The sequence below is a fragment of the Pseudomonas asplenii genome (genome assembly GCF_001293465.1).
GTDB classification, from domain to species: domain Bacteria; phylum Pseudomonadota; class Gammaproteobacteria; order Pseudomonadales; family Pseudomonadaceae; genus Aquipseudomonas; species Aquipseudomonas fuscovaginae_B.
The window spans coordinates 475,090-531,224 of sequence record NZ_JSYZ01000009.1 but is presented as its reverse complement, the minus strand read 5'-3'; the positions used below and the strand labels follow the sequence as shown (position 1 = coordinate 531,224).

The window sequence follows — 56,135 nt, the reverse complement described above, 5'->3', positions numbered from 1 at the left end:
GTCAGATGCGCGCGGCATTCTAACATGCTGGTTTTATGGCGCCAGCGCCGGGGCGGCTGTCCTTGTCACGCTCCGGTATTTTTCAGGGCTCTTAGACTATTGTCGACAATATCGATTAATTCTTTGACTGTGACAGCCTGATTGGCTAGTTTTACCGTCATCGATTTTAAAGGTGTCGACAATATGCTGGAGAATCTGGAGCCGCTGCCGACTCCCCAGGAGGATTCGGAAACCCTGTCCGAGAACGTCTTCCGGCGTATCCAGGCCGCTATCGTCAAGGGCGAGATCGCCCCCGGCAGCAAGATCTCCGAGCCGGAACTGGCCCGCACCTACGGCATCAGCCGTGGCCCGTTGCGGGAGGCCATCCATCGCCTGGAAGGGCAGCGCCTGCTGGTGCGGGTGCCCCATGTCGGGGCGCGGGTGGTTTCGCTCAGCCATGCCGAACTGATCGAACTCTACGAAATCCGCGAATCCCTCGAAGGCATGGCCTGCCGCCTCGCCGCCGAGCGCATGACCCGTGAAGAGATCGAGGAACTGCGCCAGGTGCTGCACACCCACGAACGTGATGCGGCGTTCCAGGCGGGTGTCGGCTATTACCAGCAGGAAGGCGACTTCGACTTCCACTACCGGATCATCCAGGGCGCCGGCAACCGGACCCTGACCCAGATGCTCTGCGGCGAGCTCTATCAGCTCGTGCGCATGTACCGCATCCAGTTTTCCGCGACACCCAACCGGCCACGCCAGGCCTTTGCCGAGCACCATCGGATTCTCGATGCCATCGCCGATCGCGACGGCGAACTGGCCGAACTGTTGATGCGCCGTCACATCGGCGCCTCGAAACGCAATATTGCGCGTCACTACCAGGACGGCGCGAAACCGACAGCCACTCCACGAGGTGAGTCATGAGTCAGGGTTCCAACAAAAACACGCCCGGTCAGCGTTTCCGCGATGCGGTCGCCAGCGAACATCCACTGCAGGTGGTCGGCACGATCAACGCCAACCACGCCCTGCTGGCCAAGCGCGCCGGTTTCAAGGCGATCTACCTGTCGGGTGGCGGGGTTGCCGCCGGCTCCCTCGGCCTGCCTGACCTGGGGATCAGCGGCCTGGACGACGTGCTGACCGACGTGCGGCGCATCACCGATGTCTGCGACCTGCCGCTGTTGGTGGATGTCGACACCGGTTTCGGCTCCTCGGCGTTCAACGTCGCGCGTACCGTGCGCTCGATGAGCAAGTTCGGCGCGGCGGCGATCCATATCGAGGACCAGGTCGGCGCCAAGCGCTGCGGTCACCGGCCGAACAAGGAAATCGTGTCCCAGCAGGAAATGGTCGACCGTATCAAGGCGGCCGTCGATGCCCGTATCGACGACAGCTTCGTGATCATGGCGCGTACCGATGCGCTGGCGGTGGAAGGCCTGGAGGCCGCCCTGGAACGCGCAGCCGCCTGCATCGAGGCGGGTGCCGACATGATTTTCCCGGAAGCCATCACCGAGCTCGAGATGTACAAGCTGTTCGCCAACCGGGTGAAGGCGCCCATCCTGGCCAATATCACCGAGTTCGGTGCGACACCGCTGTACACCACCGAGCAACTGGCGTCCGTCGATGTATCGCTGGTGCTGTATCCGCTGTCGGCGTTCCGCGCCATGAACAAGGCGGCGGAAAACGTCTACACCGCGATTCGTCGCGATGGCACCCAGCAGAGCGTGATCGATACCATGCAGACCCGCATGGAGCTTTACGATCGTATCGACTACCACGCCTTCGAGCAGAAGCTCGATGCGCTGTTCGCCCAGAAGAAGGGCTGAAGCATTCCCTCTGTTGCCAGGTTCCCGACAAAATCAAGAATTGGAGAAGACAATGGCTGAAGCAAAAGTACTGAGTGGCGCCGGCCTGCGTGGCCAGGTTGCCGGACAAACTGCCCTGTCCACCGTGGGCCAGGCCGGTGCCGGCCTGACCTATCGCGGTTATGACGTGCGCGAGCTGGCGGCCGAGGCGCGCTTCGAGGAAGTCGCCTACCTGCTGCTGTACGGTGAACTGCCCAACGCCACCCAGCTGGCGGCCTACATGGGCAAGCTGCGCACCCTGCGCGACCTGCCCCAGGCACTGAAAGAGGTGCTCGAGCGCATTCCGGCCGACGCCCACCCGATGGACGTGATGCGTACCGGCTGTTCCTTCCTGGGCAACATCGAGCCCGAAGGCGATTTCTCCCGCCAGCATGAAGCCACCGACCGCCTGCTGGCGGCCTTCCCGGCGATCATGTGCTACTGGTATCGCTTCAGTTATGAAGGCAAGCGTATCGACTGCATGACCGACGAGGAGTCCCTGGGCGGACATTTCCTGCACCTGCTGCACGGCAAGGCGCCGAGCGAGCTGCATCGCAAGGTGATGGACGTGTCGCTGATCCTCTACGCGGAGCACGAATTCAACGCCTCGACCTTTACCGCGCGGGTCTGTGCCTCGACCCTGTCCGATCTGTTCTCCTGCGTCACCGCGGCCATCGGTTCGCTGCGCGGCCCGTTGCACGGCGGCGCCAACGAGGCGGCGATGGAAATGATCGAACGCTATGCCTCGGCCCAGGAGGCCATCGAAGGTACCCTCGGCATGCTGGCGCGCAAGGACAAGATCATGGGCTTCGGCCACGCGATCTACAAGGACAGCGACCCGCGCAACGAGGTGATCAAGGGCTGGTCCAGGCAACTCGCCGATGAGGTGGGCGATACCGTGCTGTTCCCGGTATCCGAGGCGATCGACAAGACCATGTGGGAGCAGAAAAAACTGTTCCCCAACGCCGACTTCTACCATGCCTCGGCGTATCACTTCATGGGCATCCCGACCAAGCTGTTCACACCGATCTTCGTCTGCTCGCGCCTGACCGGCTGGGCGGCGCACGTGTTCGAACAGCGTGCCAACAACCGCATCATCCGTCCGAGTGCCGAGTACACCGGCGTCGAGCAGCGCAAGTTCGTGCCAATCGAGCGTCGCTGACCGAAGAACGCACGACCTGGGGCGGCCCCTTTCCTGTAGGAGCCGGGCTTGCCCGCGAAGCTTTCAGCGGCCTCAAGGCCTTATTCGCGGGCAAGCCCGGCTCCTACAGAGGCAGGGTCGACAAGCCGTGTGTGCCTTTGACCTTACCGTGATCGAGTCCCAGACCATGAATACCCAATACCGCAAACCGCTGCCCGGCAGTCACCTGGACTTCTTCGATGCCCGCGCGGCGGTCGATGCGATTCAGCCCGGGGCCTACGCCACGTTGCCCTACACCTCCCGGGTCCTGGCCGAGAACCTGGTGCGCCGCTGCGAGCCGGCGACGCTGACCGACTCCCTCAAACAACTGATCGAGCGCAAGCGCGACCTGGACTTCCCCTGGTTTCCGGCCCGGGTGGTCTGTCACGACATTCTCGGCCAGACCGCCCTGGTGGACCTGGCCGGCCTGCGCGATGCCATCGCCTCCCAGGGCGGCGATCCGGCCCAGGTCAACCCGGTGGTGCCGACCCAACTGATCGTCGACCACTCGCTGGCGGTGGAGTGCGGCGGCTTCGATCCGGATGCGTTCGCCAAGAACCGTGCGATCGAGGACCGTCGCAACGAGGACCGTTTCCATTTCATCGACTGGACCAAAAAGGCCTTCAAGAACGTCGATGTGATTCCGCCGGGCAACGGCATCATGCACCAGATCAACCTGGAGAAGATGTCCCCGGTGATCCAGGCGCGTGATGGCGTGGCCTTTCCCGATACCTGCGTCGGTACCGACAGTCACACCCCGCATGTCGATGCGCTGGGCGTGATCGCCATCGGTGTCGGTGGCCTGGAGGCCGAGAGCGTGATGCTCGGGCGGGCCTCCTGGATGCGCCTGCCGGAGATCGTCGGCGTCGAACTGACCGGCAAGCTGCAGCCGGGTATCACCGCCACCGACATGGTGCTGGCGCTGACCGAGTTCCTGCGCAGGCAGAAGGTGGTCGGGGCCTATCTGGAGTTCTTCGGCGAAGGCGCCAGTGCGCTGACCCTGGGCGACCGCGCGACCATTTCCAACATGGCCCCGGAGTACGGCGCCACGGCGGCGATGTTCTACATCGACCAGCAGACCATCGATTACCTGAAACTTACCGGCCGTGAAGACGCGCAGGTGCAACTGGTCGAGACCTACGCCCGCGAGAGCGGCCTGTGGGCCGACAGCCTCAAGGGCGCGCAGTACGAGCGTGGCCTGCAGTTCGACCTGTCGTCGGTGGTGCGCAACATGGCCGGGCCCAGCAACCCCCACGCCCGGGTCGCCACCAGCGACCTGGCGGCCAGGGGCATTGCCGGGCAGTGGAGCGAAGTGCCGGGGCAGATGCCCGACGGCGCGGTGATCATCGCCGCCATCACCAGTTGCACCAATACCAGCAACCCGCGCAACGTCATCGCCGCCGGCCTGCTGGCGCGCAACGCCAACCGGCTGGGCCTGACCCGCAAGCCGTGGGTCAAGTCGTCGCTGGCGCCGGGCTCCCGGGCGGTGGCGCTGTACCTGAATGAGGCCGGGTTGACCCGGGAGCTGGAGCAATTGGGCTTTGGCGTGGTGGCCTTCGCCTGCACCACCTGCAACGGCATGTCCGGTGCGCTGGACCCGGCGATCCAGCAGGAAATCATCGACCGTGACCTCTATGCCACGGCCGTGCTCTCGGGTAACCGCAACTTCGACGGGCGCATCCACCCGTACGCCAAGCAGGCGTTCCTGGCGTCGCCGCCGCTGGTGGTGGCCTACGCGATCGCCGGTACCATCCGCTTCGACATCGAGAAGGACGTGCTGGGCCGGGATGCCGAGGGCAGGGAAATCCGCCTCAAGGACATCTGGCCGAGCGATGAGGAAATCGATGCGATGGTCAAGGCGTCGGTCAAGCCCGAGCAGTTCCGCAAGGTCTATACGCCGATGTTCGCCATTCACGAGGACAACGGTCCGAAGGTCGAGCCGCTCTATGACTGGCGGCCGATGAGCACCTACATCCGTCGTCCGCCGTACTGGGAAGGCGCCCTGGCCGGGGCCCGGCCGCTCAAGGGCATGCGCCCGCTGGCGGTGCTGCCGGACAACATCACCACCGATCACCTGTCGCCGTCCAACGCCATCCTGCTGGACAGCGCGGCCGGCGAGTACCTGGCGAAAATGGGCCTGCCGGAGGAAGACTTCAACTCCTACGCGACCCACCGCGGCGACCACCTCACCGCCCAGCGCGCCACCTTCGCCAACCCGAAACTGTTCAACGAAATGGTCCAGGAGAACGGCAAGGTCAGGCAGGGTTCCCTGGCGCGGGTCGAGCCGGAAGGCAAGGTCATGCGCATGTGGGAGGCCATCGAGACCTACATGGAGCGCAAGCAGCCGCTGATCATCATCGCCGGTGCCGACTACGGCCAGGGCTCGTCCCGTGACTGGGCGGCCAAGGGCGTGCGGCTGGCCGGGGTCGAGGCGATCGTCGCCGAAGGCTTCGAGCGCATCCACCGCACCAACCTGGTGGGCATGGGCGTGTTGCCGCTGGAGTTCAAGCCGGGCACCGATCGCAAGACCCTCGGTATCGACGGCACCGAGACCTTCGACGTGATCGGCGAGCGGACGCCACGGGCGACGCTGACCCTGGTCATCCGGCGCAAGGACGGTGAGCGGGTCGAAGTGCCGGTGACCTGCCGCCTGGATACCGCCGAGGAGGTGTCGATCTACGAGGCGGGCGGCGTGTTGCAGCGTTTTGCCCAGGACTTCCTCCAGTCGGCGAGCGCAAGCTGACAGAAGAATGCGAACCCATTCCGGTCCTGCCGCGCAACCCAGGTGTGCAGGCCCCGCAGGAGGCTTCATGACCCACGCAGCACAAATCAGGATCCCCGCCACCTACATGCGTGGCGGCACCAGCAAGGGAGTGTTCTTCAACCTCAACGACCTGCCCGAGGCGGCGCAGTTGCCCGGTGCGGCGCGTGATGCGCTGTTGCTGCGGGTCATCGGCAGCCCCGATCCCTATGAAAAACAGATCGACGGGATGGGGGGGGCGACCTCCAGCACCAGCAAGACGGTGATCCTGTCACGCAGCATCAAGGCCGACCACGACGTCGACTACCTGTTCGGCCAGGTGTCGATCGACAAACCGTTCATCGACTGGAGCGGCAACTGCGGCAACCTGTCGGCGGCGGTCGGCTCGTTCGCCATCAGTGCCGGCCTGGTGGGTGCCGAGCGGGTTCCGCGCAACGGCGTGGCGGTGGTGCGGATCTGGCAGGTGAACATCGGCAAGACCATCATCGCCCATGTACCGATCACCGACGGCCAGGTGCAGGAAACCGGCGACTTCGAGCTCGATGGCGTGACCTTTCCGGCCGCCGAGGTGCAGTTGGAGTTCATGGACCCGGCCGCCGAGGAGGAGGGCGCCGGCGGTTCGATGTTTCCCACCGGCAATCTGGTGGATGACCTGGAGGTACCGGGTGTCGGCACTTTCAAGGCGACCCTGATCAATGCCGGGATCCCGACGATTTTCGTCAATGCCGCGGATATCGGCTACACCGGTACCGAGCTGCAGGGCGACATCAACGGCGATCCCAAGGCCCTGGCGATGTTCGAGACCATTCGTGCCCATGGTGCGCTGCGCATGGGGCTGATCGGGCGCCTTGACGAGGCGGCCAAGCGTCAGCACACGCCGAAAGTCGCCTTCGTCGCGCCGCCGGCCAGCTACACCGCATCAAGTGGCAAGGCGGTGGCGGCTGGTGACCTGGACCTGCTGGTGCGGGCGCTGTCGATGGGCAAGCTGCACCACGCCATGATGGGCACCGCGGCGGTGGCTATCGGCACGGCGGCGGCGATTCCCGGGACTTTGGTGAACCTGGCGGCGGGCGGCGGCGAGCGCAGTTCGGTGCGTTTCGGCCACCCGTCGGGAACCCTGCGGGTCGGTGCCGAGGCCACCCAGGCCGACGGTGAATGGACCGTGGTCAAGGCCATCATGAGCCGCAGCGCGCGGGTGCTGATGGAAGGCTGGGTGCGGGTGCCGGGCGACGCGTTCTGAGTCCGGTGGTCCCTGTAGGAGCCTGTTCGCGGGCAGGCCCGGCTCCCGCAGGGATCGGCGTCTGTAGGAGCCGGGCTTGCCCGCGAATGCGGTTTACCCTGCCACCAGACCTGCGGGAACCCTACTTGAACCGCCGCTCCACGCCTTTCTCCACGAGGATCTTCGCCGAAATCTCCTCCACGGAAAAATGCGTGGAGTTGATGTGCGGAATGTTTTCCCGGCGGAACAGGTTTTCCACCTCGCGCACCTCGAATTCGCACTGGGCATAGCTCGAATAGCGGCTGTTGGGCTTGCGTTCGTTGCGGATCGCGGTCAGGCGGTCGGGGTCGATGGTCAGGCCGAACAGCTTGTGCTGGTGGGCACGCAGGGCGGTCGGCAGTTGCAGGCGCTCCATGTCTTCCTCGGTCAGCGGGTAGTTGGCTGCCCGGATGCCGAACTGCATCGCCATGTACAGGCATGTCGGCGTCTTGCCGCAGCGCGACACGCCGACCAGAATCAGGTCGGCCTTGTCGTAGTAGTGGGTGCGGGCGCCATCGTCGTTGTCGAGGGCGAAGTTCACCGCCTCGATCCGCTCCATGTAGTTGGAGTTGCCGCCAATGGAGTGGGATTTGCCCACGGAGTAGGAGGAGTGCTCGCTCAACTCCTGCTCCAGCGGGGCGAGGAAGGTGGAAAATATGTCGATCATGAAACCATTGGACGTGGCGAGAATCTCACGAATGTCCTGATTGACGATGGTGTCGAAGATGATCGGGCGGAAACCGTCCCGCTCGGCGGCACTGTTGATCTTCTGGACCATGGCCCGGGCCTTGTCCACGCTGTCGATGTACGGTTGCGTGGATTTGGCGAAGGTAATGTTCTCGAACTGCGCCAACAGGCTTTGACCCAGGGTTTCGGCGGTGATGCCGGTGCCATCGGAGATAAAGAAAGCAGATCGTTTCATTTGCACCTTGGGCCTTAAGCTGATGACGATTCTTGGATATGATAGGCAGGATTTGCCGGCCTGGAATGGCTGGCATTTTCACTTATTTTCCAGGTCCAGGCCACAGAGCGGATCGACCAGCCATTGAATTTGGCCCGCCCTGAGCTTCATCCAACACAGTCAGTGGAGAGATCACCTTGGTAGAGTACGTAGTTTCCCTCGATAAGCTCGGCGTCCATGATGTGGAGCACGTAGGGGGCAAGAACGCATCCCTTGGCGAGATGATCAGTAACCTCGCGGGCGCCGGTGTATCGGTTCCCGGCGGCTTTGCCACTACGGCTCAGGCGTATCGCGATTTTCTCGAACAGAGTGGCCTGAACGACCGCATCCACGCCGCGCTCGACGCGCTGGATGTCGATGACGTCAATGCGCTGGCCAAAACCGGCGCCCAGATCCGCCAGTGGATCATGGAAGCGGAGTTCCCCGAGCGCCTCAACAGCGAAATCCGCGCCGCCTTCGCCACCCTGTCGGCGGGCAACCCGGACATGGCCGTGGCCGTGCGCTCCTCGGCGACCGCCGAAGACCTGCCGGACGCTTCCTTCGCCGGCCAGCAGGAAACCTTCCTGAACATCCGTGGCGTGGACAACGTCATCCGCGCGGCCAAGGAAGTCTTCGCCTCGCTGTTCAACGACCGCGCCATTTCCTATCGCGTGCACCAGGGCTTCGACCACAAGCTGGTGGCCCTGTCGGCTGGCGTGCAGCGCATGGTCCGTTCGGAAACCGGCACCGCCGGCGTGATGTTCACCCTCGACACCGAGTCGGGCTTCCGTGACGTGGTGTTCATCACCGGCGCCTACGGCCTGGGTGAAACCGTCGTGCAGGGCGCGGTGAACCCGGACGAATTCTATGTCCACAAGAGCACCCTGGCTGCCGGCCGTCCGGCGATCCTGCGCCGCAACCTGGGCAGCAAGGCGATCAAGATGATCTACGGCGACGAGGCCAAGGCCGGTCGTTCGGTCAAGACCGTCGAGGTCGACAAGGCCGATCGCGCGCGTTTCTGCCTGAGCGACGCGGAGGTCAGCGAACTGGCCAAACAGGCGATGATCATCGAGAAGCACTACCAGTGCCCGATGGACATCGAATGGGCCAAGGACGGTGACGACGGCAAGCTGTACATCGTGCAGGCCCGCCCTGAAACCGTGAAGAGCCGTGCCAGCGCCAACGTCATGGAGCGCTACCTGCTCAAGGAAAAGGGCACCGTACTGGTCGAGGGTCGTGCCATCGGCCAGCGCATCGGTGCCGGCAAGGTCCGCATCATTCGCGACGTGACCGAGATGGACAAGGTCCAGGTCGGCGACGTGCTGGTCTCCGACATGACCGACCCGGACTGGGAACCGGTGATGAAGCGCGCCAGCGCCATCGTCACCAACCGCGGCGGCCGTACCTGCCACGCGGCGATCATCGCCCGTGAGCTGGGGATTCCGGCAGTGGTCGGTTGCGGCAACGCCACCGAACTGCTCAAGGACGGCCAGGGCGTGACCGTTTCCTGCGCCGAAGGCGACACCGGCTACATCTTCGAAGGCGAACTGGGCTTCGACATCAAGAAGAACTCCGTCGACGCCATGCCGGAACTGCCGTTCAAGATCATGATGAACGTCGGCAACCCGGACCGTGCCTTCGACTTCGCGCAACTGCCGAACGCCGGTGTGGGCCTGGCCCGCCTGGAGTTCATCATCAACCGCATGATCGGCGTGCACCCCAAGGCGCTGCTCAACTACGCCGGCCTGCCGTCGGAGATCAAGGACAGCGTCGACAAGCGCATCGCCGGCTACGACGATCCGGTCGGCTTCTATGTCGAGAAGCTGGTCGAGGGCATCAGTACCCTGGCGGCGGCGTTCTGGCCGAAGAAGGTCATCGTGCGCCTGTCGGACTTCAAGTCCAACGAATACGCCAACCTGATCGGCGGCAAGCTCTACGAGCCGGAAGAAGAAAACCCGATGCTGGGCTTCCGTGGTGCCTCACGCTACATCAGCGACTCGTTCCGTGACTGCTTCGAACTCGAGTGCCGTGCGCTCAAGCGCGTGCGCAACGAAATGGGCCTGACCAACGTCGAGATCATGGTGCCGTTCGTCCGTACCCTGGGCGAAGCCAGCCAGGTGGTCGAGCTGCTGGCGGCCAATGGCCTGGCCCGCGGCGAGAACGGCCTGCGGGTGATCATGATGTGCGAACTGCCGTCCAACGCGATCCTGGCCGACGAGTTCCTCGAGCACTTCGACGGCTTCTCCATCGGTTCCAACGACCTGACCCAGCTGACCCTGGGCCTGGACCGTGACTCCGGGATCATCGCGCACCTGTTCGACGAGCGTAACCCGGCGGTCAAGAAGCTGCTGTCCAATGCCATCCAGGCCTGCAACAAGGCCGGCAAGTACATCGGCATCTGCGGCCAGGGCCCGTCCGACCACCCGGACCTGGCGCGCTGGCTGATGGAACAGGGCATCGAAAGCGTGTCCCTGAACCCGGATACCGTGCTGGAAACCTGGTTCTTCCTGGCTGAAGGCCAGGCGTAAATCGCCAGCCGATCTCGCGCCGCCCCCCTGTGGGGCGCGCCACCTGTAGGAGCAGGGCTTGCCCGCGAAGCTTTTAGCGGGCTCAAGGCCCTCTTCGCGGGCAAGCCCTGCTCCTACAGGGGCGGTGTATCCACAGGAGCGGCGCGTCCCACAGCAATAGTGTATCCCACAGGGGCACGCGAGATAGGTCGGTCTGGGTATTACATGGGGCGAAGCCATGCCGGCATCGCCCTTTTTTGTGCAAGAGCCTTATGCAAAGCAGCAGTGATCTTTTTCCGGTGGCTTTGCTCAGCGCCGAGCGTCGTGGCGATCTGAGCGAAGACGTCTATCGTTTGAAACCGGGCAACAGCCCCGATGCCTCGGTCGAGCTGGCGGTGACCCGCCTGGGCCTGGCCGACGAACCGCAGGCCCGTGGCGTGCCGGTCATTCTCCTGCATGGCAGTTTCTCCAACCGGCGCTTCTGGTTCTCGCCCAAGGGCATTGGCCTGGGCGCCTACCTGGCGCGTGCCGGGTTCGATGTCTGGGTGCCGGAGATGCGCGGCCATGGTCTTTCCGTGCGCAACCAGGACTATCGCCGCAATCGCGTGGCCGACTACGCCCGCTACGATCTGCCGGCGATCGCTGCCTTCGTCCGTGAACAGAGTGGCCAGGTTCCCCACTGGATCGGCCATTCCCTCGGCGGCACGACCCTGGCGGCGGCCCTCGGCGGCCAATACCTGGGCGCGCCGGCGGTGGCTTCGGCGGCATTGTTCGGTTGCCAGGTCAGCCGTAACTACTGGCCGCTGAAGATTCCACCGGTGGAGTGGAGCGGGCGTTTTCTGCTCAAGCGCTTTCCCCACCTGTCCGGTTCGCGCCTCAAGCGCGGCCTGGAGGACGAGCCGATCGGCCTGGCCCTGGAAAGCATGCGCTGGTACGGCCTGTTCGGCCGTTTCGGCGACAAGGAGCGCAATTGGTGGGAGGGCCTGGCGGAGGTCGACGTGCCGGTGCTGGCGGTGAGCGCCGACGGCGACCGGCAGGACCCGGCCTGGGCCTGCCGCAAATTGTTCGAGCAGATCGGCTCGCCCCTCAAGCGCTTCATCTGCCTGGGCCGGGAGGCCGGGTTCAGTTCGGAATTCGGCCACGTCGAGATGCTGGTCAGCAAGCCGGCCCAGGCCGAGGTATGGCCTTTGGTGGCTGACTGGTTGCGTGATCAGCAGGCTTTTATGGCGCCTCAGTCAGGCGAGGTTCAGCAAGCGCTCTGACAAGGGCATTCCGCTTCAGGGGCGTTGCGGCTAACATATGACGCATTGAGCATTTCTGGTCATTGTCTAAACAATCGGCCGGGCAGAGCGTTTCTTTGAAGAGGTGCCGGGGAGGGTTGGCGCCTCGATTGCGGTCTCTCACCTACAGGAGTTAGTCCATGAACCATTACGTCACTCCCGACCTGTGCGATGCCTATCCGGATCAGGTACAGGTGCTTGAGCCGATGTTCAGCAACTTCGGTGGTCGCGATTCCTTCGGGGGTCAGATCGTGACCATCAAGTGTTTCGAGGACAACTCCCTGGTCAAGGAACAGGTCGAGGTCGATGGCCGCGGCAAGGTTCTGGTCGTCGATGGTGGGGGCTCGCTGCGTCGCGCACTGCTCGGGGACATGCTGGCCGAGAAGGCGGCGAAGAACGGTTGGGAAGGTCTGGTGGTCTATGGCTGCATCCGCGACGTCGATGTGATCGCGCAGACCGACCTGGGCGTGCAGGCCCTGGCCAGCCATCCGATGAAGACCGACAAGCGCGGTATCGGTGACCTGAATGTGCCGGTGACCTTTGCCGGCGTCACATTTCGGCCGGGCGAATACGTTTACGCGGACAACAACGGGATCATCGTTTCGCCCAGCCCGCTGAAGATGCCTGAATGACTTTTCGCAGTAGACCACAGGGGTAGGGATGTTCGAGGAAGACAACGCGCAATGGGGGCTGGTCCATGCCCTGGTTCTCGATGGTGAGGGTGGTGCGCGCTCGATTGCTCGGACCGAGCTGGATGACCTGCAGTTGCAGCCGGAGGAAAGCCTCTGGCTGCACTGGGATCGCAGCCATCCACAAACCCGGACCTGGCTGCGTCATTCCAGCGGGCTGAGTGAATTCAGCTGCAACCTGCTGCTGGAGGAGAACACCCGCCCGCGCCTGTTGCCGTTGCCGGACAGCGAATTGCTGCTGTTCCTGCGCGGGGTCAACCTCAATCCGGGCGCCGAGCCCGAGGACATGGTTTCGGCACGCATTTTCGCCTCGGCCAGCCGGGTGATTTCCCTGCGCCTGCGGCCATTGCGGGCAACCGATGAGTTGCTGGCGCAACTGGAGGAGGGCCAGGGGCCGAAAACCGCTTCCGAACTCATCCTGTACATCGCCCAGCACCTGACGATGAAGGTCCAGGATTTGATCGGCGAGCTCTCGGAAGTGGTCGATGCCGAGGAAGAAAAGGCAGATTCCGACGAGCGGTATTGCCCAGAGCATGGGGCGGTCGTGCAGATCCGTCGCCGGGCCGCCGGACTGAAGCGCTTCCTGGCGCCACAGCGGGACATCTTCGGCCAGTTGACGCGGATCAAACTGCCCTGGTTCGCCAGTGACGATGCCGACTACTGGAACGAATTGAACAACAGCCTGACCCGCTATCTCGAGGAGCTCGAACTGACCCGCGAGCGCGTGGGGCTGCTGCTTGACGCCGAGGACCGGCGCCTGAACCAGCACATGAACAAGATCATGTACCGCTTCGGGATCATCACCGGGATCTTCCTGCCGATGAGCTTTCTCACCGGCCTGCTGGGGATCAACGTCGGCGGGATTCCGGGCTCCCAGGACCCCTATGGTTTTGTCATCGCCTGCCTGCTGATCGTCGCCGTGGCGCTCGGGCAGTGGTGGCTGTTTCGTCGTTTGCGCTGGCTCTGAAGGATGTTGCATGTGACCCGGAAAAATCCGATCGCGTCTTTTCAAGACATTCCGAGAGGTGCTTATGCACGATCCGTTTGAACAGTCTCTGCGTGACATGCTCAAGGCCTCGCCGTCCACACCTCGTGATGACGACGCGTGCCTGGGCCGTGTGCTGAAAACCGCCAACCGCCAGGTTGGCGCGGGCGATCTCTTCAGTCTGCTGGGGCGCTGGCTGCAAGCGCTGATGATCGCCCTGAACAATGGATCGGCCCATGTGATGCCGGTTTCTCGTCGTACCCCTGGTTCCCGCTCTGCGGATAAGGCTGATTGAATATGGAACTTGATCTCTGGACTCGGAGTCTGGTGACGGCGATGACAGCGTTGTGGACGAAGGTCGCGAACTTCATCCCGAACCTGTTTGGCGCCCTGGTGGTCGTACTGCTGGGCTTCGTCGTGGCGAAGCTGCTCGATACCCTGTTGTCCAAACTGCTGGCCAAGCTGGGGCTGGACCGCCTCATGGCCGGTACCGGCCTGACCAAGCTGCTAGGCCGGGCGGGCATCCAGGTGCCGATCTCGACGCTGATCGGCAAGATCGTCTATTGGTTCATCCTGCTGATTTTCCTGGTTTCCGCCGCGGAATCGCTGGGCCTGGAGCGGGTTTCGGCGACGCTCGACATGCTGGCGCTGTATCTGCCCAAGGTGTTCGGCGCGGCGCTGGTGCTGCTGGTCGGCATGCTGCTGGCGCAACTGGTCAACGGCCTGGTGCGCGGCGCCGCCGAAGGCGTCGGCCTGGATTACGCCAGTGGCCTGGGGCGCGTGGCCCAGGGCCTGGTGGTGATCATCAGTATTTCGGTGGCGATCAGTCAGCTGGAGGTCAAGACCGACCTGCTGAACCATGTGATCGTGATCGTGCTCATTACCGTTGGTCTGGCCGTGGCGCTGGCCCTGGGCCTGGGGAGCCGGGAAATTGCCGGGCAGATCCTGGCGGGAATCTATGTGCGCGAGTTGTACCAGGTTGGGCAACAAGTGCGAGTTGGCGAGGTCGAAGGGCAGATCGAAGAGATCGGCACGGTTAAGACCACATTGCTGACCGACGAGGGTGAGCTAGTCTCTCTCTCCAATCGGATCCTGCTGGAACAGCATGTGAGTAGCCGCTAAACCGGCAAACCCTGCTAATGTATGCCGCCGCAAAAAGCCCCCAGCCCGGGGCCGCGGCGGCCATTGACCTGACTGTCGGCAAGACTCGTTTTGAATAAAACCCAATCGCTATCGATGCGTTACGACCCCCGCGAGCTCACCGATGAGGAGCTGGTGGCGCGTTCGCATGCGGAGCTGTTTCACGTGACGCGCGCCTACGAAGAGTTGATGCGGCGCTATCAACGAACTTTGTTCAGCGTTTGTTCAAGGTATTTAGGGAACGATCGTGATGCGGATGATGTCTGTCAGGAAGTGATGTTGAAGGTCTTGTATGGCCTCAAGAACTTTGAGGGTAAATCGAAGTTCAAGACATGGCTCTATAGCATCACGTACAACGAATGCATTACCCAGTACCGCAAGGAGCGGCGCAAGCGTCGCCTGATGGATGCCCTGAGTCTCGATCCGCTCGAGGAGGCCTCCGAGGAGAAGACGCCGGCGCCCGAAGAAAAGGGTGGTCTGGACCGTTGGCTGGTGCATGTGAACCCGATCGACCGGGAAATCCTGGTGCTACGTTTTGTCGCAGAGCTGGAATTCCAGGAGATCGCCGACATCATGCACATGGGCCTGAGTGCTACGAAAATGCGCTACAAGAGGGCGCTTGATAAATTGCGTGAGAAATTTGCGGGCATTGCTGAAACTTAGTTGGACGCAAATATCTCTTACGTTCAGGCAAGTTCTGCTAGACTTGTCGCCGAGTTGTCCCCCGGTTTGGGGACTGATTCACAATCACCAGATGGGGATTTAACGGATGAAACTGAAAAACACCTTGGGCATTGCCGTTGGTACACTTGTAGCCGCAACTTCGTTCGGCGCTCTGGCACAAGGCCAAGGCGCAGTCGAGGGTGAGCTGTTCTACAAGAAGCAGTACAACGACAGCGTCAAGCACGTCGAAGACGGCTACAACCCAGGCGCTTCGCTGGGCTACTTCATCACCGACGACGTATCGGTCAACCTGACCTACGACAAGACCAACCACACCCGTTCGAACGACGGCACCGGCAGCCAGAAGCTGGGCGGTGACAAGTTCGGCCTGAAAGGTCAGTACCACTTCGGTACCGTTGGCGATGCAATCCGTCCATACGTTGAAGGCGGCGTTGCCCACGGCAGCCTGACCAACGTTGCTGCTGACGGCCACACCGGTCGTGACCAGTCGACTTTCCTGACCACCGGCGCTGGCGCCAAGTGGTACATCACCGACAACCTGTACGCTCGTGCCGGCGTTGAAGCCGACTACAAGCTGGACAACGGCAAGTGGGACTACGCTGCTCTGGTAGGCCTGGGCGTGAACTTCGGTGGCAGCGGCGGCAAGGTCGCTCCTGCACCTGCCCCAGCTCCAGTTGCTCAAGAGCCAGCTCCGGCTCCTGAAGCTCCAGTGGCTGAAGTGGTCAAAGTTGAGCTGGACGTGAAGTTCGACTTCAACAAGGCAGTGGTCAAGCCAAACAGCTACGGCGACGTGCAGAACCTGGCTGACTTCATGAAGCAGTACCCACAAACCACTACCGTGGTTGCTGGTCACACCGACAGCATCGGTACTGAAGCCTACAACCAGAAGCTGTCCGAGCGTCGCGCTCAGGCTGTTAAGGAAATTCTGGTTCAGAAAGGTGTTGCTGCTAGCCGCATCGACGCTGTCGGCTACGGCAAATCCCGTCCAGTGGCTGACAACGCCACCGAAGCTGGCCGTGCGATCAACCGTCGCGTAGAAGCTTCCGTTGAAGCCCAAGCTAAGTAATTAGCCTGGTGTTGCGAAAAGCCCGGCTCAGGCCGGGCTTTTCTTTGCCTGCAATTCAGTGCTCAGGGTTTCAGCATCCAGAGCAGCAGGGCCAGGTTGACCAGCAACGACAGCAGCGCCACCGTGCGCCAGACTTTCAGCGGCTCGCGCTCCAGCAGTGGTCGCGGGCGCACGCCCAGCACATTGCGCTCACCTTTCTCCAGCTCCAGCAGCCACTGCTCGGCCGTCTCGTAGCGTTCCGAGGGGGCCACCGCGATCGCCCGATTCAGGCTGTGGGCCAGCCATTCGGGGAGATCCGGGCGATAACGTGCGGCACTGACCGGCGTACCGAAGCGCGGGCGCTGGAAGGCTTCGAGCTCGCCATGGGGGTAATGCCCGGTCAATAGATGAAACAGGCTGACGCCGACACTGTAGAGGTCCTGGCGGACGTCCGGCGGCTGCCCGTCGAAGGCTTCCGGTGCGATGTAGCCGGGGGTGCCCGGCAGTTCCGGGCCAGGTGCTTCGCTCAGCCCCGGACAATAGGCCAGGCCGAAATCCAGCAGGCGCAACTCGCCATCGCTGCCCAGGTGCAGGTTCTGCGGCTTGATGTCGCGGTGCAGGATGTTGCGCCGATGGAGCATGCCGACCGCCTGCAGGGTGCGCCTGGCCAACTCCTGCCATTGCGCCAGTGGCAGCGGCCCGACCTGCCGGAACCGTTCGGCGAGGGTCTGGCCCGGATATTCGCGCATCAGGTAATACAGGTGCTGGCGTTGCGGGGCAGGGTGCACTTCGGGAAAGCAGCGCCCGGCCACCCGGCGCAGAAACCACTCCTCCAGCAGCAGCCCCTGGCCGGCGTCGGGCTCGGCGTGACGGCTCGCGGGCAGGGTCTTGAGCAACCAGGGCTGTTGTTGGGCATCCCGCACCCGGTAGAGCAGCGATTGCCGGCTCTGCGCCAGCAGGCTGTCGACCTGCCACCCCTCGAAGAACTGGCCGGGCTTGAGCAGCGGCGGCAACGGCCATTGCTGCAACTGGATCAGCGTGTCACCGAGACTGTTTTCCCCCGGTTGCTCGACCCTCACCAGCAGCGCACTGGCGTTATCCTGGCTGCCGGCCAGGTGTGCGGCATTGACCAGGGTCTTCACCGCATCATTCGGCTCGGGCTGTTCACGCAGGATAGTGGCAATCGCCCCATCGCCGAGGGTGGCCCAGACGCCGTCGCTGAGCAGGACGAAACTTTCGCCCTGGCGCAGTTCGCCATCGAGATAGTCGACCACCAGGTGCTGGTCCAGGCCCAGGGCGCGCTTGAGAACGTGCTGCATGTCCGGTTGTTCCCAGACATGATCCTGGCTGATCCGCTGCAACTGGTCGTCATGCCAGCGATAGACCCGGCAATCGCCGACATGGGCCAGGGTGAAGCGCCGTCCGCGCAAGACCACGGCGCTCAGGGTGGTGAGCAGCGGTTGTCCGCCGCCATTGGCCTGCAGCCAGCGATTCTGCGCCAGCAGCAGGCGGTCCAGCGCCTGGGCCACGCCCCAGGTCGCCGGCGTGGCGTAATAGTCGAGTGCCAGCGCCTGCAGGGTCGCCTGCGCCGCCAGCGCGCCGTCGGCGCACTGGCTGACCCCGTCGGCGATGGCGAACAGATAACCCTTGCTCGCCGCCAGCTCCGGTGCCGGCGTGACCAGGCGCACGGCGTCCTGGTTCTCCGTGCGGGGGCCGGTGGCGCTGGCCTGGGCAAAGCTCAGTTGCAGGGCCATCGGCCGCTCAGACCCTGGCCGCGGTCACGGCTGCCGAGCCCCAGGTGGTGCGCCAGCGCCGCTTGACTCCGTGCAGGCCGAACCAGGCGAGCACCCCCAGGCTGGCGAACAGCCACAAGGCCAACTGGTAGCTGCCGGTGCTCTGCTTGATGGCGCCCATGCCGGCCGCCAGGGCGAAGCCGCCGATGCCGCCGGCCATGCCGATCAGCCCGGTCATCACGCCGATTTCCAGGCGGAAGCGTTGGGGGACCAGCTGGAATACCGCGCCGTTGCCGGCCCCGAGGCCGAGCATCGCCAGGACGAACAGCCCCAGGGCGGCATGGGAATCGGGCAGGTTGAAACCGACGGCGGCGATGCAGGTGGCGGCCACGGCGTACATGCCGAGCAGCGTACGGATGCCGCCGAAACGATCGGCCAGGGCACCGCCCAGCGGACGCATCAGGCTGCCGCCGAACACGCAGGCGGCGGTGTAGTAGCCGGCGGTCACCGGGCTCAGGGCGTACTGGTCGTTGAAATAGCCGGGCAGTGCGCTGGCCAGGCCGATGAAGCCGCCGAAGGTCACGCTGTAGAAGAACATGAACCACCAACTGTCGCGGTCGCCCAAGGCTTTCATGTAGTCGCCCATGGACTTGGCCTTGGGCCGTTGTGGGGCGTTGCGGGCCAGCAGGGTGAACAGCAGCAGGGTGGCGAGCAGCGGAATCAGGGCGAAACCGAACACGTTGTTCCAACCGAAGGAGGCCGCGAGCAGCGGTGCGATCAGTGCGGCGAACACCGTGCCGGAGTTGCCGGCGCCGGCGATGCCCATGGCCTTGCCCTGGTGCTGTGGCGGGTACCACTGCGAGGCCAGGGGCAGGGCGACGGCGAACGAGGCACCGGCCATGCCGAGGCACAGCCCCAGCAGCAGCGCCTGTTCATAACTGTGAATACCCAGTTGCCAGGCGCCCAGCAGCGCGACGATCACACAGACCTGGCCGATGATCCCGGCGGTCTTGGGCGACAGCCGGTCGGCCAGCATGCCCATCAGGAAGCGCAGGACCGCGCCGGCCAGGATCGGCGTGGCCACCACCAGCCCGCGCTGCTGGGTGGTCAGGTGCAGGTCGGCGGCGATCTGCACCGCGAGGGGGCCGAGCAGGTACCAGACCATGAAACTCAGGTCGAAATACAGAAAGGCCGAAAACAGGGTCGGGGTATGGCCGGACTTCCAGAAACTTGCATTCATCACGCACCTCAGCGGTAAGAGTCTCAGGGGGGCTGTCGCAAGGGGGCGGTGATGCGCCTGCACGGCTGCACCACTGGCCCCCATTTGCGGGACCAAAACGCAAAAGACGTCGCCACCCGCTGCGCTGGCGCGAAAGGGGTGGGCGACGTCTTTGTCGTAAAGTGGGGCAACCGCCGTTGGTTACCTGCAGGTTCGGATAAGCAAGAGGCGGGCCAGGCTGGCTGCGCCTCAGCCGAGCAGTTCGCTCATGGCGATGATCTGCTCGGCGACCTGGATCAGTTTCTGTTGGCGGCTCATGGCCTGGCGCCGCATCAGGGTATAGGCCTCCTCTTCCTTGCAGTTCTTCATTTTCATCAGCAGGCCCTTGGCCTGTTCGATGCGCTTGCGCTCGGCCAACTGCTGGTCCCGTGCCTGCAATTGGGCACGCAGCGCCTGGTCGCTCTCGAAACGGGCCATGGCCACGTCGAGGATCGGCTGCAGGCGCTGGGCCTGGATGCCTTCGACGATGTAGGCGCTGACCCCGGACTTGATGGCCTGGCGCATCACCCCCGGATCGTGTTCGTCGGTGAACATCACGATGGGCCGGGGCTGGTCGCGGCTGACCAGCACCACCTGTTCCAGCACGTCGCGGCTGGGGGATTCGGTATCGATCAGGATCACGTCGGGGCGCACGCTCTCCACGCGCGCGGGCAGGTCGATGGTCAGTCCCGACTCGTCGATGACCTCGAAGCCGGCCTCGACCAGGGCGGCCCGCAGGCGTCCGACCTTTTTCGCGGTGTCGTTGATCAGCAGGATACGCAGCATGTTCAGGCCTCCGATCAGTGACGGGCGAACGCGGCGGGCGCGTCGCTCATGGCATGCAGCCGGAAACTGCGGGCATAGCCGGCCGGGTCGCTGCCGTCCCAGATCTGGCCATCGATCAGGCGGCTGCTGCGCATCACCTCAGGCCCGTGCCCGATGCCCAGCACGGCGGCGGCCTGGCGATACAGTTCCAGTTGCTGCACCTGGCGGGCGACGCCGAGGTAGTCGGGATCCTCGCGCAGCAGCCCCCAGCGGCGGAACTGGGTCATGAACCACATGCCGTCCGACAGATAGGGCAGGTTCACCGCGCCGGCAGCGTGGAAACGCAAGGCGTGGGGATCCTGCCAGCGTTGGCCGAGGCCGTCCTCGTAGTCGCCGAGCAGGCGTGGCTGGATATGCTCCAGCGGCGCATCGAGATAATCGCTGCCGCTGAGCAGTTGCGCCGTGCTGCGGCGGTTTTCCGGGCTCTGCTCGATGAACCGGCTGGCTTCGAGCACCGCCATCATCAGGGCTCGTGCGGTATTGGGGTACTGCTCGACGAACGCCCGGGTGCAGCCCAGCACCTTCTCCGGGTGATCGGGCCAGATCGTCTGGCTGGTGGCCAGGGTGAAGCCCAGGCCCTGCCTGACCGCGCTGTCGCTCCAGGGCTCGCCGACGCAGAAACCGTCGATCCGTCCGGCGCGCAGGTGCGTGATCATCTGGGGCGGCGGCACCACCACGCTGTTGACGTCCCTGAGTGGGTGTATGCCCTGGCTGGCCAGCCAGTAATACAGCCACATGGCGTGGGTGCCGGTGGGAAACGTCTGGGCAAAGGTCAGCCTTGCGCCATTCTGGTGCGCGTGTCGGCCCAGTGCTTCAGGGCTGGTCACGCCGGCCTTCTGCAGGGCCGGGGAGAGGTTGATGCTCTGGCCGTTCTGGTTCAGGCCCATCAGCACCGCCATATCGGTGGCCGGGCTGCCGCCGATGCCCAGGTGCACGGCGTAGATCAATCCGTAGAGGCTGTGGGCGGCGTCCAGTTCGCCGCTGACCAGCTTGTCGCGCAGACTGGCCCAGGACGGCTGGCGCCTGAGATTCAGGGTCAGGCCGTATGGCTGGGCAAAGCCCTGGGTGGCGGCGACCACCAGCGAGGCACAGTCGCTCAGGGGCATGAAGCCGAGATCCAGGCTGGGTTTCTCTGGCGCATCGCTGCCGTTGACCCAGGCGAGGGGGGAGGCGGGGAGTTCGTTCATCGGCGTTTCACTCTTCAAAAAAAAACGTCGCACCCGGCCGACGCCTCTGGCGCTGGCGGGTTACGACGTCTTTGTCCTTGCAGCCCGGCCGCCGTTGGCCAGGGTTTGTCGGGATGTAGCAAGGCATATGCCACTGTCGCGGACGTGCCGGGTGGCCATCAGCTTCTCATCATGATCTGGCAGGGGGATCGGGCCATCATCGTCCGCGACTGATCGACGACAGGTGGAATACACGGTGCAGGCTGATCAACGCTTTGCGATGACGTGTCCCGGAGGAGTCTCCGCGCAACGGGTGTCGTTCGTGCGGGCCGGCGACGCCGGTGCATGCCTGGCTTGCGACGAGTCGATGGTGGGGGGCTACCTGCCGCCCGGCTGGCAGGGCCTGGTGGTCGGGCGCAATGCGTTGCGGGTCGTCTCCGGAGACTGGTGCAGTGCGGCGTTGCCCGGCACTTGCCTGATGAAACTGCAGGTGTTCATCGACATGGGCGTGACCGTCGAGCGCGACCGTCCGTGCGCACAACCCTGGGCGGTCCTGCCCATGCCGCCGGCGGTGAGCCGCAGCCGGGCGTGCCTGGAGCGGTGGTACATCGAACGGGCGCTGCGCGACGATCCCGACTATCGACGATTCGCCAGCGTGCTGCGCCAGAGCGCGAGCTACTGGCTGGTGCGGTTCCTGCTGGAGCAGGGCACCGCCAGCGAAAAACTGATCGGCCTGGCCCGACGCTACGGGGTTTCGGTCTCGCATTTTCGGCGGCTGTGCCACCAGGCGCTGGGAGGCGCGGCCAAGCCGGAGCTGCGGGACTGGCGCGCGGCCAAGGCGCTGTTGCGGATGATCCGCGGCGGTGGCTCGCTGACCGACGTCGCACTGGAATACGGTTATGCCTCCTCGTCGCATTTCTCCAAGGAAGTGCGCGAACTGCTCGGCGTCGCACCGAGCCGGCTGCTCGATCTCGTGGAGCAACCGGATTGACAGCGCGGACGTTGCGACGCTGGCTCGGTGCCTGGCTGCTGTTCTGCCCGCTGTGCTGGAGCGTCAGTGCCGCGCCCGCCGGGAGTGGCGACTACGTGGCCCGCGAAGAGGGCCTGCGCAGTTTTTTTTCCGCGCTGTCGGCGCCGTTGGGCAAACCGATCATCGTCAGCAAGGCGGCCGCCGGCAAGCGCATCAGTGGCGAATTCCCGCTGCACTCGGCCCGCCAGACCTTCGACCGCATCGTCGCCCAACTGGGGCTGATCTGGTACAGCGACGGCCAGGCCATCTACCTGTATGACGCCGCCGAGGTGAAAAGCTCGGTGGTGGCACTGCGAGTGATCAGCGTCGATACCCTCAAGCAGTTCCTGCGCCAGTCGGGCCTCGAGGATGCGCGCTATCCGTTGCGCAACGACGGGCGCCGGACCTTCTATGTGTCCGGTCCGCCGATCTATGTCGACCTGGTCATGCAGGCGGCGCAACTGATGGACAACCGGCCTTCGGAACTGCTGCTCGGCCAGCAGCGGATCGGCGTGATCCATCTGCTCAATACCTTCGTCGGCGATCGCGAGTACGAACAGCGCGACCGCAAGGTGTCGATTCCCGGCATGGCCACGGTGATCGAGAGCCTGCTCAAGGGCGAGCCGGGCGGCGTCGAGCCCCAGGTCGAAGTCAAGACCGTGGGCGGCAGCCCGTTGCGCATGCCGCAGTTTCCCCTGGAAGGGCTGGCGACGCCGATTTCCCCGGAGGACCCCACCGCACCCCGGGTGCTGGCGCGGGAGGCCGCCGCCGGCAATATCCGGGTGGTGGCCTACCCGGATACCAACAGCCTGCTGGTCAAGGGGCTGCCCGAGCAGGTGCGCTTCATCGAGAACCTGGTGGCGGCGCTGGATGTGCCCAAGCGCCATGTCGAGCTGTCGCTGTGGATCATCGACCTGAACCAGGACGAACTGAACCAGCTCGGCGTGAGCTGGCAAGGCGGGATCAAGGTCGGCTCGCAACTGCAGGTGTCGCTCAATGCCGGTTCTGTGACCACCCTGGATGGCGTTTCCTTCATGGCCCGGATCCTGGCCCTGGCCCGGAAGAACCGCGCCAATGTGGTGGCGCGGCCGGTGATCCTGACCCAGGAGAACGTACCGGCGCTGTTCGACAACAACCGCACCTTCTATACCCAACTGCTCGGCGAACGCAGTGTCGATCTGCAGAGCGTGACCTACGGGACCCTGGTCAGCGTGCTGCCGCGCTTTGCCATCGCCGATGAAATCGAGATGTCGCTGAACATCGAGGACGGTAGCGAGGTCGAGCGCAGCGCGGGCGACGCTGGCGCGTTGCCGGTGGTCGGGCGCACCCGGATCAATACGGTTGCCCGGGTGCCCCAGGGCAAGAGCCTGCTGGTCGGTGGTTTCACCCGTGACGATTACCGCGAACAGGTCGCCCGTATTCCGTTGCTCGGTTCGATCCCGCTGATTGGCGGGCTGTTCCGTTACCGGGTCGACAGTTCGGCGAACACCGCCCGGGTGTTCCTGATCCAGCCCCGGGAAATTCTCGGCGCCTTGCAGGCCAGCACCCAGGACCTGGGCAAGGGCCTGATGAGCGTCGAACAGCAGGAAATGGTGCGCCGGGCCTTCATGCGGGCGGTGGACGGCTGATGGTCTCGATCCATTCCGTTTCGAGCCGGGCCCTGCTCGCCCGCCTCGATGCCGCCCGGCAGGATGCCCAGGCCCAACCCGATGCCGAACCGAGCGATGCGGAGGCGGATCCGGTGGCACTGTTGCAGCGCTTCATCGAGAAGAGCGACGACATGTCGGCGGCCCTGGCCGGCTTTCGCCAGCGCCGACATTTCGAACTCAAGGCCGAAAGCCGGCCGGACAGTTTCGAGGCGGTTCTCGACGAAGATGTGCAGCCCAAGGCCCGGCAGGTACTGGCCCTGGCCAAGGCCACGGACAAGCCGGTCGAGTGGCTGTTGCAGGCGGCCCGCGGGTTGTTTCCCGATGACAGCGACCTGGTGCTGGTGCTGCGCGAACTGCTGCGCCGCAGCAGGCTGCAGGCCGCGACGCGCCAGCGCCTGGAACAGCTGCTCGAAACGGTGGTGGCCCAGGCCTCGCCCCGGCGGCTCAAGGCCGGCATCAACAGCGCCCTGAAAGCCCGTTTGTTTGGCCGGGTGATGGAACTGCGCGCGGGGCTGTTGCGTGAAGCCTACCGGGACTACCTGGAGAGCGAAGCCGGCGCGGTCACCTGCTACGAAGACTGGGTGGCCCTGTTCGGCGCCGGGCGGCGGGTCACGGTACTGGCCTTCATCGAGGCGGCCCTGCTGACGGACATCGCCGCCCAGGACCCCAGTTGCTCGCGTCAGGAGTTCGGTCCCCTGCTGGCCCGGCTCACCGACCTGAAACGCCTGCGTTCGGCCGATGCCACGTTTGTCGCCAGCGTGCTGGGCGACGAACGGGTGTGTCGCTGCAATGACGAGGAGGCCGACTGGCTGGTGTTTTTCTTCGGCGTGCTCAGGCACCCCGGCGAACTCGACCAACTGTTGTCGGGGGTGCTCGGTGAACGGGTGTTGCTGACGCTGTACCGGGAGCGCTCGGCATTGCTGCAGGTGCTGCGGCGGGCCTGTCTGCGACTGCCCCACGAACTGTTCGCCGACGAGGACGCCCTGGCACGACTGGCCGAGCAGTTCCTGGCCCTGGCCGATGTCGTCCTGGGCCATGAGCAGGTCGAACGGCGGCGTGGCGTCCGGCCTTTCGACGAGACTGGAAACTAGCCGGCCATGCCCGATCGATTCCTGCGCGCGGTTTCGGCCCGCCCCGAACTGCTGATCCTGTCGCTGATGGTGATGATCATCGCGATGCTGATCATTCCCCTGCCGACGCCGCTGGTGGACTTCCTGATCGGCCTGAACATCGTCATTTCCCTGCTGATCTTCATGGGCTCGTTCTACATCGAACGAATCCTCGGCTTCTCCACCTTTCCGGCCCTGTTGCTGCTGACCACGCTGTTCCGCCTGGCGCTGTCGATCAGCACCAGCCGGCTGATCCTGACCCAGGCGGATGCCGGCGAGATCATCGCCTCGTTCGGCGAGTTCGTGATCGGCGACAACCTGGTGGTGGGTTTCGTGATCTTCGCGATCGTCACTGTCGTACAGTTCATCGTCATCACCAAGGGTTCGGAGCGGGTGGCCGAGGTGGCGGCGCGGTTTTCCCTGGACGGCATGCCGGGCAAGCAGATGAGCATCGACGGCGACCTCAAGGCCGGCGCCATCGACGCCGACCAGGCGCGCGACAAGCGCAACGTGCTGGAGCGCGAGAGCCAGCTCTACGGCTCCTTCGACGGGGCGATGAAGTTCATCAAGGGCGACGCGATTGCCGGGATCATCATCATCTTCGTCAACTTTCTCGGCGGCATCGCCATCGGCGTCGGCCAACAGGGGATGGACTTCGGCGCGGCGTTGTCGATCTACACCCTGCTGACCATCGGCGACGGCCTGGTGGCGCAGATCCCGGCGCTGCTGATCGCTATCGGCGCCGGCTTCATCGTCACCCGGGTCAACGGTGACGAGGCCAACCTGGGGCGCAACATGCTCACGCAGATGTTCGCCAACCCGTTCGTGGTCGGCGTCACCGCCCTGCTGGCGGTGGCCGTCGGGCTGCTGCCGGGCTTTCCGCTGGCGACCTTCGTGGTGATTGCCGCACTGCTGGCGCTGGTGGTGTTCCTGCGCTGGCGCCAGTCGCGCCTCGCCTCGGGCGAGAGCCGGCAGAGCGAGGCGCAGGCGCCGGTCGAAGCGCCGGCTGACGGAGAACTGGGGCTGCTGGACAGCGTCGATGAAATCGCTACCGAGACGGTGGCGCTGATCCTGCTGGTGCCCTCGGCGCGGCTGGCCGAGTTGCGTGCGGCCAGGCTCGCCGAGCGCTTTCGCAGCCAGTTCTTCGTCGACTACGGCCTGAAGATCCCGTTGCCGCAGCTACGGGCCTCCGAAGTGCTGCCCGACCACCAGGTGGCGGTGCTGATCAACGAGGTGCGCGCCGACCAGTTCGACATTCATTTCGATCACTGGCGGGTCCTCGACTATTCGCCGGAACTGGCCGCCATGGGCCTGCCGCTGGTGCGCGGGCGCGACAGCAACAACCTGGAAAGCATCTGGATCGCCGCCGCGGGCAGGACCACCGCGACGGAGCTGGGCTATCGGCTGCGTGCCGCCCATGACGAATGCTACCGCTGCCTGGTGACCCTGCTGGCGCGCAACATTAACGAGTTCTTCGGCGTGCAGGAAACCAAGGCGCTGCTCGACGAAATGGAGGGGCGCTACCCGGACCTGCTCAAGGAGGTCTATCGCCACGTCACCGTGCAGAAGATCGCCGAGATCCTCCAGCGCCTGGTCGGCGAGCGGATCTCCGTGCGCAACCTCAAGCTGATTCTCGAATCCCTGGCCCACTGGGCCTCCCGGGAGAAGGACAGCATCACCCTGGTCGAGCACGTGCGTGGCGGCCTGGGGCGCTACATCAGCAACAAGTTCGCCCATGGCAACGACCTGCGCGTGCTGCTGCTGTCGCCGGAGTTCGAGGACGTGGTGCGCCATGGCATCCGCCAGACCTCCAGCGGCAGCTTTCTCAACCTGGAGCCGGCGCAGTCCGAGGACCTGATCGATCGGCTGAGCCTGGGCCTGGAAGGCCTGCACGTGCCGCAGAAGGACCTGGTGCTGCTCTGCTCGGTGGATGTGCGGCGCTATGTCAAGAAACTGGTCGAAGGACGATTTCGCGAGCTGGACGTCATGTCGTTCGGCGAGATCAGCGAAACCATCTCCGTCAATGTCATCAAAACCCTCTGAAGGAAAGTACCCATGCAGAATATGGACATCGCCGAACGCCTGCGGGCCGCTCTGTTGTACAGCGGGTGCACCGCTGCGCAACTGGGAAGTTTCGACGGCCACAGCACCATCGAACTGGAAATGAAGGAGCAGCCCAACATCCGCGTCGACGTCATCGATGGCGACGTCTGGCTGTGGAGCGTGCTGGCGCAGATGAGCCCCGCGGCCTTCGCCTACAGTGCCGAAGCGCTGCTGCGTTATCTGTTGCGGGGTAACGCCGATGCCCGCACCGGGCAATTGCAACTGTTCGAGGCCGACGGGCAGTTCGAGGTGCGACTGATGCTCGGCGAGCCGGCGCTGGCCAGCGACCAGTCCTTTGCCGAGGCGATCGACGGGTTCATGCAGGACACCGAGGAACTATGCCGCATCATTCGCCAGTGAGCATGCTGCGCCTCGAACGCCGCGGTGCGCACCCGCGGCGCCTGAGCGGTCCGCTGATCGAGGCGGCGTTGCATGGGGTGTCCATCGGCGAGGTCTGCGAGGTCCGTCGGCACTGGGCCTCGACCGGGCTGCTGGCCCGGGCCCAGGTGATCGGCTTCAAGCCCGACGTGGTGGTGCTCAGCCTGCTCGGCGAGGCGCGCGGGCTGTCCCGCGAGTCGATGATCGTGCCGACCGGTTCGACCCTGCGCCTGTATTGCAGTGCCGGGATGCTCGGCAGCGTGCTCGATGCCCGCGGTGCCATCGTCGAGCGCCTGGCCCCGGCGGCGGGGTTCGCCGGCGAGGATTACCCGGTGGATGCCGACCCGCCGTCCTACCGGCAGCGGCGGCCGGTGAGCGCGCCGCTGATCACCGGTGTCCGCGCGATCGACGGCCTGCTGACCTGCGGGGTCGGCCAGCGCATGGGGATCTTCGCCGCGGCCGGTTCGGGCAAGACCACGCTGATCAACATGCTGATCAGCCATGCCGAGGCCGACGTGTTCGTCATCGGCCTGATCGGCGAGCGTGGGCGTGAGGTGACCGAGTTCATCGAGCACCTGCGCCACAGTCCCAGGCGGGCGCGTTGCGTAGTGGTCTACGCGACCTCCGACCTGTCCTCGGTGGACCGCTGCAACGCGGCCCTGCAGGCGACCGCGGTCGCCGAATACTTTCGCGACCAGGGGCACTGCGTGGTGCTGCTGCTCGACTCGCTGACCCGCTATGCCCGCGCCCGGCGTGACCTGGCCCTGGCAGCCGGCGAGCTGCCGGCGCGGCGCGGCTATCCGGCTTCGGTGTTCGATGCCTTGCCGCGCCTGCTCGAACGTCCCGGGCACACGGCGCAGGGCAGCATCACCGCGTACTACACGGTGCTGCTGGAAAGTGACGATGAACCGGACCCCATCGCCGAGGAGATCCGCTCGATCCTCGATGGGCATATCTATCTGAGCCGCAGCCTGGCCGCCAAGGGCCATTTCCCGGCGATCGATGTGCTGCGCAGTACCAGCCGGGTGGCGCTGCAGGTAACCGATGAAGCGACCCGGCGCCTGGCGATCGCGACCCGCGATGTGCTGGCGCGCCTGGAGGCGTTGCAGGTGTTCCTCGATCTGGGCGAGTACAGCCCGGGAGCCGACGCGGCCAATGATCAGGCCATGGCCTGCCGCGACGACCTGTACGCCTGGTTGCGCCAGGCCGCCGATCAGCCGAGCCGAGCGGACGAAACCCTGCGGAGCCTGCATGAGCTCATTGGCTGATATCGACCGCCTGCTCGGCTTCACGACCTGGCGCCTGCGCCGGGAAGAGATCGCGTTGCTGCGCCTGCGCCAGCGTCGGGCACAGTTGCTGCGCGAAGGGGCGGCGCTGGAGGAGCAGGAGGTGTCGTTGCGGGCACTGCTCGACAGTCATCGTGCCGACAACTGCGTGCTCGACCCCTGGCAGCTGCGCGAGACGCTGCGGCGCCAGGCGGTGATTCGCCGGCAGATCCAGCTCCTGGCACTGGAGCGTCGGCCGCTGCACGAGCAACACGCGCAGCTCGACGGGCAGATACGGCAAGGCCAGCAGGCGCTGGAGCTGATACGGCGCAGGCAGTCGAAGTACGCCGTGGTGCGGCGGCGCTTGAGTCGTGAGTTGCAACTGGAGCGGTTGCGTCGCGATGAAGCGGAAGTCGATGAACTGATGGGAAGCAGACGATGAACAGCATTTTCCCCGTATTGCCTGTGATCGAGCCTGTCACGGGCGAGGGGCTCGAATGGCCGGGACGGATCGACCCGGACAGGGAGCCTCTCGATGAGGAGGCGATACCCGAAGGGGTGGCCCTGTTGCTGGCGGTGCTTGAGCCGAGGCTGGCACGCCGTCCGGGCGCGTTGTCGATGGCGGCGGCCGGTCAGCCTGCGGATCTGGGCGACCGGTCGGCAGAGGGGGTGGGTATACGGAAAGTCGCAGAGATGGCTGTGCTGCCGAGCGGCGCCGGGCTGGGCGATGAAGGCGTGCCCGGTGGGGAGAGGGAGGTTGTCCGGATCGAGGGTGCGCCTCGTGACGGGCTGGCCGCCCCGGTGCAGGGCGTAGCGGTCGAAGAGCGTCCGGTGAAGGCGGCCGAAGAGCACCTGGCAGCGGCAGAGATCGCGCAGGAGGAGGCTGTCCTGCGGGTGGCTGCCGAGCTCTCCCAGGGTGTGGCGCAGGTGCGCCCGGAGACTCCGGTCCCGTTGGCCCAGGCATTTTTCGAGGGCGCGGCTGACGAACGGACGGCGATGTCCGGGCAGCATGAGGACGCCGCGCCGGAGTCGCGCGAACAGGACGATGAGGCGAGTGGCGATTTACTTCAGGTGCCTTTCCACAATGAACGTGCCCAGGGGCAGGTGCTGGTCAGCCGGGACGAAACCGGAGAAGCCGGGTTGTTGATCCGCGCGACCGACCGGCGGGTGTTCGAACAGCTCAGGGGGCACTTCGAGCAGGCCGGGCAGCCAGGCTGGCGGCTGGGCGGTGTGGCCGAAAATGACCAGGCTCGCTCGGCGTGACGGGGCGGTGGCCGAGGCTGCGCCGGCTCGACCCGCTGGATTATGCGTACCGGCACCGGGTCGAGCGTTGGCGCCAGGCGGGTTGCCAGGCCGACCTGCAGGTGCCGCCGCCCGGGGCCGACTATCTGCAGTTCCACGCCGAAGGCCCGGGGGGAGGCTGGCAGGGGCTGGTCGAGGCCCGTGAATGGCTTGCCGGCCTGCTGCCGACATTGCCCGCGCTGCTGAAGGCGCCGTGCTCCATCGAACGGATCGTCGAGTTGTTCCAGGCCCTGGCGCGTCCGCTGGAGGTTGGCCTGGCAGAACTGGATTACACCCAGTTGGCATCGGTCGTGGTGAGTACCGTGCCGGCGCGGGATCAGCCTCTGCCACGCCTCGTGACGGCACGGGGTTCGTTGTGGCTGTTGCGCCTGCCCGCCGGGCCGCGACCGCCGCAGCCGCTGCCGTTCAGCCCCTGGCTCTGGCATCTGCCGCATTGCCTGCGGATGACGCTCGGCTACAGCCGGGTGCCATCGACCCTGCTGTCCATCCTTGCCAGCGGCGACGTATTGCGAATCAGCCGGTTGACCCGGCAATGGCTGCTCGCCGACCAGCCGGTCGGCGAGTTCACCCTTATCGAACAAGGCCTGCACATGACCCTGTCACCCAACCCTGCCGATACCCCACCAGCCGAACCCGGCACGGCGCTGGGGCACCTGCCCGTGCACCTGGAGTTCGTGCTGCATGAGCAGCGCATCAGCCTGGCCGAGCTGGCGGCGTTGATCGAGGGCCAGGTGCTGGAACTGGAACCGTCGGTGCTGGACCGGATCGAGATCCGCGCCAACGGCCGGGTGCTCGCCCGCGGCGAGCTGGTGCAACTGGGCGAGGGGTTGGGCGTGGAGTTGCAGGAAGTCCGTCGGGAGGCTGCCGGTGAACAATGATGTGTCGCTGATCGCGCTGCTGGCGTTCGCCTCGTTGCTGCCATTCCTGGTGGCGGCGGGGACCTGCTACCTGAAGTTCTCCATCGTCTTCGTGATTGTGCGCAATGCCCTGGGCCTGCAACAGGTGCCTTCGAACATCAGCCTCAACGCGATTGCACTGTTGCTGGCGCTGTTCGTCATGAGCCCGGTGGTGCAGCAGGGTCATGCCTACTACCGGGATCACCAGGTGCGCTTCGACAGCGTCGAGGCGCTGGTGGAGTTCAGCGAGAATGGCCTGGGCAGCTACAAGGACTATCTGCGCCGCTACACCGATCCGGAGCTGGCGTTCTTTTTCGAACGGGCCCAGCGGGCCGGCAACACCGATGCCGCCGCGTTGGCCGACGAGGAAACCGAACCCTCGCTGTTCGCCCTGCTGCCGGCCTATGCGCTGAGCGAAATCAAGAGCGCCTTCAAGATCGGTTTCTACCTGTACCTGCCCTTCGTCATCGTCGACCTGGTGATCTCCAGCATCCTGCTGGCGCTGGGCATGATGATGATGAGCCCGATGATCATCTCGGTGCCGATCAAGCTGGTGCTGTTCGTTGCGCTCGATGGCTGGGCCCTGTTGTCCACCGGGCTGGTCGGGCAGTACCTGGCATTGCACGAGTGAGCGCCGACGGATGAACGACCTGGTGTATGCCGGCAACAAGACCCTTTACCTGATCCTGCTGCTGGTCGCCTGGCCGATCATCGCCGCCACCGTGGTGGGCCTGGTGGTCGGCCTGATCCAGACCGTCACCCAGTTGCAGGAGCAGACCCTGCCGTTCGCCCTCAAGCTGCTGGCGGTCTCGGCCTGCCTGTTTCTGCTGGCGGGCTGGTACGGCGAGACGCTGCTGGCGTTCAGCCGGGAAATCATGCGCCTGGCGCTCGGTTGACGGCCCCGTGTCGGTCACGCTGTTCTTCGATCTGCACGCCTGGCTGGCGGCGGCGCTGGTGGCCTCGGCGCGATGGGCGCCGATCTTCTTCATGCTGCCGTTTCTCAATGGCGGGGTGCTGACCGGGGCTTCGCGCCAGGCGGTGCTGGTGCTGGTCGCGCTGGGTTTCTGGCCGAGTGCGGGCATTGCCTTGCCGGCGCTGGACAGCCTGGCGTTCGCCGGCCTGCTGGTCGGCGAGGCCGGGCTCGGCATCCTGCTGGGCTGCCTGCTGTGCTGGCCGTTCTGGGTGCTGCACGGCATGGGCAACCTGATCGACAATCAGCGCGGGGCGATGCTCAGCAGCACGGTCGACCCGGCCAACGGCGTGGATACCTCGGAGCTGTCGAACTTCCTCCAGCTGTTCGCCGCGGTGGTCTACCTCGAAGGGGGCGGGCTGCACCTGATGGTCGAGACCATGGCCCGCAGCTACCAGTTATGCGCGCCGGGGCTGGCCTGCCAGATGAGCCTGGCGCTGCTGATGGCCGTGCTCGATGGCCTGCTTGGCAAGATTCTGGTCATCAGTGCGCCGGTGGTCGCCAGCCTGCTGATCTGCGAGGTACTGCTGGGGCTGTTGTCGCGCTATGCGCCGCAGATGAATGCTTTCTCCGTCTCGCTGACGGTCAAGGGCCTGGTGGCGCTGGCGGTGCTGATCCTGTATTTCGGCAGCCATCTGCCGGACGAGGTGCTGGGCATGGCCCAGTCCCTGGACAGGCTGGCGGCATACCTGGGCACGCCGGGGCGGTCGTGACATGTCCGACAGTGCCTCGAAAACCGAAAAGCCGACCACCAAGCGCCTGCGCGATTCCGCGCGCAAGGGCCAGACCTTCAAGGCCAAGGATCTGGTTATCAGTTGCATGATGCTGTGCGCGATCCTGTTCCTGGTGTTCGGCGTGTCATTGCTGGAGGTCATGGAGGTCTACCGACGGATCATCGCCGCCGGCCTGGCCGATGATATCCAGCGCTACAGCGCGCAACTGCTCGAACTGGCGTTGCTGTGCATCCTGCCGCTGTCGCTGGTGTGCGTGTTGAGCAGTGCCCTGCCGGCGCTGTTGCAGAGCGGTTTCGTCCTGGCCTTCGAGGCGCTGAAGCTGAACCTGGACGCGCTCAACCCGATCAACGGGTTCAAGAAGCTGTTCAGCCTGCGCACGCTCAAGGACAGCCTCAAGGCCGTGCTCTACCTCGGCAGCTTCGGCGTGGCGCTGTGGATGGTCTGGCAGGCGGAGCGCCAGTTGCTGTTCGCCCAGCTGTTCGCCCAGCCGGCCGACCTGTTCCCGGCCTGGGGGCGGATGCTGCTGAGCCTGCTGCTGACGTTCATGGCCTGTGCGCTGCTGATCGTGCTGCTCGATGCCCTGAGCGAATACTGGCTGCACATCCGCGAACTGAAGATGGACCTGCATTCGGTCAAGCGCGAGCACAAGGAGCAGGAGGGCGATCCGCAGATCAAGCACAAGCGCCGCGACCTGCACCTGGAGCTGCTTTCCGAGCAGGTCCGCTCGGACATCCGTGGCTCGCGGGTCATCGTCGCCAACCCGACGCATATCGCCATCGGCATCTACTTCCGGCCGGACCTGAGCTTCATCCCCCTGGTCAGCGTGATCGAGACCAACCAGCGGGCCCTGGCGGTACGCGCCTATGCCCGCGAAATGGGGATTGCGGTTGTCAGCGATATCCGCCTGGCCCGGCGGATCTACCGCACGCACCAGCGCTACAGCTTCATCAAGCTGCAGGAAATCGAGGAGGTCCTGCGCCTGCTGGTCTGGCTCGAACAGGTCGAGCAGGCCTGAGCCGGCCCCGTTCGGGGGGCTGCCGGCATGAGCGCATTTTGGCGGTGGGGGCGTGGGGATTTTGGCTCAATGCAGGCGTCAATCAGGCTGGCGCCATCTTCAGGAGTGTGGTCGATGAGTCGCAAAGACATGCAAGAGGACGAACAGATGGCTTTCGAGGCGGTGCAGGCCGTCCTGGAAGGCCTGCCGCTCAAGGATGTGCGCGGGATCAGCGATGAGCAGATGGACAGTCTTTATGCCTATGCCTACGAGTTCTACGAACAGGGGCGACTGGACGACGCGGAGAAGTTTTTTCACTTCCTGTGCATCTACGACTTCTACAACAGCCAGTACTGGATGGGGCTGGCGGCGGTACACCAGTTGCGCAACAACCACCAGAAGGCGATCGAGCTGTACGCCGTGGCCTTCGCCCAGGGCAAGGACGACTACCGCCCGATGTTCTACACCGGCCAGTGCCAGCTCGCCCTCGGGCAGGGCGGCAAGGCCAAGCTGTGTTTCGAGTATGTGCTGGAACGGGTCACCCATGACGACTTGCGCAGGCAGGCCCAGGTCTACCTCGATGCCTTGAGTCATATCGATAGCCGAGCAACGGAGGATCAGCAATGACAGACATCAGTGGGGTCGTGGGTACCAGGCCCCTGGTGGTTCCTGACGCAAGCCCCTATGCCGAGGCCGCCCGCAAGGCCGCCAGGACCGACGAGTTCCAGCGGCTCAACCATGAACTGCTGGCGGGCCTGGAGTCGGTGGACTACCAGGCCGAAGGTGACGTGCGCAGCGATGCCCGGCCGCGGCTGCAACCGCCACCGGCGCGGGCCGGCGAAGGTCAATTGAACGCCGAGGGCGAGTTCGTCCGCCTGATCGCCTCGCTGGTCGAACTGCTGGGCAATAGCAGCCTGGAGAGTTTGAAGAACCGCCTGTCGCTGCTGCGCTCGATGGCGCATGCCTCCCAGCAGGCCTTGCAACAACTGTCCGCCGATTATGCCGGGGCGCTGGCCGAACTGGTGGCGGCCCAGGGCGACGTCGATACCAGCCAGGAGCGGCTGGAGGCATTGAAGGCCCGGCTCGACCAGGCCCAGCCCGAACTCGACGCGGCCGAGTCGCACCTGGCGTCGCTGAATCCGTCGTCGCCGGAGTATGCCGAGGCGTTGGCCAGGCGGGATCGGGCCAAGGCGGCAGTCGCTCCGTTGCAACAGGGCTTCTCGCAGGCCGCGGATGCCCATGTCCAACTGCTCGGCAAGGCCAAGCTCGCGGCCATCAGGGCCGAGGGGTTGGCCCGGCAGGTTCAGGACAAGGCGGGGGGACGGCCGATCGCTGACGAACTCGGCAAACAGCACCTGAGTTCCGCGGGCGCCCTGGTACTGGCGATGGCCAGGTTGATCGAGTTGCTGGGCGACGCGGCCGACCGGCAGCTGCAGGCCGACCAGGAACTGTTCCTCGATATGCAGGCGGCCCGCCAGGAGTTCATGCGGATCAAGTCCGAGGAATACCAGGAGGAAGTGCGCAAGGCCGAGGCGGCCCAGAAGGCCATGGGCTGCATGGGCAAGATCCTCGGCTGGCTGGTCATGGCCATCAGCGCGGTGGTGGCGGTGGTCAGCACCGTTGCCACCCTGGGAGCGGCCGCACCCGCCGCTGGCGCGCTGGTCGCTGCAGCGGTTGGCATTGTCGGGGTGCTGGCTTCGCTGTCGGACATGATCGTCAAGGAAGCGACCGGCAACTCCTTCATGGAAAAGGCCATGAAGCCGGTGATGGAGGTGTTCCAGAAACTGGTCAAGCTCATGGCGGACATGTACAGCCAGGCCCTGATGGCACTGGGTGTGCCCGAGGACAAGGCGAAGATCATCGGCGCGGTGTTGGGCGCGATTGCCGCGGTGGTCATGGTCATCGCCGCCGCGGTGGTGGGTATCCAGGCTGCCGGGCCGGTGCTTGGCTCGGTGATGAACAAGGTCATGGAAAAGATGGGCGACGTGTTCTCCAAGATGGTGCCGGAGCTGCTCAAGCAGAGCCTCGGCAGCCTCGGCAAGAGCCTGGCCAGGCTGGCGGAACAGTTGCGTGGCCTGGTGGCGTCGTCCACCGACGAGGTGGCGGTCGGTCAATTGAAAAACCGTCTCGAACTGCTCCTGGCGACGGTACAGACAGCGGGAACCGCCACCCAGTCGGGGCTGCAGATCAAGAACGGGATCCACCAGAAACAGGGGGCGGAGCACCTGGCCGACATCCGCGTCAGCATGGCCATCGTCGATGCCCTGGGCGGCTACCTGGAGGAGGCGCTGGAGACCTTCGCCCGCCTGGTCGAAAACAATGACGAGCAGATGAAGCGCTTCATGGCCAAGGCGCAGCAGGATCACAGCGCGGCGCTTCAGATCGCCCGCAATATCAGCCTGGAACGGAGGTAGTGCTTATGAACGGAATTTCCCATACGGCGCCCATGCCGTCGGTGACCGGTGAGGTTGTCCAGCCCGCGTCGGTCGAGGTTGCGCCGCAAGCGGTGAAGTCCCTCCTCGACGGCGCGTTGCTGCAGCAGCGGCTCGACAGTCAGGTCGCTTGCGCCCATTCGCATACCCTGCAGGTGCTGAAAGGGCCGCTGGAGAAGTTTGGTTTCACTGATGCCCAGTTGGCCGTACTGCTCAGCCCGATGGATGCACAGCAGCTTGGCAAACTGCGTGAACTCTGTTCGTTCGACCTTGCCGCTCTGGCCCGCCTGGTTGGCCAGCTTGGCGATGAGGAGCGGGCATGGCTGACCGATATCAGCCGGCTCAGCGACAGCGAGCTGGCCATGGTGACGAGCGAGGTGGCCCGGCAGGTCGGCATCGAAGAACCGGAATCGTCCGGCTTCGACCCCAGGGTCTGGGAAAAGCATGTCGGCGTCTTGCTGACGGCGATCACCGCGTTCAATATCGCCCGGGTGGCGAATGCCCAGTTGCGCGGGCACTTCAGTGTGATGGCTGCCAATGCCGCAGTGGAGCAGGGCAAGGCGATCCGTGAAGCGGGCAATGCCAGCCTGTATTCCAGCCTGGGTATGGCGATAGCTGCCGGCGCTTTGTCCGGGGGCAGTCTGGTCCTGTCGCTCAAGAGCTTTCAGGCCAGGCAGGCTGATATCACCACCCACCGGAGTGAAGCCCTGGAGGCCGGGCGTCTGCAGGCGGACCTGGACAAACAACTGCGCGACACCCATCAGTTGAGTGCGCTGACGCCTGACGAACAGGAGGTCTACCGCAATGCGTTGAACGATCTGATCAGTGACGCCGGCCAGCGTCGGGAGACTGCGCAGTGGATGAGCCAACTGGCGTCACGGACTCCGGATCAGTTGGCGGCGATCGGCAACAGCATGAGTTCGGTGTCCTCGGTCGTCAGCAATGTGGTGAGCGCCTCCATTCGTCTTGAAGAGAACGCCCAGAATGAGCGCGGGGTACTGCAGCAGAGCAATCAGAACGTGCACAAAAGCCTGGCGGAAGAGCAGGGCCAGGTCGAGGCCAGGGATGCCGCGTTGTTGCAGAAACTGATGGACATCTTCCAGCAGATCTTCCTGTCCCGTAACAGCGTTATTGACGGCGTGGTGCGTGCCTGATGGAAGTTTTAACCAACGCGCCTGTCTTGAATCGGGACCACGATCATGCTCGTGACTTGGCTTCGGTGCCGAAGCCGAAGCCGAAAATCGAAGTGCCATTACCCCGGCCTGCGTCCAAGGAACCGCTGGATATCGCGTTGAAGGAGGTCCTGGCACAGTTGCAGCGCCTGCCCAAGGTCGCACAGGCCGGTGGGGACAGTCTTACGTATGCCGAGCAGGCGCTGGAGTATCGCCTGAAGGAGTTCGAGGTACTGGTCGCCGGGATGATCGAGGGCCGGGACGATGTCGTGCTCAGGCAGCAGTCGATCGTCGACGAACTGGGCGACGAGTTGCCCGACGAGATCCGCGCGCCGGGTGAAAAGCCCTTGCCCCAGGCACCGACGTTCTTCGACAAGCTGATCGAGCTGATCAATCTGATCGGCGAGCGTTACCTGAATATCTACAAGGACATCGTGGACAAATTCTCGGCCTTTTTCGATGCGTTCAACAGCCAGATCACCTCGAAACTCCAGCAATGGATGGAGGCGGTCAACGAGGGCAAGGACATCGAGCTGGATGTGGGCGAGTTGAAGAAGGCACTGGAGGCACTGTTGGCGGAGCTGGATGACGAGCTGTTCAAGGGCTCGAAGGAGGATGCCGCCAAGTGGTGCGAGGCGCTGGGATTGCCGGCCAGTTGCCTGCGCGACAACGGTGATGGCACCTGGTCCGTGCTGATCGATCGCAGCCCGCTCACGCAGATGATCGAGGACCTGGTCGCCTTGAAAGCGGGGAAGGATGGCAAGGTGGTGCTCGACAGCGCCAGTTTCCAGGCCTGGCAGACCGGTTTCAATGCCCAGACCGAGCGCCTGAAGAACAAGCTCCAGGAACTCACGCAGAAGTATTCCAGCGCCAACACCACCTACGACAACTTCATCAAGGTCCTGTCCAACCACATCAACCAGTTCACGGAGATGTTGAAAGCCATGACCCACACCTGATCCGTCTGCCTGAACCGTTCATACCTTCTCGAAGACGAAGCCCGCGGCCTGCTCCGCAGGCTTCGTCCTGCCCTGGAGAAACAACCGATGAGCTATCTGACACCAGGCCACTGCGAGCACTTCATCGAACAACAGGTGGTGGTGCTGCTGGCGGGCCACTTTCAACTGGAGCGGCGCAAGGTCCTGCTCGAGTCGCGCCTGATCGAGGACCTGTACCTGAATTCGATGGGCATCATCGAGATGGCGCTGCTGCTCAACGAGGCGTTCGAGATCGACTTGCCCGAGGAGGGCGTGGCCGGCTGGCGCACCATCGCGGATGTGTGCCGGCTTGTAGGAAATGCCCGGCAGCGCAGGAAAACCGAGGAAAAGGTCGACGGTTCGTAACGACTTTTCTGTCGTTTGTGCTCTGCCGCTGCCTGAAGTTTTTTCACTCCTCAAAGCTTGTGGTGTTTTTCTTGTTTTTATGGAGAAACGTCCTACGGAATGTTGTTGGTCAAATTTCTATAGTCGCTGGGTTCTTCGTGACGGGCCTGGGCTCCCCGGGTCCCGTTTCCGAATGTCAGTCGATCTGCATAGAGGTTTCTAGCTCGATATGGGCCTTGCCACTGATAACTTCCTGAAACAATCCTTCGCGTTCGGCGAGTGGCTGCTGCAAGGCGATGGCGTGCTGCTGCGCAATGGAAAGGGCGTGCACCTGCCGCCCAAGGAGCTGCATGTCCTGCGTCTGCTGCTCGGCCGTGCCGGCCGGCTGGTGACCAAGGACCATCTGCTGGATTGCGTGTGGGCCGGCAGCGATGCCGCCGAGGAGTCGTTGACGCGCTGTATCTATGCGCTGCGCAAACTGCTCGGGCCGGGGCGCGGCTACATTACCACCGTGTATGGCAAGGGCTACCGTTTCAACGCGGCGGTGGCGCCGCTGGCGCCTGCGCCGGGTGATTATCCGGCGGGGCCGTCGCTGGCGGTATTGCCGTTTCGCCAGGCGGATGAACTGGCGGCGTCGAATCTGCAGGAGGCGACCATTCGCCAGTTGAAGACGGCATTCGACGCAACCCTCAGAATCCTGCCGGCGGCGTTGACCCTGCCGGGGCCGGGGGCGGTCGATACCCGGCAATTGATGGAGCAGTTGGCGCCCGACTACTACCTGAGTGGGCGCTTTGAGGTCCGCGGCGAGCAGTGGGAAGCGTCGGTGGAATTGATCCGGGGCCACGGTCACTGTCTCGTGCATGGTCCCGTAGCCATCCAGGGCAGCAGGGACGAACTGCTCAGGTCGATGGTCTCGCTGGTGGCTCAGCACCTGCCCGAGGTGCGCCCGGCCGTCGACGGGTGTTCCTCCTACCCCCTGGCCCTGGCCTTTCTCAAGGGCGTGTACGGTTTGCAGCGGCACACTCCGCAAAGCGTGCGCGAGGCCCTGCTGTATTTTCGCCAGTGCCTGCAGATGGATGCGACTTACGTTCCGCCCTGGTGGGGAGTGGCCGACGCGTACCTGGCGCTGTCGCTGCTGGGGCTGGTCGACCAGCAGACGGCGCTGGGCAACGCCCGCGAGGCGCTGGCCCGGGCGCTGCAACTGGAGCCGGGCAATCGGGAAGCGTTGGCACGTCTGGCCCTGGTCACCAGCCTGCAAGGCTGCGACGAGGCCGCTCAGGCGTTGTTCCAGCGCTGTCTGCCGGGCTGCGAGCGGGCCGATATCCACTACCTGCACGGCTGGCATCACTGGTCTGGCGGGCGTGATGAACGGGCGCTGGAGTGCCTGGACTCGGCGTTGCGGCAGGACCCCACCTCGATGCCCGCCCAACTGATGCGCATCCGTATCGCCTTTGCCCGCGATCCCCGGCTGGCTCTGGCCATGACCCGCGAAGTGCTGGAGGAACAGGCCGATGAACATCCGGTGCTGCGTGACCAGTACGCTGCCATCCTGGCCCATTGTGCGCAGTTGGCGCCGCCGGCGGATGCGGTGGCAGGGCAGCCGCCACACCGGGCATGAGGCCCAGGCGCATTGCCTGGTGGCTGCTGGCGTGGGCGGGCTCGGCACCGGCGTTCTGCTGGGAGAGTGCCGGGCGCGGCCATGGTATCGAGCCGGAACTGTTGTACGCCATCGCCCATGTGGAGAGCGGCCTGCGCCCCCGGGCGATGAACCACAACCCGGATGGCAGCCGCGATATCGGCCTGATGCAGATCAACAGCCTGCACCTGCCGCGGTTGTCCGAGCATGGGATTACCGAGCAGCGTCTGCTTGAGGAGCCTTGCCTGAGCGTGTGGGTCGGGGCCTCGATCCTGGCACGTTTCATCGATCGCCATGGCTACGGCTGGGACGCCGTGGGTGCCTACAACGCCGGCAGCGCCGAGGATCGCCAGGCCGCCCGCGAGCGCTATGCGCGCAAGGTCTGGCGTTTCTATCGGGTATTGGTGCCGTGAGTGGTGCGCGATTCTGATCGGAATATTCCGACAACGGAGGTGGGGCGATCAGGATCGGCCGGAGAGGGCTGGCTAACATCCTCCGACGCTTTCCCTATCGAAGAGGGTAGTGATGTCGGATAACCCCTTTTTACCCTGCGTGCTGCGAGTGGGCAGTGGCCTGTTGCAAGGGTGCGAGTTCAGGCTCTGCAACAGCCGTACGCTGTTCATCGTCGGTGCTGCCGAACTGCTCGGCGACAATGACCTGGTCGCCGCCGTGCCCGATGAAGCGATCTTCGTTCCTCTCGAACGACGGGGTTGCAACTTCGAGGTACTGCTCGACCCGCAGGGGGCGAGCCTGCGCATTCTCGGCGACGAGGTCGAATTGCGCGAGGTGGCGTTCCAGCGCTGTGAGCGGATCGGCGAGCTGGTCGTCGCCCTGCGGCCCGAGAGCGAGCCCTGGATGCCGGGGCTGTTCGATGGCGCGCTGCCGAGCGGGCCGCCGGGCATTGCCCGTGACGGGCGGCCGTGGCTCAGGAAGGTGGTCGCCACGGTCTTGCTGTTCATCCTGCTGGCGGTCTGTGCGGCCGTCTCGTCGGTACCGATGGAGCGTCCCCGGGCGGATATCGCCGCGCTGGTCGTCGGCACCCGCGAGGCGACCCAGGTTCTGCAGGGGCGCGATGAGCGGGTCTATGTGTTCGTGACCTCGGTGCACGATGCGGGCTGGAGCCGCCAGGTACTGATGCGGCAGCGCATCTCCAGCACGGTGCTGGATGTACTGGAGGAAGGCCGGCGCCTGGAGTCGTTGCTGGCCGAACGGGTGCCGGCCTTGAAGGTGTTGCGAGTCGACCTGTCGCAGCCGGCCAGCGTGCGGGTACTGCATGGTGCCGACGTCCAGCCCGATGTCGAACTCCGGCAGCAGGTCTCGCGGCTGCTGCTGGGCGAGGCCGCGTACTTGCGGCAGGTGGACTTCGAGGGGCTGGATCAGGGCCTGCCCGCCATTCTGGCGGCCCGTGGCCTGGAGCAACTGGGGCTGCCGTTCGAGCGGGTCGGCCAGGGCGAGGGCACGCTGTTCAAGGTTTCCGGTGATCTGCGCGATGCCGAGCGCGAGCAGGCCCGGCGCTTCGTCGATGAGTTCTACCGGCGCTGGGGCAGCCGCAGCGTGCGCTTCGATATCGAGCTTCGTGACGATCCGTTCAAGGGCCGCTCTTTTCAGGCAGGGCCCGGGGGCTACATCAAGGCCGGCCATTCGTCCTGGCATTTTCCAACGACGCAACACGTGAGGTGATGAATGAGTACCCCAACTCCGATCGACTTTCCCGACGATTTCCTGGGCAGGCAGGCGCAAGCTTTCGAGAGTGGCGCCAAGGAGCTCAAGGATATCCTCGACCAGACCCTGGAGAAACTCAAGGATGACCCGTCGAACCCCGGCCTGCTGGCCGCCTACCAGACGGCCTTTTCCTCCTACACCGTGTTCCGCAACGTCCAGACCAACACCACCAAGGGTTTCAAGGATATCGACATGTCGACCATCCAGGCGGCGCGCTGATCTTCCGTTACCGAACCGGCCGGTGCCGAGCGCCGGCCTTTGCGAGGGATGCCATGTCCAATTCGATTCCGACCGTTGGCCTTGTCGAGCAGGTGGCGATGGTCGAGCTGCGCAGCGCCGGGGAAAGCTCGGCGGTCTCCCTGGAGGCCCGCCTGATCGAGGCGTTTGCCGGCGCCGCGGTGGGCTCGGCGGAGCGGGTCGAGAGTATCCGGCAGATACTGGCCAGCCCCGATGTCACCCACCCGGAAAGGTTGGCACAACTGCAGGAGCAGCTCGCGCAGCACACCGTCGATATCAACCTGCTGAGCGTCCTGGTGCGCAAGGCCGTGGGCACGGCAGAAACCCTGCTGCGTGCGTCATGAAACCCTGGGTATGGTTGCTGCTGTGCCTGGGCCTGGCGGGTTGTCGCCAGCCGGCGCTGCTCGAAGGCCTTGACCAGCAACAGGCCAATGAAGTGCTGGCGGTGCTGCAGCGCAACAACATCGGCGTGGTCAAGCACGACAACGGCAAGGCCGGCTACAGTGTCAGCGTGGCCCAGGTCGACTTCCCGGCCGCGGTGGACCTGCTTAACCTCTACTCGTTGCCCTCCAGGCCGCGGCTGGAGGTGGCCGAGCTGTTTCCGGCCGACTCCCTGGTCGCCTCGCCCAGGGCGGAAAAGGCCCGGCTCTACTCCGCCCTGGAACAGCGCCTGGAGCAGTCCCTGAGCCTGCTCGAAGGCGTGGTCTCGGCCCGGGTGCACGTCAGCTATGACCTGGATGCCGGCGACGGCGGGCGCAAGGCCGCGCCGGTGCATCTTTCGGCGTTGGCGGTGCATGAGCGTGACGTCGAGCCGGGCCTGTTGATCAGCGATATCAAGCGCCTGTTGAAGAACAGCTTCGCCGCGCTGGAATACGAACACATTTCCGTGGTACTCAGTCGGCGCGAGCCTATCCAGCATGTGGCGCCGGCAGCCGTCGAGCCGCCCGGCGGCGGCTGGTGGATTGCCGGTGTGCTCCTGGTCACCTTTCTCGGATTGCTCGCCACCGCCGGCTGGTTCCATCACATGCGCACCCGGCAGGTACGGCCATGAGCGAACTGGACCAATGCCTGCGGCGGATTCTCTGGCAGCCGCTGGACTATCTTGCCGCCGGACGCCTGCACCTGACCGAGGCTTTCACGGGCGAACCGGCACGGCAGGCACTCAACCGAATACTGCTGGAGGGGCTGCAACTGCCCATGTCGTTGCCCGCGCCTGGCTCGTTCAGTCGCGTGTGGATTCGGCAGTGGCGGCATTTGCCGCAGATCGCTCGCTTGATGGGCGCGCAGCGCCTGTGGCCGGAGCTGGCGCGGGGCGCGCGGATGGGCTTGTTGTCCGCGCAGGAGCGTGACTTCGCCCGGCGCGCGATCGGCCCCCGACGGGCATGGGCGCTGAGCGTCGACCATCCGCTGCTGGAGCAGGTGGAGGGTGTGGGGCTGGCCGAGCTGTTGGCGTTCAGCGAGGAACTGCCCGCGGCGCTGAGCGAGCGAGTGCGGCTGCTGTTCCCCGAAACGGTGGTTGCCTGGCAGGCCCGCTTGCCGGTCGTACGGCCCGATCCCACGCTGTTTTTCCTGGCGGTGCAACATGTTCGACACCATTCGTAGCCTCGACGTGTTGCCTGCGGGCGAGCGCGTGCACATCACCCGCCAGGAACTGGCGACTGCCCGTCGCTGCCGGGCGTTGGAACTCGAGGCCCGCCGCCGTGCCCGTGATCTGCTCGATGAGGCCCAGGCGCAAGTCGAGGCTATCCAGGCCTCGGCCTTTGCCGAAGGGTACGGCGAGGGCGTGATGCAGGCGGCGGTCGACCTGGCCCGCGGGTTGTGCGAGTCGCGGCGTCTGGCCGACCAGTTGCATGGGCAGATGGCCGAGACGCTCCGACAGTTGCTGAAGTCCCTGCTGGACGATCCGCGCTGGTTCGACCAGATGCTCGAACAGTGGCTGGCGGAGCAGGCCGATACCACGCGGATGACCTTGCAGGTGCTGTTGCCCTTGCGCTGTCGAGGGCGAGTGGCGGTCTTGCGTGAGCAACTGGAGCGCCTGGGTGTGGTTTCGGTCAAGTTCGAGTTCTCCGATCAGGAACGGTATGTGGTCCGTCTGGGCGAGCAACTGTTCGAGTTCGAGCTTGAAGCAGCTCGTGAGCAACTGGCACCGCGGGTGCTGAGCCGCCTGGCGGGCCTGCCCGACAGCGTGCGCGAACTGGATGAGCAGGCGCGGCAGGCCCTGGCGCGATTGGTCGCGACATTCACCGGGACCGATCTGCCGCCACCGATGGGAGCCGACGATGCGGATTGAAGGCAACCCGTCGATTTCTGCTGCCGCCGCCGATCCGGTGTCGTCCCTGGAGCAACGGCTGGTCGCCGCCCAGCCGCCCGGGCCGGGCTTCGAGGACTTCTACCGACAGGTGCTGGAACTGGCGGGAGCGGGTGGGCCGGCGATCGTGCGGTTCATCAGCGGCTACCGTAGCAGTGACGAAGGCCGGCCGGACTACCACACCCTCAATGAACAGGTGAAAGTGGTCGGGCAGGTCCTGGCGCGCTTCAAGGAGGAGGGTTTGGCGGGCTCGGCACAGGAACGCGAGATGCGCGAGGTGATGACCCGGCTGTTTGGCGCCAGCCTGTTCATCAGTCGCTATATGCAGGAGGTGTTCCAGCCACCCGCTGACGATAGTTGGGAAAACGCGGACTGGTGACCTCGCTTGTCAGGGGGCGGCCCGGCTATAATCACCGGTTCAATTCGCCGCCATCCGAGTCATGTCCGCCCATGTATAACCTGGCCCGCCAGCTGCTGTTCAAACTTTCCCCGGAAACTTCCCACGACTTGTCCCTGGACCTGATCGGTGCGGGCGGTCGCCTGGGACTCAACGGCCTGCTGTGCAAGGCACCGGCCTCGAGCCCGGTGACCGTCATGGGGCTGAACTTCCCCAACCCGGTAGGTCTGGCCGCCGGCCTGGACAAGAACGGTGCGGCCATCGACGGTTTCTCCCAGCTCGGTTTCGGCTTCGTCGAGATCGGCACGGTGACCCCGCGGCCACAGCCGGGCAACCCCAAGCCACGGATCTTCCGCCTGCCCGAGGCCGAGGCGATCATCAACCGCATGGGCTTCAACAACCTGGGCGTGGACAACCTGCTGGCCCGGGTGCGTGCCTCGCGCTACAGCGGCATCCTCGGGATCAACATCGGCAAGAACTTCGATACGCCGGTGGAGCGGGCGGTCGACGACTACCTGATCTGCCTGGACAAGGTCTACGCCCATGCCAGCTACGTCACGGTCAACGTCAGCTCGCCGAACACCCCGGGCCTGCGCAGCCTGCAGTTCGGTGATTCGCTCAAGCAGTTGCTCGAAGCCCTGCACCAGCGCCAGCAGGCACTGGCCACGCAGCATGGCAAGCATGTGCCCCTGGCGATCAAGATCGCCCCGGACATGACCGATGAGGAAACCGTACTGGTGGCCCAGGCGCTGCTGGAGTCGGGCATGGATGCGGTGATCGCCACCAACACCACCCTGAGCCGGGTCGGTGTCGAGGGCCTGGCTCACGGTGACGAGGCCGGCGGCCTGTCCGGTGCGCCGGTGCGCGAGAAGAGCACGCATACGGTCAAGGTGCTCGCGGCGGAGCTGGCGGGCCGCCTGCCGATCATCGCCGCAGGCGGCATCACCGAGGGCGAGCACGCGGCCGAGAAGATCGCCGCCGGTGCGAGCCTGGTGCAGTTGTATTCGGGCTTCATCTACAAGGGCCCGGCGTTGATCCGCGAGTCGGTGGACGCTATCGCGGCCTATCGTCGCTGAAGGCGCTGGGAAGGTGAATCGCGGGCATTAAAAAGGGCTCCACCTGGAGCCCCTGGGCCGAAGCCCGCCGCCCGGATGGGGCGCGCTTGGTTGAATCGTCATGCTCGAATTGTGGTGTCGGAATGCGCCCTGATCAGCCGACAGCGTGAAGTTCGTTGAGTCTGTGGATGCCCGCGGTGCCGGTCATACCGTCCCAGTTGTCGCCACGTCCTTCGCGCCAGCCGTTGATCCAGGCTTGGCGCACCGACGGTAGAGTAAAGGGGCAAAGCTCACGGGATTTGCCGTTAACGCCGTACTGATATCCGCGTAAAAACGCTCTTTCCAACGGATCACGCTTGAGTCTTCTCATAGGGTGTTGCCCTCACTGGTTGACTGTTATATGTCCCGTCGACCTCCGTCGAGGTCGCGCAGATTGCATTGCTCTGCATCTGCTTGGTGCCCGCTGCCGGCGTGGCGGGCTCCGCTCCGCACGAAACGACCCGCACGCGTTGGTCGGCGAGATTCGGCTGGGGCGGGTTGTTGACGCCATTACGACGTCAACCTGAGTTGATTTCTAACCAATGCGCAGGGGCGTGTGAATGATCGTTTTGTCATAAGGACGTAACGATATGAGTGTTAGGGCGATAAGATCGGCTGGCCAGTTGCTCGGCTGACGGCAGAAAATCCAGCTATGATCAGCCCTTGCATGAACAACGAGTTTGATTCGCCCCTGCGAATACCGACCCGTTGTACTCAGGTATTATTCGACGAAGGGTCACGATGTGACTTTTTGTTACGGAAAGATTGAACTGCTCCGGCGTCCAATTCCTTTTATTCCGTGCTTTTTCAAGCCGCCGGGAAATGGAATCAGCCGGGGTGGAACGGCGTAATGATGCGCCACACGGGCACTCTTCGAGAAAAGTGTCCGATCGAAACCGAGCGGGCGATGCGTCGTCCGTTCATTGACTGCTCAAGGCCCTGGAATTCCCATGTCGGATCGTTACGAACTCTTCCTCACTTGCCCCAAAGGTCTCGAAGGCCTGCTCCTTGAGGAAGCCGTCGGGCTTGGCCTTGAGGAGGCGCGCGAGCACACCTCGGCCATTCGTGGCCAGGCCACCATGGAGACGGCCTACCGGCTGTGCATCTGGTCACGGCTGGCCAACCGCGTGCTGCTGGTGCTCAAGCGGTTCCCGATGAAAAACGCCGAGGACCTCTACCAGGGCGTACTGGATGTCGACTGGCAGGACCACATGCTGGCCGATGGCAGCCTGGCGGTGGAGTTCAGCGGTCACGGTTCGGGTATCGACAACAGCCACTTCGGTGCCCTCAAGGTCAAGGACGCGATCGTCGACAAGTTGCGCACGCCGGCCGGCGCGCGCCCGACCATCGACAAGGTCAGCCCGGACCTGCGCATCCACCTGCGCCTCGACCGTGGCGAGGCGATTCTCTCCCTCGACCTGTCCGGGCACAGCCTGCACCAGCGCGGCTATCGCCTGCAGCAGGGCGCCGCGCCGCTCAAGGAAAACCTCGCGGCCGCGGTGCTGATCCGGGCCGGCTGGCCGCGGATCGCCGCCGAAGGGGGGGCCCTGGCCGACCCGATGTGTGGCGTGGGCACCTTCCTGGTGGAAGCGGCGATGATCGCCGCCGATATCGCGCCGAATCTCAACCGTGCCCACTGGGGCTTCGATGCCTGGCTGGGGCATGTGCCGGCGGTGTGGAAAAAGGTCCATGCCGAGGCCGCCGCCCGTGCCGAAGCGGGCCTGGCCAGGCCACCGCTGTGGATTCGCGGTTATGAAGCCGACCCACGGCTGATCCAGCCGGGGCGCAACAACGTCGAGCGGGCCGGCCTGAGCGATTGGGTCAAGATCTACCAGGGCGAGGTCGGCACCTTCGAACCGCGCCCGGACCAGAACCAGAAGGGCCTGGTGATCTGCAACCCGCCTTACGGCGAGCGCCTGGGCGATGAGGCAAGCCTGCTCTATCTCTACCAGAACCTCGGCGAGCGCCTGCGCCAGGCCTGCCTGAACTGGGAGGCGGCGGTATTCACCGGCGCGCCGGACCTGGGCAAGCGCATGGGCATCCGCAGCCACAAGCAGTATGCGTTCTGGAACGGTGCGTTGCCGTGCAAGCTGCTGTTGATCAAGGTACGTCCCGACCAGTTCGTCACCGGCGAACGCCGTACCGCCGAGCAGCGCCAGGTCGAGCGTGACCTGGCCGACGCCGGCGCCGAGGCCAAGGCGGCCGCACCCGCCAGCGAGCCGGCGCGCCTGAGCGAAGGCGGGCAGATGTTCGCCAACCGCCTGCAGAAGAATCTCAAGCAACTGGGCAAGTGGGCCAAGCGCGAGGGGGTGGATTGCTATCGGGTCTATGACGCCGACATGCCGGAATACTCCCTGGCGATCGACCTGTATCACGACTGGGTGCATGTCCAGGAATATGCCGCGCCCAAGTCGGTCGACCCGGAAAAGGCCCAGGCTCGCCTGTTCGATGCCCTGGCGGCGATTCCCCAGGCGCTGAACGTCGACAAGAGCCGGGTGATCATCAAGCGTCGCGAGCGTCAGAGCGGCACCCGTCAGTACGAGCGCCAGGGCGCCCAGGGCAAGTTCCTCGAGGTCAGCGAAGGTGGGGTGAAGTTGCTGGTCAATCTGACCGACTACCTCGACACCGGTCTGTTCCTCGACCACCGGCCGATGCGCCTGCGGATCCAGAAGGAGGCGGCCGGCAAACGCTTCCTCAACCTGTTCTGCTACACCGCGACCGCCAGCGTGCACGCGGCCAAGGGGGGGGCGCGTACCACCACCAGCGTCGACCTGTCGAAGACCTACCTGGACTGGGCACGACGCAACCTGTCGCTGAACGGCTTCTCCGACAAGAACCGCCTGGAGCAGGGTGATGTGATGGCCTGGCTCGAAGGCAACCGCGACGAGTTCGACCTGATCTTCATCGACCCGCCGACCTTCTCCAACTCCAAGCGAATGGAAGGCGTGTTCGATGTCCAGCGCGACCATGTGCAACTGCTCGACCTGGCCATGGCTCGCCTGGCGCCGGGTGGCGTGCTGTATTTCTCCAACAACTTCCGCAAGTTCCAGTTGGAGGAGAACATCAGCGCGCGCTATGCCGTCGAGGAAATCAGCAGCCAGACCGTCGCCCCGGACTTCGCCCGCAACAGCAGGATCCACCGCGCCTGGAAGATCACCGCCCGCTGATCCGTCAGCAGCCCCGGAGCCCGGTTTTTCCGGGCTCCGGGGCTGGCTAATCTACTGGCTAATAGCTATAACTCAGTCGAAGCCAAAGTGATGTAAACACGCCGGCGTGATGAGTTGTCGCCTATGTCGTCGCATGCCGTACGCCCCAAGATTCTTGGCTTTATCAGCGAGGATGCCTCCGCGTGGCTGGTCGCCGTGCTGGTCCTGCTCGGCGGTGGGCTGCTGACGCTGCTGCTGGCCGTTGGGACCCGCGGTCTTTATGAGCGCCAGTTGCAGCAGCGTTTCGAGCTGTTGGCCAGCGAGCGTTTCAGCCGTATCGAGGAGCGCTTCGACGATCAGGTGCAGCGGCTCGACAGCCTGCGGCGCTTTTTCGTCAATTCCGATGTGGTGTCGCGCCGCGAGTTCGCCGGTTATGCCCGGCCGCTGCTGCTGCGCACCCAGGCCTATGCCTGGGCGCCACGGGTCGGAGGCAGTGCACGCAAACTGTTCGAGCGGCGGGTCCGGGCCGAGGGGTTCGGCGATTTTTCCATCCGGGAGCTCGATGCCCAGGGGCGCCTGCGTCCGGCGAGCGTACGGGACGAGTACGTGCCGGTGCTCTACAGCGAGACCCAAAGCTCCCTCGGCTCGCCGCTGGGTCATGACCTGTTGGCGCAACCCCAGCGCCGGGAGACCCTGGAGCGTGCCCGCCAATCTGGCCTCATGGCGATTTCGCCGCCGTTGAACCTGGTAGGCGTCGAGCCGGATTACGCCCGTGGGGCCTTGCTGGTGGCTCCGGTGGTCATGTCGGCCACCGTCGGGCAGCCGCAACCGGGGCCCCTTGGCTACGTACTGGCGGTGATCAGCATGCGCCAACTGGTGGCCGACGGCTTGCCGGAGCAGAGCCACGACAATCTGTCGGTGCGCATTCTCGACCTGTCGACCGCCGCCGAGCACGAGCTGTTGTACCAGTCGCTCAATCCGCCGGCGGAGAGTGCACTGGTGGCCGTACGCCTGTTGCGGCTGGCCGATCGCGATTACCAGGTCACCCTCAACCCCAGCGAAGCCTTCATGCAGTCCAATCATTCGTCGGTGGTCAGCCTGGGGGTACTGGGTGGGCTCCTGAGCGTGCTGCTCAGTGCCTTGCTGTACAACCTGGTCAGCCAGCGCCAGCGCGCCCTGCGCCTGGTGGAGCAGCGCACCGCGCAATTGCGCGGCCGTGACCTGTTGCTGGAAAAGCTCAGTGCCAACGTGCCCGGCAGCATCTATCAGTACCAGCTCAATCTCGACGGCAGTGCGCATTTCGTCTATGTCAGCGCCGGCACCGGGGATATGTTCGAGGTCGATACCCAACGCCTGCAGGAGGATGCCGAGCCGGCGTTCGAGCGGGTACACCCGGATGACCTGGACCCGCTGCGGGCTTCGATCCAGGTTTCGGCGGGGCAGCTCAGCCCCTGGCGCGAGGAATTCCGCGTGCTGCTGCCCACCCGTGGGCTGCGCTGGTTGCGTGGCGAGGCCACGCCCGAACGCCTGCCCGACGGCGCCGTGCTCTGGCACGGCTACCTCTCGGATATCTCCGATCTCAAGCGGGTCGAGGAGGAGCTGCGGGCGCTGTCGGTCACCGATTCTCTGACCGGCATCTACAACCGGCGCTACTTCCAGGAACGGCTACGGGTCGAGCTGGCGCGGGTGCAGCGTGGGTCTGACCACTTGGCGGTGATCATGCTCGATATCGATCATTTCAAGCGCATCAACGATCAGTACGGTCATGCCGAAGGCGATCGGGTGCTCAAGGAGCTGTGCCAGCGGATCAATCATCGCCTGCGACGCACCGATGTGTTCTGTCGCCTGGGGGGCGAGGAATTCATGGTGTTGTGTCCCAATACCGACGCCGAACAGGCCGAGACCCTGGCCCTGGAGTTGTGGCTGGGGCTGCGGGCCACGCCCTTCGAGCGGGTCGGCCAGGTGACGGCGAGTTTCGGCATCGCCAGCTGGCGGGCGGGGGAAGGGGCCGACGCCCTGTTGCTGCGGGCGGACTCTGGGGTCTACCTGGCCAAGCAGAATGGCCGTGACCGGGTGATGGTGGAGCAGGACTGAGGATCCGGTCGCCGCACCACCGTTTCGACGAGAGGCGTCAGTCGTCGGACCGGGCCGGCCGTGGCTGGCGATACAGGTCCAGCAGAACCTGGTCGAGTATCGAGGAAGCGCCCCAGGGTTTCGGATCGTTGAGAATCGCCACCACCGCCCAGGTCGTGCCATTGCTGTCGCGGCTGAAGCCGGCAATCGCCCGCACGGTGTTCAGGGTGCCGGTCTTGATATGCGCCTCGCCCGACATCGCCGTGTGTTTCAGGCGCTTGCGCATGGTGCCGTCCATGCCGGTGATCGGCAGCGAACTGATGAACTCCGCGGCATAGGGGCTCTTCCAGGCCGCCTGCAGCATGCTGGCCATTTCACGTGCACTGACGCGCTCGGAGCGCGACAGACCGGAGCCGTTTTCCATCACCAGGTGCGGGGCGGTGATGCCCTTTTGCGCCAGCCACTGGCGGATGACCCGCTGGGCGGCCTTGGCGTCGTCGCCGTCGGCATCGTTGCGGAATTTCGCGCCCAGGCTGAGGAACAACTGCTGGGCCATGGTGTTGTTACTGTATTTGTTGATGTCGCGGATGATCTCCGTCAGGTCCGGCGAGAAGGCGCGGGCCAGGACCTTGGCGTCCTTGGGCACCACGTCCTGGCGGTCCTTGCCCTGGATGCTGCCGCCCAGTTCCTTCCAGATGGCGCGTACGGCACCGGCGGTGTAGGTCGGGTGGTCGAGCAGCGACAGGTAGGTCTGCGAGCTGCAGCCCTCGGCCAATTGGCCGCTGACGGTGACAGTGGTCGAACCGTCGGCCTGGGTTACCGGGTTGTAGCGCACATCGCCGCTGCACTGCTTGGCGTTGATCACCTTGACCTGGTTATCGATGTGGATGCTGGCGATCGGCGGCTCGACCGAGACCAGCACCTTGCCCGAGTCGTTGCGGGCCACGAAGCGCAGCGCCTTGAGGTTGACCAGCAGGGCATCGGGCTTGACCAGGAACGGCCGGTTCTCGTCGTTGCCGTCGTCGTCGAACTCCGGCAGTTGTTGCGGTGGGACGAAGAAACTGCGGTCGAGCACCAGGTCGCCGGTCACCTGGGTCACGCCGTTGGCCCGCAGGTCGCGCATCAGCAGCCAGAGCTTTTCCATGTTCAGCTTGGGGTCGCCGCCGCCCTTGAGGTACAGGTTGCCGTTGAGGATGCCGTCGCTCAGGGTGCCGTCGGTATAGAACTCGGTTTTCCACTGGTGATTGGGGCCAAGCATTTCCAGGGCGGAATAGGTGGTGATCAGCTTCATGGTCGAGGCCGGGTTCACCGACACATCGGCGTTGAACACCGTCGGGGTGCCGGGGCCGTCGAGCGGCAGCGTGACCAGCGACAGGGCATTGTCCTGCAGCTTGTTGGCCTTGATCGCCTGCTGGACTTTGGGGGATAGGGTGGTGTTGACGGGAGCGGCGTAAGCGGGGAGTGCCAGGGGCAGGAGAAAACTGGCGAGTAGCCATGGGCGTAAAGATTTGGTCATGTGCAATAAAGCCCTGCAGCCGAGGGGAAAAATACGAGGGCGTGGATAAAAAAGCCCTCAACGGTCATGAAAGTGACGGCATTATGCATCAGGCTGGTGCTCGTGGGGGGCCGCCGGCCATGGCGTTCGCGCGAATTTTTCCTGCCGTTCGGTCGGTGTTGCGCACGGAGCCGGGCAATTGCGCCCTTAAACTGCTAAAGTGCCGCCCGTTATTACTTTTGAGGATTGTTTCATGGCGACCAACCGTTCCCGGCGTCTGCGCAAAAAACTGTGCGTGGATGAGTTTCAAGAGCTGGGTTTCGAGCTGAACCTGGATTTCAAAGAAGACCTGAGTGAACAGGCTATCGATGCGTTCCTCGACGCTTTCCTGAAGGAAGCCATGGAAGCCAACGGTCTGGGCTATGTCGGTGGCGATGACTTCGGTCTGGTCTGCCTGATCAAGCGTGGCTCGGTTTCCGAAGAGCAGCGCGCTGCCGTTGAAGCCTGGCTCAAGGGCCGCAGCGAACTGACCTCGGTCGAAGTCAGCCCGCTGCTGGACGTCTGGTACCCGGAAAAGCCGCTGAATCCGGTAGCCTGATGCCGTTCGGGCATTGGCTCCAGGCATAAAAAAACGGACACGCTGGCGTGTCCGTTTTTTTATGCCTGTCGAAACATGAACCTGGTTCGATCTCTTGGGGGGCTCCAAGGTCATGAGTCTGGCTTGAAAGCCCATTCGCGGACAGCTTCCGCTCCAAGGTTTGTTGGCACCACAACCATCCCCTGCAGGAGCCGGGCTTGCCCGCGAACCGCCAACGGCGGCCATTCTCACCGCCAACCCGCCTCAGTCGTAGATCGCCTTCTTCTTCCAGTCCGCCTCGACTTCCTTGAGCCCCTGGGTCAACTCGTTCACATCGTCCTCGGCCGGCTGGGACGTCTCCAGCACCAGCGCATTGGCCCGGGCCAGCAGTTTTTCCATCAGTTGCAGCTGTTCGGCATACATCGCCGGTTCCTGCTGCTTGCGCAGGTACTGCGCGCCCCGCTCGAAGGCCAGGCGTGCCTGCCCTGGTTGTTCCTGTTGCAAGGCCTGCTGCCCGAGGTTGTTGAAGAACTCAATGTGCAGCAGCACCAGGATATGGCGAACCTCGCGAATCCATTGCTTGGCCTCGTTGGCGGGCAGGAAGCCTTCCTGTGCGGCGCGGGTGATCTGGCTGTGCATGGCTTCGAGCAGGAAGCGTACGTCCTTGGCCTTGGCTTCGGTCTGGATCGGCGCGGTTGGATTGTTGATCGGGATCGATTCGCCCTGGGCAACCAGGCCGTTGAGTTCGGCGATGCGGGTCTTGAGGCGCTCGTTGCCCTTTTCCATGTTCAGCAGGCGCTGGGTGACGTTGAGTTCCAGGCGCGTCAGCAGCAGCTTGAGCCCGGGGCTCATGAACTGGCCGGGGAAGGTTTCGGTGAGTTCGCCGCAACGACGCAGGCGATCGCCGAGTTCGACCTTGAGGCGAGCCTTTTCCAGCTTGCTGTTCTCGGCCATATGGTTGAGGAAGCCGATGCCGATCAGGAGAAAGATCCCGGCTGCGACCAGCAGGGTGATCATGAGTGGTGTCACCGTTAAGACCTCTTCAAGGTGTAGTGCAGAATCAGTGTAGTGGCTTGGCGTTATCGCTGATAGCGTCGAATGACGTGCTGCACGGCGCCAGAGTGCTTCTCCAGAGATATGTGCACATTGCCACTATTTAGGCTGGCGGACTATAGCGTCTTGTCGAGCGCCAGAATACAGGCGTCAAACCCAGGACGCGAGAACGCTTCCAAAAGGGCTGCAAAGCGGGGCGAAGTCATTGATTTAAATAAATTTATCTTTGGGGGTTGACGACCCTGCGAACCATCCATAGAATGCGCGCCACTTGCAGCGTAAAGCACACAGCGAAACGCGGCAGGGAGTGAATGTTGTAGCGTGTCCCCTTCGTCTAGTGGCCTAGGACACCGCCCTTTCACGGCGGTAACAGGGGTTCGAGTCCCCTAGGGGACGCCAATGCGGGAATAGCTCAGTTGGTAGAGCACGACCTTGCCAAGGTCGGGGTCGCGAGTTCGAGTCTCGTTTCCCGCTCCAATTTTAAACGGTCTTGCCTTCGGGCAGGGTCGAGTGAAACCAGGGTCAGGTCTTCGGATGTGATTCTGGGCACCGTAACACACACACCATGTGTTCCGGGTAGCGTGTCCCCTTCGTCTAGTGGCCTAGGACACCGCCCTTTCACGGCGGTAACAGGGGTTCGAGTCCCCTAGGGGACGCCATTTGCGGGAATAGCTCAGTTGGTAGAGCACGACCTTGCCAAGGTCGGGGTCGCGAGTTCGAGTCTCGTTTCCCGCTCCAAATTAAATGAAAACGCCGCTCAGCAATGAGCGGCGTTTTTGTTCGTGCGCGTTATTCAGGTCTTCGGCGACGAGTGTCTCGCCTGATGGTGGTCCGAACGGATCGCGATGCCGTCGTCTCCTTGTGTGTCAGGCCCTCCCTTGCCGTTGCGAACAACTGCTCCTGCAGGCGAAACAGGAAGCCTGTTTCGAAAGCGTGTCGGTTGTTACCGGCGGCGCAGTCCTGCCGTGCCTGGGAGAATTGCTCCCAAATCTAGTAGCCGGACCCCGCCTACGCAATAGATGTATGTGTCTTGTTATTTCGTAGGCCTTTTCTTTTTGCCAGGCTCGGGAGTGGCTCGTACCCGTTCATCAGGCTGCTTTTGGATGAATGGACGGGGTACAGTGTGCTTGTTACCTTATTCAAAGGTGATACCTATGAATATATGAGAAGACGACATGGCGACCTCGATCAAGATCGATGAGGACTTGAAGCTCCGCATCCAGCAATTGGCGGGAGCCCGACAACGCTCGGCGCACTGGATCATGCGTGAAGCTATCTCTCAGTATGTGGAGCGAGAGGAGGCGCGGGAAAGTTTCAAGCAGGAAGCGTTGGCCTCGTGGAGGGCCTACCAGGAAACGGGACAGCATTTGACCGGGACCGAGACCCGCGACTGGCTTAAAACCTGGGGGACCGAGGAAGAATCGGAGCTTCCCAAGTGCCACGATTGATTGTGACGGCGGTTGCCGCTGAAGGGTTGGAGCGTTGCCGTTGTTTTCTGCTGGATAAGGATCGTCAGGTCTCACGCAGGGCGGCTCAAGTCATTGAGCAGCAATTGATGCGTCTGGAGACGGATCCACTCATAGGTAGACCCTTCGTTGAATTACCTGAGTTGCGCGAGCTGGTCATTGCTTTTGGTGATGGCGGCTATGTTGCACTCTACCGCTTTGTTCCTGCGGAAGAAGCGGTGTATGTCCTGGCCTTCCGGCATCAGCGGGAAGCGGGTTACTGACAGGCACTGGTTGGCCGACATGAGTCGTGTTCACCGACCAGGTCTAGGCTGTGTACGAAATT

The 56,135-nt window shown here is 64.3% G+C and carries 54 protein-coding genes and 4 tRNA genes; 50 read left to right on the top strand and 8 right to left on the bottom strand.

Features of this window, described 5'->3' with window-relative positions; translation table 11 throughout:
* The first annotated feature begins 183 nt into the window (after positions 1–183).
* From PF66_RS14200 to prpF, 5 genes are all read left to right on the top strand, one after another.
* Positions 184–906, top strand: a complete 723-nt coding sequence (locus tag PF66_RS14200) for a GntR family transcriptional regulator (RefSeq protein WP_054056769.1) — start codon at positions 184–186, stop codon at positions 904–906.
* Entirely contained in the window at positions 903–1,802 is a 900-nt protein-coding gene (prpB, locus tag PF66_RS14195) for a methylisocitrate lyase (protein WP_054056768.1), read from the top strand. The genes PF66_RS14200 and prpB overlap by 4 nt, the downstream gene beginning before the upstream one ends.
* Positions 1,803–1,854: 52 nt before the next feature.
* The gene (prpC, locus tag PF66_RS14190) at positions 1,855–2,982 is read left to right on the top strand and encodes a bifunctional 2-methylcitrate synthase/citrate synthase (RefSeq protein ID WP_054063043.1); all 1,128 of its coding nucleotides are present in this window, start codon (positions 1,855–1,857) and stop codon (positions 2,980–2,982) included.
* Positions 2,983–3,148: 166 nt separating this feature from the next.
* Entirely contained in the window at positions 3,149–5,743 is a 2,595-nt protein-coding gene (gene acnD, locus PF66_RS14185; RefSeq protein WP_054063042.1) for a Fe/S-dependent 2-methylisocitrate dehydratase AcnD, read from the top strand.
* A gap of 67 nt (positions 5,744–5,810) precedes the next feature.
* Complete coding sequence (gene prpF, locus PF66_RS14180; protein WP_054056766.1) at positions 5,811–7,001, top strand: 2-methylaconitate cis-trans isomerase PrpF; 1,191 nt, start codon at positions 5,811–5,813, stop codon at positions 6,999–7,001.
* A 121-nt stretch (positions 7,002–7,122) separates the two neighbouring features.
* Here the strand turns inward: prpF and ppsR are convergent, their stop codons facing one another.
* The gene (gene ppsR / locus PF66_RS14175; protein ID WP_010448956.1) at positions 7,123–7,941 is read right to left on the bottom strand and encodes a posphoenolpyruvate synthetase regulatory kinase/phosphorylase PpsR; all 819 of its coding nucleotides are present in this window, start codon (positions 7,939–7,941) and stop codon (positions 7,123–7,125) included.
* A gap of 176 nt (positions 7,942–8,117) precedes the next feature.
* On the opposite strand from ppsR, the gene ppsA reads away from it, so the two are divergent.
* The 8 genes from ppsA (at position 8,118) to PF66_RS14135 (ending at position 16,310) form a co-directional block, all read left to right on the top strand.
* Positions 8,118–10,487: a phosphoenolpyruvate synthase gene (ppsA, locus tag PF66_RS14170; RefSeq protein WP_054056765.1), complete on the top strand. Its 2,370-nt coding sequence runs from the start codon at positions 8,118–8,120 to the stop codon at positions 10,485–10,487.
* Positions 10,488–10,738: 251 nt separating this feature from the next.
* Positions 10,739–11,728 carry an alpha/beta fold hydrolase gene (locus tag PF66_RS14165; RefSeq protein ID WP_054063041.1) on the top strand — a complete coding sequence of 330 codons (990 nt, stop codon included), beginning with the start codon at positions 10,739–10,741 and terminating at the stop codon, positions 11,726–11,728.
* Positions 11,729–11,886: 158 nt separating this feature from the next.
* Positions 11,887–12,378 (top strand): ribonuclease E activity regulator RraA, encoded by a 492-nt coding sequence (gene rraA / locus PF66_RS14160; protein ID WP_054063040.1) that lies wholly within the window; start codon positions 11,887–11,889, stop codon positions 12,376–12,378.
* A gap of 28 nt (positions 12,379–12,406) precedes the next feature.
* Positions 12,407–13,402: a zinc transporter ZntB gene (locus PF66_RS14155; RefSeq protein ID WP_054063039.1), complete on the top strand. Its 996-nt coding sequence runs from the start codon at positions 12,407–12,409 to the stop codon at positions 13,400–13,402.
* Positions 13,403–13,466: 64 nt separating this feature from the next.
* A complete protein-coding gene (locus tag PF66_RS14150; protein WP_017901896.1) occupies positions 13,467–13,715 on the top strand; it encodes a hypothetical protein in 249 nt (82 codons plus the stop codon).
* Between the two features lie 2 nt (positions 13,716–13,717).
* Positions 13,718–14,542 (top strand): mechanosensitive ion channel family protein, encoded by an 825-nt coding sequence (locus PF66_RS14145; RefSeq protein WP_026144854.1) that lies wholly within the window; start codon positions 13,718–13,720, stop codon positions 14,540–14,542.
* Between the two features lie 90 nt (positions 14,543–14,632).
* Entirely contained in the window at positions 14,633–15,223 is a 591-nt protein-coding gene (sigX, locus tag PF66_RS14140; RefSeq protein ID WP_026007354.1) for an RNA polymerase sigma factor SigX, read from the top strand.
* Positions 15,224–15,329: 106 nt separating this feature from the next.
* Complete coding sequence (locus PF66_RS14135; RefSeq protein WP_054063038.1) at positions 15,330–16,310, top strand: OmpA family protein; 981 nt, start codon at positions 15,330–15,332, stop codon at positions 16,308–16,310.
* 62 nt (positions 16,311–16,372) lie between these two features.
* Here PF66_RS14135 and PF66_RS14130 read toward each other — a convergent pair whose 3' ends face one another.
* The 4 genes from PF66_RS14130 to PF66_RS14115 all read right to left on the bottom strand — a co-directional run bounded on the left by PF66_RS14130 (position 16,373) and on the right by PF66_RS14115 (position 21,292).
* Positions 16,373–18,043 carry a bifunctional protein-serine/threonine kinase/phosphatase gene (locus PF66_RS14130; protein WP_054063037.1) on the bottom strand — a complete coding sequence of 557 codons (1,671 nt, stop codon included), beginning with the start codon at positions 18,041–18,043 and terminating at the stop codon, positions 16,373–16,375.
* A 7-nt stretch (positions 18,044–18,050) separates the two neighbouring features.
* On the bottom strand, positions 18,051–19,262 hold the full coding sequence (locus PF66_RS14125) for a nitrate/nitrite transporter (protein ID WP_054063036.1): 1,212 nt from the start codon (positions 19,260–19,262) through the stop codon (positions 18,051–18,053).
* A gap of 228 nt (positions 19,263–19,490) precedes the next feature.
* A complete protein-coding gene (locus tag PF66_RS14120) occupies positions 19,491–20,066 on the bottom strand; it encodes an ANTAR domain-containing response regulator (RefSeq protein WP_054063035.1) in 576 nt (191 codons plus the stop codon).
* Between the two features lie 14 nt (positions 20,067–20,080).
* The gene (locus PF66_RS14115) at positions 20,081–21,292 is read right to left on the bottom strand and encodes a CmpA/NrtA family ABC transporter substrate-binding protein (protein WP_054060590.1); all 1,212 of its coding nucleotides are present in this window, start codon (positions 21,290–21,292) and stop codon (positions 20,081–20,083) included.
* Positions 21,293–21,551: 259 nt separating this feature from the next.
* Here PF66_RS14115 and PF66_RS14110 point away from each other — a divergent pair, with 259 nt between their 5' ends.
* The 28 genes from PF66_RS14110 (at position 21,552) to PF66_RS13975 (ending at position 45,982) form a co-directional block, all read left to right on the top strand.
* The gene (locus PF66_RS14110; RefSeq protein ID WP_241494355.1) at positions 21,552–22,262 is read left to right on the top strand and encodes a helix-turn-helix domain-containing protein; all 711 of its coding nucleotides are present in this window, start codon (positions 21,552–21,554) and stop codon (positions 22,260–22,262) included.
* Complete coding sequence (gene sctC / locus PF66_RS14105) at positions 22,259–23,908, top strand: type III secretion system outer membrane ring subunit SctC (protein WP_425357896.1); 1,650 nt, start codon at positions 22,259–22,261, stop codon at positions 23,906–23,908. Before PF66_RS14110 ends, sctC begins: the two co-directional genes overlap by 4 nt.
* A complete protein-coding gene (gene sctW, locus PF66_RS14100; protein ID WP_054063033.1) occupies positions 23,908–25,020 on the top strand; it encodes a type III secretion system gatekeeper subunit SctW in 1,113 nt (370 codons plus the stop codon). Before sctC ends, sctW begins: the two co-directional genes overlap by 1 nt.
* Before the next feature lie 6 nt (positions 25,021–25,026).
* The gene (locus PF66_RS14095) at positions 25,027–27,081 is read left to right on the top strand and encodes an EscV/YscV/HrcV family type III secretion system export apparatus protein (protein WP_054063032.1); all 2,055 of its coding nucleotides are present in this window, start codon (positions 25,027–25,029) and stop codon (positions 27,079–27,081) included.
* Between the two features lie 12 nt (positions 27,082–27,093).
* Complete coding sequence (locus PF66_RS14090) at positions 27,094–27,501, top strand: Invasion protein B family (RefSeq protein WP_054063031.1); 408 nt, start codon at positions 27,094–27,096, stop codon at positions 27,499–27,501.
* The gene (gene sctN, locus PF66_RS14085) at positions 27,480–28,787 is read left to right on the top strand and encodes a type III secretion system ATPase SctN (RefSeq protein ID WP_193394205.1); all 1,308 of its coding nucleotides are present in this window, start codon (positions 27,480–27,482) and stop codon (positions 28,785–28,787) included. The genes PF66_RS14090 and sctN overlap by 22 nt, the downstream gene beginning before the upstream one ends.
* A complete protein-coding gene (locus PF66_RS14080) occupies positions 28,771–29,226 on the top strand; it encodes a protein SpaM (protein ID WP_054061557.1) in 456 nt (151 codons plus the stop codon). The genes sctN and PF66_RS14080 overlap by 17 nt, the downstream gene beginning before the upstream one ends.
* Positions 29,223–30,047, top strand: a complete 825-nt coding sequence (locus PF66_RS14075; protein WP_054063029.1) for a hypothetical protein — start codon at positions 29,223–29,225, stop codon at positions 30,045–30,047. The genes PF66_RS14080 and PF66_RS14075 overlap by 4 nt, the downstream gene beginning before the upstream one ends.
* Positions 30,044–30,964, top strand: coding sequence for a FliM/FliN family flagellar motor switch protein (locus tag PF66_RS14070; protein ID WP_054063028.1), 921 nt, complete (start codon positions 30,044–30,046; stop codon positions 30,962–30,964). Before PF66_RS14075 ends, PF66_RS14070 begins: the two co-directional genes overlap by 4 nt.
* A complete protein-coding gene (locus PF66_RS14065; protein WP_054063027.1) occupies positions 30,954–31,613 on the top strand; it encodes an EscR/YscR/HrcR family type III secretion system export apparatus protein in 660 nt (219 codons plus the stop codon). Before PF66_RS14070 ends, PF66_RS14065 begins: the two co-directional genes overlap by 11 nt.
* A gap of 10 nt (positions 31,614–31,623) precedes the next feature.
* Positions 31,624–31,878, top strand: a complete 255-nt coding sequence (locus PF66_RS14060; protein WP_054059453.1) for an EscS/YscS/HrcS family type III secretion system export apparatus protein — start codon at positions 31,624–31,626, stop codon at positions 31,876–31,878.
* Between the two features lie 7 nt (positions 31,879–31,885).
* The gene (sctT, locus tag PF66_RS14055; protein ID WP_054063026.1) at positions 31,886–32,665 is read left to right on the top strand and encodes a type III secretion system export apparatus subunit SctT; all 780 of its coding nucleotides are present in this window, start codon (positions 31,886–31,888) and stop codon (positions 32,663–32,665) included.
* Position 32,666: 1 nt separating this feature from the next.
* Entirely contained in the window at positions 32,667–33,701 is a 1,035-nt protein-coding gene (locus PF66_RS14050) for an EscU/YscU/HrcU family type III secretion system export apparatus switch protein (RefSeq protein WP_054063025.1), read from the top strand.
* 114 nt (positions 33,702–33,815) lie between these two features.
* Positions 33,816–34,307: a type III secretion system translocator chaperone SicA gene (gene sicA / locus PF66_RS14045; RefSeq protein ID WP_054059456.1), complete on the top strand. Its 492-nt coding sequence runs from the start codon at positions 33,816–33,818 to the stop codon at positions 34,305–34,307.
* Positions 34,304–36,094, top strand: coding sequence for a type III secretion system translocon subunit SctE (sctE, locus tag PF66_RS14040; protein ID WP_054063024.1), 1,791 nt, complete (start codon positions 34,304–34,306; stop codon positions 36,092–36,094). Before sicA ends, sctE begins: the two co-directional genes overlap by 4 nt.
* A gap of 5 nt (positions 36,095–36,099) precedes the next feature.
* The gene (locus PF66_RS14035; RefSeq protein ID WP_241494354.1) at positions 36,100–37,266 is read left to right on the top strand and encodes a protein IpaC; all 1,167 of its coding nucleotides are present in this window, start codon (positions 36,100–36,102) and stop codon (positions 37,264–37,266) included.
* Between the two features lie 65 nt (positions 37,267–37,331).
* Positions 37,332–38,243: an IpaD/SipD/SspD family type III secretion system needle tip protein gene (locus PF66_RS14030; protein ID WP_241494353.1), complete on the top strand. Its 912-nt coding sequence runs from the start codon at positions 37,332–37,334 to the stop codon at positions 38,241–38,243.
* An 87-nt stretch (positions 38,244–38,330) separates the two neighbouring features.
* Positions 38,331–38,627, top strand: a complete 297-nt coding sequence (locus PF66_RS14025) for a phosphopantetheine-binding protein (protein ID WP_054063022.1) — start codon at positions 38,331–38,333, stop codon at positions 38,625–38,627.
* A 208-nt stretch (positions 38,628–38,835) separates the two neighbouring features.
* A complete protein-coding gene (locus tag PF66_RS14020; RefSeq protein ID WP_054063021.1) occupies positions 38,836–40,224 on the top strand; it encodes a winged helix-turn-helix domain-containing protein in 1,389 nt (462 codons plus the stop codon).
* The gene (locus PF66_RS14015; protein ID WP_054063020.1) at positions 40,221–40,655 is read left to right on the top strand and encodes a transglycosylase SLT domain-containing protein; all 435 of its coding nucleotides are present in this window, start codon (positions 40,221–40,223) and stop codon (positions 40,653–40,655) included. Before PF66_RS14020 ends, PF66_RS14015 begins: the two co-directional genes overlap by 4 nt.
* 112 nt (positions 40,656–40,767) lie before the next feature.
* On the top strand, positions 40,768–41,922 hold the full coding sequence (locus tag PF66_RS14010; protein ID WP_241494351.1) for a PrgH/EprH family type III secretion apparatus protein: 1,155 nt from the start codon (positions 40,768–40,770) through the stop codon (positions 41,920–41,922).
* A gap of 3 nt (positions 41,923–41,925) precedes the next feature.
* A complete protein-coding gene (gene sctF / locus PF66_RS14005) occupies positions 41,926–42,183 on the top strand; it encodes a type III secretion system needle filament subunit SctF (RefSeq protein ID WP_054059461.1) in 258 nt (85 codons plus the stop codon).
* Between the two features lie 53 nt (positions 42,184–42,236).
* Positions 42,237–42,545, top strand: coding sequence for a type III secretion system inner rod subunit SctI (gene sctI / locus PF66_RS14000; protein ID WP_054059462.1), 309 nt, complete (start codon positions 42,237–42,239; stop codon positions 42,543–42,545).
* Entirely contained in the window at positions 42,542–43,252 is a 711-nt protein-coding gene (locus PF66_RS13995) for an EscJ/YscJ/HrcJ family type III secretion inner membrane ring protein (protein ID WP_054059463.1), read from the top strand. The genes sctI and PF66_RS13995 overlap by 4 nt, the downstream gene beginning before the upstream one ends.
* Positions 43,249–43,803, top strand: a complete 555-nt coding sequence (locus PF66_RS13990) for a protein OrgA (protein WP_054063019.1) — start codon at positions 43,249–43,251, stop codon at positions 43,801–43,803. The genes PF66_RS13995 and PF66_RS13990 overlap by 4 nt, the downstream gene beginning before the upstream one ends.
* Entirely contained in the window at positions 43,784–44,491 is a 708-nt protein-coding gene (locus PF66_RS13985; protein WP_054063018.1) for an HrpE/YscL family type III secretion apparatus protein, read from the top strand. The genes PF66_RS13990 and PF66_RS13985 overlap by 20 nt, the downstream gene beginning before the upstream one ends.
* The gene (locus tag PF66_RS13980; RefSeq protein WP_081006019.1) at positions 44,481–44,888 is read left to right on the top strand and encodes a hypothetical protein; all 408 of its coding nucleotides are present in this window, start codon (positions 44,481–44,483) and stop codon (positions 44,886–44,888) included. The genes PF66_RS13985 and PF66_RS13980 overlap by 11 nt, the downstream gene beginning before the upstream one ends.
* 71 nt (positions 44,889–44,959) lie before the next feature.
* On the top strand, positions 44,960–45,982 hold the full coding sequence (locus PF66_RS13975; protein WP_054063017.1) for a quinone-dependent dihydroorotate dehydrogenase: 1,023 nt from the start codon (positions 44,960–44,962) through the stop codon (positions 45,980–45,982).
* Positions 45,983–46,115: 133 nt separating this feature from the next.
* On the opposite strand, the gene rmf is transcribed toward PF66_RS13975, so the two are convergent.
* Entirely contained in the window at positions 46,116–46,331 is a 216-nt protein-coding gene (gene rmf / locus PF66_RS32050) for a ribosome modulation factor (protein ID WP_010448881.1), read from the bottom strand.
* Positions 46,332–46,950: 619 nt separating this feature from the next.
* On the opposite strand from rmf, the gene rlmKL reads away from it, so the two are divergent.
* Together rlmKL and PF66_RS13965 are read left to right on the top strand one after the other, a co-directional pair.
* Positions 46,951–49,167, top strand: a complete 2,217-nt coding sequence (rlmKL, locus tag PF66_RS13970) for a bifunctional 23S rRNA (guanine(2069)-N(7))-methyltransferase RlmK/23S rRNA (guanine(2445)-N(2))-methyltransferase RlmL (protein ID WP_054063016.1) — start codon at positions 46,951–46,953, stop codon at positions 49,165–49,167.
* Positions 49,168–49,290: 123 nt separating this feature from the next.
* A complete protein-coding gene (locus PF66_RS13965) occupies positions 49,291–51,240 on the top strand; it encodes a sensor domain-containing diguanylate cyclase (protein ID WP_054061414.1) in 1,950 nt (649 codons plus the stop codon).
* A gap of 37 nt (positions 51,241–51,277) precedes the next feature.
* Here PF66_RS13965 and dacB read toward each other — a convergent pair whose 3' ends face one another.
* On the bottom strand, positions 51,278–52,735 hold the full coding sequence (dacB, locus tag PF66_RS13960; RefSeq protein ID WP_054061413.1) for a D-alanyl-D-alanine carboxypeptidase/D-alanyl-D-alanine endopeptidase: 1,458 nt from the start codon (positions 52,733–52,735) through the stop codon (positions 51,278–51,280).
* 232 nt (positions 52,736–52,967) lie between these two features.
* Here dacB and PF66_RS13955 point away from each other — a divergent pair, with 232 nt between their 5' ends.
* The gene (locus PF66_RS13955; RefSeq protein ID WP_017901935.1) at positions 52,968–53,312 is read left to right on the top strand and encodes a YggL family protein; all 345 of its coding nucleotides are present in this window, start codon (positions 52,968–52,970) and stop codon (positions 53,310–53,312) included.
* 243 nt (positions 53,313–53,555) lie between these two features.
* On the opposite strand, the gene PF66_RS13950 is transcribed toward PF66_RS13955, so the two are convergent.
* A complete protein-coding gene (locus PF66_RS13950; protein ID WP_081006129.1) occupies positions 53,556–54,320 on the bottom strand; it encodes a hypothetical protein in 765 nt (254 codons plus the stop codon).
* Between the two features lie 347 nt (positions 54,321–54,667).
* Between PF66_RS13950 and PF66_RS13945 the strand changes: the two genes are divergently transcribed.
* The 6 genes from PF66_RS13945 to PF66_RS13920 all read left to right on the top strand — a co-directional run bounded on the left by PF66_RS13945 (position 54,668) and on the right by PF66_RS13920 (position 56,073).
* Positions 54,668–54,743 (top strand) — tRNA-Glu (locus tag PF66_RS13945).
* A 2-nt stretch (positions 54,744–54,745) separates the two neighbouring features.
* Positions 54,746–54,821, top strand: a tRNA-Gly gene (locus tag PF66_RS13940).
* Between the two features lie 106 nt (positions 54,822–54,927).
* Positions 54,928–55,003 (top strand) — tRNA-Glu (locus PF66_RS13935).
* A 3-nt stretch (positions 55,004–55,006) separates the two neighbouring features.
* Positions 55,007–55,082 (top strand) — tRNA-Gly (locus PF66_RS13930).
* Between the two features lie 437 nt (positions 55,083–55,519).
* Positions 55,520–55,792, top strand: a complete 273-nt coding sequence (locus PF66_RS13925) for a CopG family ribbon-helix-helix protein (RefSeq protein ID WP_054061411.1) — start codon at positions 55,520–55,522, stop codon at positions 55,790–55,792.
* Positions 55,780–56,073 (top strand): type II toxin-antitoxin system RelE/ParE family toxin, encoded by a 294-nt coding sequence (locus PF66_RS13920; protein ID WP_054061410.1) that lies wholly within the window; start codon positions 55,780–55,782, stop codon positions 56,071–56,073. The genes PF66_RS13925 and PF66_RS13920 overlap by 13 nt, the downstream gene beginning before the upstream one ends.
* Positions 56,074–56,135: the final 62 nt, after the last annotated feature.

What these genes read in the sequence shown, in the direction of transcription:
- PF66_RS14200 (WP_054056769.1), top strand. Translation starts at nt 184, where the DNA reads ATGCTGGAGAATCTGGAGCCGCTGCCGACTCCCCAGGAGGATTCGGAA.
- prpB (WP_054056768.1), top strand. Translation starts at nt 903, where the DNA reads ATGAGTCAGGGTTCCAACAAAAACACGCCCGGTCAGCGTTTCCGCGAT.
- prpC (WP_054063043.1), top strand. Translation starts at nt 1,855, where the DNA reads ATGGCTGAAGCAAAAGTACTGAGTGGCGCCGGCCTGCGTGGCCAGGTT.
- acnD (WP_054063042.1), top strand. Translation starts at nt 3,149, where the DNA reads ATGAATACCCAATACCGCAAACCGCTGCCCGGCAGTCACCTGGACTTC.
- prpF (WP_054056766.1), top strand. Translation starts at nt 5,811, where the DNA reads ATGACCCACGCAGCACAAATCAGGATCCCCGCCACCTACATGCGTGGC.
- ppsR (WP_010448956.1), bottom strand. Translation starts at nt 7,941, where the DNA reads ATGAAACGATCTGCTTTCTTTATCTCCGATGGCACCGGCATCACCGCC.
- PF66_RS14165 (WP_054063041.1), top strand. Translation starts at nt 10,739, where the DNA reads ATGCAAAGCAGCAGTGATCTTTTTCCGGTGGCTTTGCTCAGCGCCGAG.
- rraA (WP_054063040.1), top strand. Translation starts at nt 11,887, where the DNA reads ATGAACCATTACGTCACTCCCGACCTGTGCGATGCCTATCCGGATCAG.
- PF66_RS14155 (WP_054063039.1), top strand. Translation starts at nt 12,407, where the DNA reads ATGTTCGAGGAAGACAACGCGCAATGGGGGCTGGTCCATGCCCTGGTT.
- PF66_RS14150 (WP_017901896.1), top strand. Translation starts at nt 13,467, where the DNA reads ATGCACGATCCGTTTGAACAGTCTCTGCGTGACATGCTCAAGGCCTCG.
- PF66_RS14145 (WP_026144854.1), top strand. Translation starts at nt 13,718, where the DNA reads ATGGAACTTGATCTCTGGACTCGGAGTCTGGTGACGGCGATGACAGCG.
- PF66_RS14135 (WP_054063038.1), top strand. Translation starts at nt 15,330, where the DNA reads ATGAAACTGAAAAACACCTTGGGCATTGCCGTTGGTACACTTGTAGCC.
- PF66_RS14130 (WP_054063037.1), bottom strand. Translation starts at nt 18,043, where the DNA reads ATGGCCCTGCAACTGAGCTTTGCCCAGGCCAGCGCCACCGGCCCCCGC.
- PF66_RS14125 (WP_054063036.1), bottom strand. Translation starts at nt 19,262, where the DNA reads ATGAATGCAAGTTTCTGGAAGTCCGGCCATACCCCGACCCTGTTTTCG.
- PF66_RS14120 (WP_054063035.1), bottom strand. Translation starts at nt 20,066, where the DNA reads ATGCTGCGTATCCTGCTGATCAACGACACCGCGAAAAAGGTCGGACGC.
- PF66_RS14115 (WP_054060590.1), bottom strand. Translation starts at nt 21,292, where the DNA reads ATGAACGAACTCCCCGCCTCCCCCCTCGCCTGGGTCAACGGCAGCGAT.
- PF66_RS14110 (WP_241494355.1), top strand. Translation starts at nt 21,552, where the DNA reads ATGACGTGTCCCGGAGGAGTCTCCGCGCAACGGGTGTCGTTCGTGCGG.
- sctW (WP_054063033.1), top strand. Translation starts at nt 23,908, where the DNA reads ATGGTCTCGATCCATTCCGTTTCGAGCCGGGCCCTGCTCGCCCGCCTC.
- PF66_RS14095 (WP_054063032.1), top strand. Translation starts at nt 25,027, where the DNA reads ATGCCCGATCGATTCCTGCGCGCGGTTTCGGCCCGCCCCGAACTGCTG.
- PF66_RS14090 (WP_054063031.1), top strand. Translation starts at nt 27,094, where the DNA reads ATGCAGAATATGGACATCGCCGAACGCCTGCGGGCCGCTCTGTTGTAC.
- sctN (WP_193394205.1), top strand. Translation starts at nt 27,480, where the DNA reads ATGCCGCATCATTCGCCAGTGAGCATGCTGCGCCTCGAACGCCGCGGT.
- PF66_RS14080 (WP_054061557.1), top strand. Translation starts at nt 28,771, where the DNA reads ATGAGCTCATTGGCTGATATCGACCGCCTGCTCGGCTTCACGACCTGG.
- PF66_RS14075 (WP_054063029.1), top strand. Translation starts at nt 29,223, where the DNA reads ATGAACAGCATTTTCCCCGTATTGCCTGTGATCGAGCCTGTCACGGGC.
- PF66_RS14060 (WP_054059453.1), top strand. Translation starts at nt 31,624, where the DNA reads ATGAACGACCTGGTGTATGCCGGCAACAAGACCCTTTACCTGATCCTG.
- PF66_RS14050 (WP_054063025.1), top strand. Translation starts at nt 32,667, where the DNA reads ATGTCCGACAGTGCCTCGAAAACCGAAAAGCCGACCACCAAGCGCCTG.
- sicA (WP_054059456.1), top strand. Translation starts at nt 33,816, where the DNA reads ATGAGTCGCAAAGACATGCAAGAGGACGAACAGATGGCTTTCGAGGCG.
- sctE (WP_054063024.1), top strand. Translation starts at nt 34,304, where the DNA reads ATGACAGACATCAGTGGGGTCGTGGGTACCAGGCCCCTGGTGGTTCCT.
- PF66_RS14035 (WP_241494354.1), top strand. Translation starts at nt 36,100, where the DNA reads ATGAACGGAATTTCCCATACGGCGCCCATGCCGTCGGTGACCGGTGAG.
- PF66_RS14025 (WP_054063022.1), top strand. Translation starts at nt 38,331, where the DNA reads ATGAGCTATCTGACACCAGGCCACTGCGAGCACTTCATCGAACAACAG.
- PF66_RS14020 (WP_054063021.1), top strand. Translation starts at nt 38,836, where the DNA reads ATGGGCCTTGCCACTGATAACTTCCTGAAACAATCCTTCGCGTTCGGC.
- PF66_RS14015 (WP_054063020.1), top strand. Translation starts at nt 40,221, where the DNA reads ATGAGGCCCAGGCGCATTGCCTGGTGGCTGCTGGCGTGGGCGGGCTCG.
- PF66_RS14010 (WP_241494351.1), top strand. Translation starts at nt 40,768, where the DNA reads ATGTCGGATAACCCCTTTTTACCCTGCGTGCTGCGAGTGGGCAGTGGC.
- sctF (WP_054059461.1), top strand. Translation starts at nt 41,926, where the DNA reads ATGAGTACCCCAACTCCGATCGACTTTCCCGACGATTTCCTGGGCAGG.
- sctI (WP_054059462.1), top strand. Translation starts at nt 42,237, where the DNA reads ATGTCCAATTCGATTCCGACCGTTGGCCTTGTCGAGCAGGTGGCGATG.
- PF66_RS13995 (WP_054059463.1), top strand. Translation starts at nt 42,542, where the DNA reads ATGAAACCCTGGGTATGGTTGCTGCTGTGCCTGGGCCTGGCGGGTTGT.
- PF66_RS13990 (WP_054063019.1), top strand. Translation starts at nt 43,249, where the DNA reads ATGAGCGAACTGGACCAATGCCTGCGGCGGATTCTCTGGCAGCCGCTG.
- PF66_RS13985 (WP_054063018.1), top strand. Translation starts at nt 43,784, where the DNA reads ATGTTCGACACCATTCGTAGCCTCGACGTGTTGCCTGCGGGCGAGCGC.
- PF66_RS13980 (WP_081006019.1), top strand. Translation starts at nt 44,481, where the DNA reads ATGCGGATTGAAGGCAACCCGTCGATTTCTGCTGCCGCCGCCGATCCG.
- PF66_RS13975 (WP_054063017.1), top strand. Translation starts at nt 44,960, where the DNA reads ATGTATAACCTGGCCCGCCAGCTGCTGTTCAAACTTTCCCCGGAAACT.
- rmf (WP_010448881.1), bottom strand. Translation starts at nt 46,331, where the DNA reads ATGAGAAGACTCAAGCGTGATCCGTTGGAAAGAGCGTTTTTACGCGGA.
- rlmKL (WP_054063016.1), top strand. Translation starts at nt 46,951, where the DNA reads ATGTCGGATCGTTACGAACTCTTCCTCACTTGCCCCAAAGGTCTCGAA.
- PF66_RS13965 (WP_054061414.1), top strand. Translation starts at nt 49,291, where the DNA reads ATGTCGTCGCATGCCGTACGCCCCAAGATTCTTGGCTTTATCAGCGAG.
- dacB (WP_054061413.1), bottom strand. Translation starts at nt 52,735, where the DNA reads ATGACCAAATCTTTACGCCCATGGCTACTCGCCAGTTTTCTCCTGCCC.
- PF66_RS13955 (WP_017901935.1), top strand. Translation starts at nt 52,968, where the DNA reads ATGGCGACCAACCGTTCCCGGCGTCTGCGCAAAAAACTGTGCGTGGAT.
- PF66_RS13925 (WP_054061411.1), top strand. Translation starts at nt 55,520, where the DNA reads ATGGCGACCTCGATCAAGATCGATGAGGACTTGAAGCTCCGCATCCAG.